Annotated in this window: 55 protein-coding genes and 1 tRNA gene (2 of these 56 running past the window's edge); 38 read left to right on the top strand and 18 right to left on the bottom strand. The window is 70.0% G+C overall.

Annotation, left to right across the window (positions count from 1 at the left end):
* The 11 genes from mfd to H976_RS0103390 all read left to right on the top strand — a co-directional run.
* A protein-coding gene (mfd, locus tag H976_RS0103440; RefSeq protein WP_027860395.1) for a transcription-repair coupling factor crosses the window boundary here: on the top strand, positions 1-2,869 show its 3' portion. The gene continues 668 nt to the left of window position 1, outside the view; only the last 2,869 of its 3,537 coding nucleotides appear in the window; its start codon lies beyond the left edge, outside the window; the stop codon is at positions 2,867-2,869.
* Entirely contained in the window at positions 2,866-3,564 is a 699-nt protein-coding gene (locus H976_RS0103435) for a hypothetical protein (RefSeq protein ID WP_155917934.1), read from the top strand. Before mfd ends, H976_RS0103435 begins: the two co-directional genes overlap by 4 nt.
* Positions 3,565-3,568: 4 nt before the next feature.
* A complete protein-coding gene (locus H976_RS24340) occupies positions 3,569-4,183 on the top strand; it encodes a MazG family protein (protein WP_036224480.1) in 615 nt (204 codons plus the stop codon).
* Positions 4,180-4,947 (top strand): hypothetical protein, encoded by a 768-nt coding sequence (locus H976_RS0103425; protein WP_027860393.1) that lies wholly within the window; start codon positions 4,180-4,182, stop codon positions 4,945-4,947. Before H976_RS24340 ends, H976_RS0103425 begins: the two co-directional genes overlap by 4 nt.
* 75 nt (positions 4,948-5,022) lie before the next feature.
* Complete coding sequence (eno, locus tag H976_RS0103420; protein WP_027860392.1) at positions 5,023-6,300, top strand: phosphopyruvate hydratase; 1,278 nt, start codon at positions 5,023-5,025, stop codon at positions 6,298-6,300.
* 10 nt (positions 6,301-6,310) lie between these two features.
* On the top strand, positions 6,311-6,889 hold the full coding sequence (locus H976_RS0103415) for a septum formation initiator family protein (RefSeq protein WP_051276126.1): 579 nt from the start codon (positions 6,311-6,313) through the stop codon (positions 6,887-6,889).
* Positions 6,886-7,389 (top strand): DUF501 domain-containing protein, encoded by a 504-nt coding sequence (locus H976_RS0103410; protein ID WP_027860390.1) that lies wholly within the window; start codon positions 6,886-6,888, stop codon positions 7,387-7,389. The genes H976_RS0103415 and H976_RS0103410 overlap by 4 nt, the downstream gene beginning before the upstream one ends.
* Positions 7,386-8,327: a Ppx/GppA phosphatase family protein gene (locus tag H976_RS0103405; protein WP_027860389.1), complete on the top strand. Its 942-nt coding sequence runs from the start codon at positions 7,386-7,388 to the stop codon at positions 8,325-8,327. Before H976_RS0103410 ends, H976_RS0103405 begins: the two co-directional genes overlap by 4 nt.
* Positions 8,328-9,380 carry a YihY/virulence factor BrkB family protein gene (locus tag H976_RS24335; RefSeq protein ID WP_051276124.1) on the top strand — a complete coding sequence of 351 codons (1,053 nt, stop codon included), beginning with the start codon at positions 8,328-8,330 and terminating at the stop codon, positions 9,378-9,380.
* Positions 9,377-10,111, top strand: a complete 735-nt coding sequence (locus H976_RS0103395) for a uracil-DNA glycosylase (protein WP_027860388.1) — start codon at positions 9,377-9,379, stop codon at positions 10,109-10,111. Before H976_RS24335 ends, H976_RS0103395 begins: the two co-directional genes overlap by 4 nt.
* 21 nt (positions 10,112-10,132) lie before the next feature.
* A tRNA-Leu gene (locus H976_RS0103390) sits at positions 10,133-10,209 on the top strand.
* 9 nt (positions 10,210-10,218) lie between these two features.
* On the opposite strand, the gene H976_RS0103385 is transcribed toward H976_RS0103390, so the two are convergent.
* Complete coding sequence (locus H976_RS0103385) at positions 10,219-10,608, bottom strand: VOC family protein (protein WP_027860387.1); 390 nt, start codon at positions 10,606-10,608, stop codon at positions 10,219-10,221.
* Positions 10,609-10,690: 82 nt separating this feature from the next.
* On the opposite strand from H976_RS0103385, the gene H976_RS24330 reads away from it, so the two are divergent.
* Entirely contained in the window at positions 10,691-12,142 is a 1,452-nt protein-coding gene (locus tag H976_RS24330; protein WP_051276122.1) for a cellulase family glycosylhydrolase, read from the top strand.
* A 40-nt stretch (positions 12,143-12,182) separates the two neighbouring features.
* Here the strand turns inward: H976_RS24330 and H976_RS24325 are convergent, their stop codons facing one another.
* Entirely contained in the window at positions 12,183-13,130 is a 948-nt protein-coding gene (locus H976_RS24325) for a type IV toxin-antitoxin system AbiEi family antitoxin domain-containing protein (RefSeq protein ID WP_051276120.1), read from the bottom strand.
* Between the two features lie 239 nt (positions 13,131-13,369).
* On the opposite strand from H976_RS24325, the gene H976_RS0103370 reads away from it, so the two are divergent.
* Positions 13,370-14,221 (top strand): Bax inhibitor-1/YccA family protein, encoded by an 852-nt coding sequence (locus tag H976_RS0103370; RefSeq protein WP_231388781.1) that lies wholly within the window; start codon positions 13,370-13,372, stop codon positions 14,219-14,221.
* Between the two features lie 13 nt (positions 14,222-14,234).
* Here the strand turns inward: H976_RS0103370 and H976_RS0103365 are convergent, their stop codons facing one another.
* Together H976_RS0103365 and H976_RS0103360 are read right to left on the bottom strand one after the other, a co-directional pair.
* Positions 14,235-15,266: an SGNH/GDSL hydrolase family protein gene (locus H976_RS0103365; RefSeq protein WP_027860385.1), complete on the bottom strand. Its 1,032-nt coding sequence runs from the start codon at positions 15,264-15,266 to the stop codon at positions 14,235-14,237.
* A 26-nt stretch (positions 15,267-15,292) separates the two neighbouring features.
* Positions 15,293-16,579 (bottom strand): endonuclease/exonuclease/phosphatase family protein, encoded by a 1,287-nt coding sequence (locus H976_RS0103360; protein ID WP_027860384.1) that lies wholly within the window; start codon positions 16,577-16,579, stop codon positions 15,293-15,295.
* A gap of 185 nt (positions 16,580-16,764) precedes the next feature.
* On the opposite strand from H976_RS0103360, the gene H976_RS0103355 reads away from it, so the two are divergent.
* Complete coding sequence (locus H976_RS0103355; protein ID WP_027860383.1) at positions 16,765-18,165, top strand: cystathionine beta-synthase; 1,401 nt, start codon at positions 16,765-16,767, stop codon at positions 18,163-18,165.
* A gap of 252 nt (positions 18,166-18,417) precedes the next feature.
* Here H976_RS0103355 and H976_RS0103350 read toward each other — a convergent pair whose 3' ends face one another.
* A complete protein-coding gene (locus tag H976_RS0103350) occupies positions 18,418-19,305 on the bottom strand; it encodes an ABC transporter substrate-binding protein (RefSeq protein ID WP_027860382.1) in 888 nt (295 codons plus the stop codon).
* Positions 19,306-19,347: 42 nt separating this feature from the next.
* Between H976_RS0103350 and H976_RS0103345 the strand changes: the two genes are divergently transcribed.
* Entirely contained in the window at positions 19,348-19,983 is a 636-nt protein-coding gene (locus tag H976_RS0103345) for a YigZ family protein (protein ID WP_027860381.1), read from the top strand.
* A gap of 22 nt (positions 19,984-20,005) precedes the next feature.
* Here the strand turns inward: H976_RS0103345 and H976_RS0103340 are convergent, their stop codons facing one another.
* From H976_RS0103340 to msrA, 4 genes are all read right to left on the bottom strand, one after another.
* Entirely contained in the window at positions 20,006-21,454 is a 1,449-nt protein-coding gene (locus H976_RS0103340; RefSeq protein WP_027860380.1) for a glycosyltransferase family 39 protein, read from the bottom strand.
* The gene (locus H976_RS0103335) at positions 21,451-23,172 is read right to left on the bottom strand and encodes a glycoside hydrolase family 2 protein (RefSeq protein ID WP_027860379.1); all 1,722 of its coding nucleotides are present in this window, start codon (positions 23,170-23,172) and stop codon (positions 21,451-21,453) included. The genes H976_RS0103340 and H976_RS0103335 overlap by 4 nt, the downstream gene beginning before the upstream one ends.
* Before the next feature lie 18 nt (positions 23,173-23,190).
* The gene (locus tag H976_RS0103330; protein ID WP_027860378.1) at positions 23,191-23,892 is read right to left on the bottom strand and encodes a hypothetical protein; all 702 of its coding nucleotides are present in this window, start codon (positions 23,890-23,892) and stop codon (positions 23,191-23,193) included.
* A 122-nt stretch (positions 23,893-24,014) separates the two neighbouring features.
* Complete coding sequence (msrA, locus tag H976_RS0103325; RefSeq protein ID WP_027860377.1) at positions 24,015-24,659, bottom strand: peptide-methionine (S)-S-oxide reductase MsrA; 645 nt, start codon at positions 24,657-24,659, stop codon at positions 24,015-24,017.
* A 75-nt stretch (positions 24,660-24,734) separates the two neighbouring features.
* Between msrA and H976_RS0103320 the strand changes: the two genes are divergently transcribed.
* The 4 genes from H976_RS0103320 to H976_RS24315 are packed head-to-tail and all read left to right on the top strand — an operon-like array spanning position 24,735 to position 28,896.
* Positions 24,735-25,895: a cystathionine gamma-synthase gene (locus tag H976_RS0103320; protein ID WP_027860376.1), complete on the top strand. Its 1,161-nt coding sequence runs from the start codon at positions 24,735-24,737 to the stop codon at positions 25,893-25,895.
* Positions 25,892-26,230, top strand: a complete 339-nt coding sequence (locus tag H976_RS28455) for a YidH family protein (RefSeq protein WP_051276118.1) — start codon at positions 25,892-25,894, stop codon at positions 26,228-26,230. The genes H976_RS0103320 and H976_RS28455 overlap by 4 nt, the downstream gene beginning before the upstream one ends.
* 15 nt (positions 26,231-26,245) lie before the next feature.
* A complete protein-coding gene (locus H976_RS0103310) occupies positions 26,246-27,589 on the top strand; it encodes a glutamate mutase L (protein WP_027860375.1) in 1,344 nt (447 codons plus the stop codon).
* Complete coding sequence (locus H976_RS24315) at positions 27,565-28,896, top strand: AI-2E family transporter (RefSeq protein WP_081682630.1); 1,332 nt, start codon at positions 27,565-27,567, stop codon at positions 28,894-28,896. Before H976_RS0103310 ends, H976_RS24315 begins: the two co-directional genes overlap by 25 nt.
* Positions 28,897-29,138: 242 nt before the next feature.
* Here H976_RS24315 and H976_RS0103300 read toward each other — a convergent pair whose 3' ends face one another.
* On the bottom strand, positions 29,139-30,428 hold the full coding sequence (locus H976_RS0103300; RefSeq protein ID WP_027860374.1) for an HNH endonuclease signature motif containing protein: 1,290 nt from the start codon (positions 30,426-30,428) through the stop codon (positions 29,139-29,141).
* 1,340 nt (positions 30,429-31,768) lie between these two features.
* Here H976_RS0103300 and ilvA point away from each other — a divergent pair.
* The gene (gene ilvA, locus H976_RS0103295) at positions 31,769-32,971 is read left to right on the top strand and encodes a threonine ammonia-lyase (protein WP_027860373.1); all 1,203 of its coding nucleotides are present in this window, start codon (positions 31,769-31,771) and stop codon (positions 32,969-32,971) included.
* Between the two features lie 3 nt (positions 32,972-32,974).
* Here the strand turns inward: ilvA and greA are convergent, their stop codons facing one another.
* Together greA and H976_RS0103285 are read right to left on the bottom strand one after the other, a co-directional pair.
* Positions 32,975-33,472: a transcription elongation factor GreA gene (gene greA / locus H976_RS0103290; RefSeq protein ID WP_027860372.1), complete on the bottom strand. Its 498-nt coding sequence runs from the start codon at positions 33,470-33,472 to the stop codon at positions 32,975-32,977.
* An 81-nt stretch (positions 33,473-33,553) separates the two neighbouring features.
* Positions 33,554-33,958 carry a DUF4307 domain-containing protein gene (locus tag H976_RS0103285; protein WP_051276116.1) on the bottom strand — a complete coding sequence of 135 codons (405 nt, stop codon included), beginning with the start codon at positions 33,956-33,958 and terminating at the stop codon, positions 33,554-33,556.
* A gap of 34 nt (positions 33,959-33,992) precedes the next feature.
* On the opposite strand from H976_RS0103285, the gene mca reads away from it, so the two are divergent.
* From mca to H976_RS0103240, 9 genes are all read left to right on the top strand, one after another.
* Complete coding sequence (gene mca / locus H976_RS0103280; RefSeq protein ID WP_027860370.1) at positions 33,993-34,877, top strand: mycothiol conjugate amidase Mca; 885 nt, start codon at positions 33,993-33,995, stop codon at positions 34,875-34,877.
* A gap of 12 nt (positions 34,878-34,889) precedes the next feature.
* Positions 34,890-35,093, top strand: a complete 204-nt coding sequence (locus tag H976_RS0103275; protein WP_027860369.1) for a hypothetical protein — start codon at positions 34,890-34,892, stop codon at positions 35,091-35,093.
* An 81-nt stretch (positions 35,094-35,174) separates the two neighbouring features.
* Positions 35,175-36,074, top strand: a complete 900-nt coding sequence (locus H976_RS0103270; RefSeq protein WP_027860368.1) for a xanthine dehydrogenase family protein subunit M — start codon at positions 35,175-35,177, stop codon at positions 36,072-36,074.
* Positions 36,074-36,583, top strand: coding sequence for a (2Fe-2S)-binding protein (locus tag H976_RS0103265; RefSeq protein ID WP_027860367.1), 510 nt, complete (start codon positions 36,074-36,076; stop codon positions 36,581-36,583). The genes H976_RS0103270 and H976_RS0103265 overlap by 1 nt, the downstream gene beginning before the upstream one ends.
* Positions 36,580-38,997 (top strand): aerobic carbon-monoxide dehydrogenase large subunit, encoded by a 2,418-nt coding sequence (locus H976_RS0103260; protein ID WP_027860366.1) that lies wholly within the window; start codon positions 36,580-36,582, stop codon positions 38,995-38,997. Before H976_RS0103265 ends, H976_RS0103260 begins: the two co-directional genes overlap by 4 nt.
* A gap of 9 nt (positions 38,998-39,006) precedes the next feature.
* Positions 39,007-39,888 carry an XdhC family protein gene (locus tag H976_RS0103255; protein ID WP_027860365.1) on the top strand — a complete coding sequence of 294 codons (882 nt, stop codon included), beginning with the start codon at positions 39,007-39,009 and terminating at the stop codon, positions 39,886-39,888.
* A complete protein-coding gene (locus H976_RS0103250) occupies positions 39,885-40,472 on the top strand; it encodes an NTP transferase domain-containing protein (protein WP_027860364.1) in 588 nt (195 codons plus the stop codon). Before H976_RS0103255 ends, H976_RS0103250 begins: the two co-directional genes overlap by 4 nt.
* Positions 40,469-41,329: a MoxR family ATPase gene (locus H976_RS0103245; RefSeq protein ID WP_027860363.1), complete on the top strand. Its 861-nt coding sequence runs from the start codon at positions 40,469-40,471 to the stop codon at positions 41,327-41,329. Before H976_RS0103250 ends, H976_RS0103245 begins: the two co-directional genes overlap by 4 nt.
* The gene (locus H976_RS0103240) at positions 41,322-42,536 is read left to right on the top strand and encodes a VWA domain-containing protein (protein ID WP_027860362.1); all 1,215 of its coding nucleotides are present in this window, start codon (positions 41,322-41,324) and stop codon (positions 42,534-42,536) included. Before H976_RS0103245 ends, H976_RS0103240 begins: the two co-directional genes overlap by 8 nt.
* On the opposite strand, the gene H976_RS29380 is transcribed toward H976_RS0103240, so the two are convergent.
* The 3 genes from H976_RS29380 to H976_RS0103225 are packed head-to-tail and all read right to left on the bottom strand — an operon-like array spanning position 42,520 to position 44,433.
* Positions 42,520-43,476, bottom strand: a complete 957-nt coding sequence (locus H976_RS29380) for a LysR family transcriptional regulator (protein WP_027860361.1) — start codon at positions 43,474-43,476, stop codon at positions 42,520-42,522. The genes H976_RS0103240 and H976_RS29380 overlap by 17 nt on opposite strands.
* Positions 43,473-44,048, bottom strand: coding sequence for a bifunctional 2-polyprenyl-6-hydroxyphenol methylase/3-demethylubiquinol 3-O-methyltransferase UbiG (locus H976_RS0103230; RefSeq protein WP_027860360.1), 576 nt, complete (start codon positions 44,046-44,048; stop codon positions 43,473-43,475). The genes H976_RS29380 and H976_RS0103230 overlap by 4 nt, the downstream gene beginning before the upstream one ends.
* Before the next feature lie 4 nt (positions 44,049-44,052).
* Positions 44,053-44,433, bottom strand: a complete 381-nt coding sequence (locus H976_RS0103225; protein ID WP_027860359.1) for a co-chaperone YbbN — start codon at positions 44,431-44,433, stop codon at positions 44,053-44,055.
* Between the two features lie 52 nt (positions 44,434-44,485).
* On the opposite strand from H976_RS0103225, the gene H976_RS24310 reads away from it, so the two are divergent.
* Complete coding sequence (locus tag H976_RS24310; protein WP_051276115.1) at positions 44,486-44,941, top strand: response regulator transcription factor; 456 nt, start codon at positions 44,486-44,488, stop codon at positions 44,939-44,941.
* On the opposite strand, the gene H976_RS28450 is transcribed toward H976_RS24310, so the two are convergent.
* Positions 44,938-45,561 (bottom strand): helix-turn-helix domain-containing protein, encoded by a 624-nt coding sequence (locus H976_RS28450; RefSeq protein WP_051276113.1) that lies wholly within the window; start codon positions 45,559-45,561, stop codon positions 44,938-44,940. The two genes, H976_RS24310 and H976_RS28450, sit on opposite strands and share 4 nt — an antisense overlap.
* Before the next feature lie 78 nt (positions 45,562-45,639).
* Between H976_RS28450 and H976_RS24300 the strand changes: the two genes are divergently transcribed.
* Complete coding sequence (locus H976_RS24300) at positions 45,640-47,112, top strand: DHA2 family efflux MFS transporter permease subunit (RefSeq protein WP_051276111.1); 1,473 nt, start codon at positions 45,640-45,642, stop codon at positions 47,110-47,112.
* A 51-nt stretch (positions 47,113-47,163) separates the two neighbouring features.
* On the opposite strand, the gene H976_RS24295 is transcribed toward H976_RS24300, so the two are convergent.
* A complete protein-coding gene (locus tag H976_RS24295) occupies positions 47,164-49,095 on the bottom strand; it encodes a glycoside hydrolase family 9 protein (RefSeq protein WP_051276109.1) in 1,932 nt (643 codons plus the stop codon).
* A 161-nt stretch (positions 49,096-49,256) separates the two neighbouring features.
* Between H976_RS24295 and H976_RS0103200 the strand changes: the two genes are divergently transcribed.
* The 4 genes from H976_RS0103200 (at position 49,257) to H976_RS0103185 (ending at position 52,548) form a co-directional block, all read left to right on the top strand.
* Positions 49,257-50,078 carry a hypothetical protein gene (locus H976_RS0103200; protein ID WP_027860358.1) on the top strand — a complete coding sequence of 274 codons (822 nt, stop codon included), beginning with the start codon at positions 49,257-49,259 and terminating at the stop codon, positions 50,076-50,078.
* A gap of 55 nt (positions 50,079-50,133) precedes the next feature.
* On the top strand, positions 50,134-51,225 hold the full coding sequence (locus tag H976_RS0103195) for an EstA family serine hydrolase (RefSeq protein WP_027860357.1): 1,092 nt from the start codon (positions 50,134-50,136) through the stop codon (positions 51,223-51,225).
* Positions 51,226-51,246: 21 nt separating this feature from the next.
* Complete coding sequence (locus tag H976_RS0103190; RefSeq protein WP_036224470.1) at positions 51,247-51,846, top strand: isoprenylcysteine carboxylmethyltransferase family protein; 600 nt, start codon at positions 51,247-51,249, stop codon at positions 51,844-51,846.
* A gap of 129 nt (positions 51,847-51,975) precedes the next feature.
* Positions 51,976-52,548 carry a dihydrofolate reductase family protein gene (locus tag H976_RS0103185; RefSeq protein ID WP_027860355.1) on the top strand — a complete coding sequence of 191 codons (573 nt, stop codon included), beginning with the start codon at positions 51,976-51,978 and terminating at the stop codon, positions 52,546-52,548.
* Positions 52,549-52,589: 41 nt separating this feature from the next.
* Here the strand turns inward: H976_RS0103185 and H976_RS0103180 are convergent, their stop codons facing one another.
* On the bottom strand, positions 52,590-53,630 hold the full coding sequence (locus H976_RS0103180) for a LacI family DNA-binding transcriptional regulator (protein ID WP_027860354.1): 1,041 nt from the start codon (positions 53,628-53,630) through the stop codon (positions 52,590-52,592).
* 187 nt (positions 53,631-53,817) lie between these two features.
* Between H976_RS0103180 and H976_RS0103175 the strand changes: the two genes are divergently transcribed.
* The 3 genes in view from H976_RS0103175 to H976_RS0103165 are tightly spaced (each overlapping or abutting the next) and all read left to right on the top strand, a layout consistent with a single transcriptional unit that may run on beyond the window.
* Positions 53,818-55,335: a sugar ABC transporter ATP-binding protein gene (locus H976_RS0103175; protein ID WP_027860353.1), complete on the top strand. Its 1,518-nt coding sequence runs from the start codon at positions 53,818-53,820 to the stop codon at positions 55,333-55,335.
* Positions 55,332-56,402: an ABC transporter permease gene (locus H976_RS24290; protein WP_081682628.1), complete on the top strand. Its 1,071-nt coding sequence runs from the start codon at positions 55,332-55,334 to the stop codon at positions 56,400-56,402. Before H976_RS0103175 ends, H976_RS24290 begins: the two co-directional genes overlap by 4 nt.
* Positions 56,399-56,853, top strand: the beginning of a protein-coding gene (locus H976_RS0103165; protein ID WP_027860352.1) for an ABC transporter permease. It continues 607 nt past the right edge of the window; only the first 455 of its 1,062 coding nucleotides appear in the window; its start codon is at positions 56,399-56,401; its stop codon lies off the right edge, out of view. The genes H976_RS24290 and H976_RS0103165 overlap by 4 nt, the downstream gene beginning before the upstream one ends.

The raw sequence follows: 56,853 nt of genomic DNA, 5'->3' as shown, positions 1-56,853 counted from the left end.
GGTCGAACGCGTGTGGGCGCCGCCCTGTCGCGAGCTGCTCCTCACCGACGACGTACGACGACGCGCGGCCGAGCTCGGCGAGCAACACCCCCAGCTCGCGGAGATCACCGACAAGCTGGCCGAGGGCATGGCCGTCGAGGGGATGGAGTCGCTGTCCCCGGTGCTCGTGGACGAGATGGAGATGCTCGTCGACCTGTTCCCGCCGGACACGCACGTGCTCGTCCTCGACCCCGAGCGTGTCCGGACCCGCGCGCACGACCTGGTCGCCACCAGCGAGGAGTTCCTCGGCGCGAGCTGGGCCGCGGCTGCCTCGGGTGGGAAGGCGCCGATCGACCTCGGCGCCGCCTCTCTCCGCGGGATCGGTGAGGTCCGCAGCGAGGTGCTCGAGTCCGGCCAGGCGTGGTGGGGCGTGAGCCCGTTCGGCCTTGACATGGAAGGGGACACCGACGGCGGCACCCGCGAGGTGGCCGCCCAGCCGGCAGCGGCCTACCGCGGCGACATCGAGCAGGCCGTCGGCGACATCCGCGCCCACCTCGGCGCCGGTCGACAGGTGGTCACGGTCCACCAGGGCCACGGCCCGGCCCAGCGCATGGTCGAGGTGCTGGCCGAGCACGACATCGCGGCCCGGCTCGTGGACGAGGTGGCCGCCTCCGCCGACCACGTCGTCCAGGTCACCCAGGGCTGTCTCGAGCACGGACTGACCCTCGAGAACCCCGGTCTCGTCGTACTCACCGGCGAGGACCTTGCCGGGCAGAAGGCCACCACGCGCGACATGCGCAAGATGCCCGCGCGCCGCAAGAAGCAGATCGACCCGCTCGAGCTCAAGGCCGGCGACTTCGTGGTGCACGAGCAGCACGGCGTGGGTCGCTTCGTGGAGATGCGCCAGCGCGAGGTGCACGGTGCGGTGCGCGAGTACCTCGTCCTGGAGTACGGCTCCTCCAAGCGCGGTCACCCCGCGGACAAGCTCTACGTCCCGGCCGACGCGCTCGACCAGGTGACGCGCTACGTCGGGGGCGAGCACCCCAGCCTCGACCGGCTCGGCGGTGCCGACTGGGCCAAGCGCAAGGGTCGCGCCCGCAAGGCCGTGCGGCAGATCGCGGCCGAGCTGATCAAGCTGTACGCCGCCCGGCAGGCCACCCAGGGCCACGCCTTCGGCCCGGACACCCCGTGGCAGACCGAGCTCGAGGACGCCTTCCCGTTCCACGAGACCCCCGACCAGCTCAGCACGGTCGAGGAGGTCAAGGCCGACATGCGTCGCGTCGTACCCATGGACCGGCTGGTCTGCGGCGACGTCGGCTACGGCAAGACCGAGATCGCCGTCCGCGCTGCCTTCAAGGCGGTCCAGGAGGGCAAGCAGGTCGCCGTGCTGGTGCCGACGACGCTGCTCGTCACCCAGCACTACGCGACCTTCGCCGAGCGGATGAGCGGCTTCCCGGTGACGCTGAGGCCACTGAGCCGGTTCCAGAGCGACAAGGAGGCGCGCGAAGTCGTCGAGGGCCTCGCGGACGGCAGCGTCGACATCGTCATCGGCACCCACCGGCTGCTCAACCGCGACATCAAGATCAAGGACCTCGGGCTGATCATCGTCGACGAGGAGCAGCGCTTCGGCGTCGAGCACAAGGAGCAGATGAAGGCGCTGCGCACCAGCGTCGACGTGCTCTCCATGTCCGCGACCCCGATCCCTCGCACGCTCGAGATGGCGATCACCGGGATCCGCGAGATGTCCACGATCGCGACCCCGCCGGAGGAGCGGCATCCGGTGCTCACCTACGTCGGCGCCTACGAGGACCGCCAGGTCGCCGCCGCCGTACGCCGCGAGCTGCTCCGCGACGGCCAGGTGTTCTACATCCACAACCGGGTGCAGTCGATCGAGAGGGCCGCCAACAAGATCAAGGAGCTCGTCCCCGAGGCACGGGTCGCGACCGCGCATGGCCAGATGGGCGAGCACCAGCTCGAGCAGGTGATGCTCGACTTCTGGGAGAAGCGCTTCGACGTGCTCGTCTGCACCACGATCGTGGAGTCCGGTCTCGACGTCTCCAACGCCAACACGATGATCATCGAGCGCTCCGACACCCTCGGTCTCTCCCAGCTGCACCAGCTGCGCGGCCGGGTCGGTCGCTCACGCGAACGGGCCTACGCCTACTTCCTCTACCCGCCGGACAAGCCGCTGACGGAAACCGCCCACGAGCGGCTCGCCACGCTGGCGCAGCACTCCGACCTCGGTGGTGGCATGGCGATCGCGATGAAGGACCTCGAGATCCGTGGCGCCGGCAACCTGCTCGGCGGCGAGCAGTCCGGCCACATCGCCGACGTCGGCTTCGACCTCTACGTGCGTCTCGTCGGCGAGGCGGTCTCGGAGTTCCGCCAGGACGGCGCCGGTGTCGAGCAGCCCGTCGAGGTCAAGATCGAGCTGCCGATCGACGCCCACCTGCCGCACGACTACATCGGCAGCGAGCGGTTGCGCCTCGAGATGTACAAGCGGCTGGCCGAGGTGCGCTCCGACGACGACGTGAAGCTGCTCCACGAGGAGCTGGTCGACCGCTACGGCCCACCTCCCGAGCCGGTCACCCGGCTGCTCGCGGTGGCCAGCTTCCGGGCCCGGGCGCGCGACGCCGGGCTGTCGGAGGTGACGGTGCAGGGCAAGTACGTCCGCTTCCATCCCGTCGAGCTGCCCGACTCGCGCGTCGTACGCCTGAACCGGCTGTACCCCAAGAGCCTCTACAAGGCCCCCGTGCGTACCATGCTGGTGCCACGGCCACAGCCGCCCGGCTTCGGTGCCCAGCCTCCTCGCGACGAGGAGCTGCTCGCCTGGGTCAGGCAGGTGATCGACGGCGTGATCCCGATGACAGGTGAGGAGACCGGATCGTGAGGACCCGTGCGGTGAGGCGTGGCCCGCTGGTCGCTGTGGCAGCGATGGGCATGGCGCTCGTCCTCGGCGGGTGCGGCTCGGTCCCTCCGGGCACCGCGTCGGTCATCGCCGGCACCAAGATCAGCCGCAGCGACGTCGACGAGCTCACCGACGCCCAGTGCGCGGGGATCGAGAAAGCCGCGAAGTCCGGTCAGTCGCAGACCCAGGTGACCTCCCGCAAGCAGCTCGTCCAGCAGGCGTTGACGCTGCTGATGGACATCGAGCTGACCTTGAAGTTCGGCAAGCACGAGGACGTGACGCCGCGGCCCCAAGAGGTCGCTGCGACGTACTCCCAGATCGACCCGCTGATCAAGACGCTGCCGAAGAAGTACCAGCCGTTCATGGAGGACACCTTCCAGCGGTGGGCCGAGAGCCGCGACATCCTCACCCAGGTCGGCGAGCAGGCCACCGGCCAGCAGGCCGACGCGAACAACGCCGAGCAGCTGCTCAACGCCGGCTACCAGAAGCGCGAGCCCTGGTTGAAGACCGTCGACATCCACACCGACCCCCGCTACGGACCGGCCGGCGTCGGCTGGCCGGGCGGTGCCGACCCGTCGGTGTCCAAGCCCGTCTCGGGCTTCGCCAAGAGCGGCTCGAAGACGACGCCGGACCCGGCGTGGCTCGGCGGTCTCCCCAGCGGCCAGAAGTGCGGCTGACCCCGTGACCGTCGACGAGCCCGGAGCGGACTCCGCTCTGGTCGAGCTCGTCGAGATCATGGCCAAGCTGCGCGCCGAGTGCGGCTGGAAGGCCGCGCAGACCCACCGCTCGCTGGCCAAGCACCTGCTCGAGGAGACCTACGAGACCCTGGAGGCGATCGAGGCCCTCGACGCCGGCGGCAACCCCGACGACCTGCGCGAGGAGCTCGGCGACGTGCTGCTGCAGGTGTACCTGCACGCCGCGATCGCGGCCGAGACGGGGGCCTTCGACATCGAGGACGTCGCCTCCGGGCTGCGCGAGAAGATGATCCGCCGCAACCCGCACGTGTTCGGTGACGTCCACGAGACCGACCCGGCCCGGATCAACGAGACCTGGGAGGCGGTCAAGGCCGCGGAGAAGCAGCGCACCGACCTCTTCGACGGCATCCCCCTCGAGCTCCCGGCGCTGACCCGCGCCACCAAGGTGCTGGACCGGCTCGAGCGTGCCGGCCGGGTCCTGCCCGCGCCCGACCCCTCCGACCTCGGGGACCGGCTGCTGGCCCTCGTCGCCGAGGCACGAGCAGCGGGGGAGGACCCCGAACAGGCGCTGCGCGACGCCGTACGACGGGCCGGGGCGTGAGCCGACGGACGGTCGGTCTGCTCACGGCGGTGCTGGTCGTGCTCGCTGGTGGCTGCGCCACCGGGACCGACGACGAGATGGCCCCGCCCCCGACCAGGACGATCACGGCCACGCCCAGCCGGTCGGTGGCACCGGCGCCGGCCACCATCCCGGTGGGCCACGGTGACGTCTCGCCGGCCGACGTCGTGTGGGCCCAGGGAGGCGTGCTCCACGTCGATGGCGACCAGGCCGACCTCTCGCCGGTCGACATCGAGGCCTTCGTGGTCGTGCCCGGCGGTGTGTTCGTCCTGGCCGCCGGGGAGCTGTGGTTCACCGACCTCACCCGGCTGCGCGGCACCGGCCAGACCGGTGTGACGGGGGTGCAGGTCAACGGTGACGCCTCCCTGCTCAACGTCGTCGACACCCGTGGAGGCACGGAGGAGACCCAGGGCTACGACACCCGCACCGGCCGGGCGATGCGCATCGGGGTCACCACCCAGACCCCAGCGCAGAAGCGCCGCGGACCGGGGCGCTACGTGGTGACGACGACTGCGGACGGGGTGCCGTCCGTCGTCGAGACGGCCACCGGCGACCGGGTGCCGCTCCGGGGAGCGCCGCACCACTTCCGACCCGGTGGCTGGGTCGGCGACTCGGTCTTCTTCGGCGTGGGCACGGACGCGGCCGGTCAGGCCCGGCACATCGTCCGCTGCGACATCGCGGCCCGAGCGTGCAGTCTTCTCGACCAGGTGGGTCCCGGCCCGGTCGTCTTCGGTACGGGCAGGTAGGCGGGTGCTACGCGGGATCGCCGCCTGCCCCGGTTAGGGTGAAACTGCCCCACCCCCCGACCCAGGAGCAGGTTCTTGGCTTCCATCGACAGCGTCATCGCCCGCGAGATCCTGGACTCGCGCGGCAACCCCACGGTCGAGGTCGAGGTGCTCCTCGACGACGACTCGGTCGGCCGGGCCGCCGTACCCTCCGGAGCGTCCACGGGCGCCTTCGAGGCCGTGGAGCTGCGCGACGGCGGCAGTCGCTACGGCGGCAAGGGCACCGAGATGGCCGTCAGTGCCGTGCAGGACCAGATCGAGCCGGAGATCATCGGCCTCGACGCCAGTGACCAGAGGCTCGTCGACCAGGCGATGCTCGACCTCGACGGCACCCCCAACAAGGCCAACCTCGGCGCCAACGCGATCCTCGGCGTCTCGCTCGCCGTGGCCCGGGCCGCCTCGGTGTCGGCCGAGCTGCCGTTGTTCCGCTACGTCGGCGGACCCAACGCCCACCTGCTGCCGGTGCCGATGATGAACATCCTCAACGGCGGCGCCCACGCCGACACCAACGTCGACATCCAGGAGTTCATGATCGCGCCGATCGGCGCCGCCTCGTTCCGCGAGGCGCTCCAGCAGGGTGCCGAGGTCTACCACGCCCTCAAGGCGGTGCTGAAGAAGAAGGGTCTCGCCACCGGCGTCGGTGACGAGGGAGGCTTCGCCCCCGAGCTCCCGAGCAACCGGGCGGCGCTCGACCTGATCGCCGACGCGATCAAGTCCGCCGGCTTCAAGCTCGGCACCGACTTCGCGCTCGCCCTCGACGTGGCGGCGAGCGAGTTCTGCGAGAAGAACAAGTACACCTTCGAGGGCAAGAAGCGCACCTCGAAGCAGATGACCGACTACTACGCCGACCTCGTGTCGTCCTACCCCATCGTCTCGATCGAGGACCCCCTCGACGAGGACGACTGGGACGGCTGGAAGACCATCACCGCCGAGCTCGGCGGCAAGATCCAGATCGTCGGCGACGACCTGTTCGTCACCAACGTCGAGCGCCTCAGCCGGGGCATCGCCGAGCAGTCCGCCAACGCGCTGCTGGTGAAGGTCAACCAGATCGGCTCGCTGACCGAGACCCTCGACTCCGTCGAGCTCGCCCACCGCAGCGGCTTCCGCTGCATGATGAGCCACCGGTCGGGCGAGACCGAGGACACCACCATCGCCGACCTCGCGGTGGCCACGAATTGTGGCCAGATCAAGACCGGTGCACCGGCCCGCTCGGAGCGGGTGGCGAAGTACAACCAGCTCCTGCGCATCGAGGAGGAGCTCGACGACGCCGCTCGCTATGCGGGTCGGGCCGCCTTCCCGAGGTACCAGGGCTGAGGTCGCGACGATGCCGACACGTCGTACGCCGCAGGACCGACCGCGCCGGGGATCCCGGCGCGAGCAGGTCCAGCGCAACATCCGACCCGGCGCCCGCGGCACCGAGCGGGCGCGTGCGGCCGAGGCGACGGCGCCGCGTCCTCGTTTCACCAACCGGATGGCGATCCTCGTGGTCGTCGTCGCGGTGCTCACCATCTCCTACGCGTCCTCGATGCGGGCCTACCTGCAGCAGCGCTCGCACATCAACGACCTGCGTGCCCAGATCGCCAGCTCCGAGCGTGACATCAAGGCACTGGAGCGCGAGAAGCGCCGCTGGGCGGACGACGAATACGTCAAGGCGCAGGCACGCGAACGCTTCGGCTGGGTGATGCCGGGCGAGACCAGCTACCAGGTCCTCGACCGCAACGGGCAGCCGCTCGAGCACGGTGACGAGCTCACCGATCCCAGCTCGGTCGCGCGCAGCGTGCCCGACCCCTGGTGGGGCAAGGTCTACGGGACCCTCGAGGTGGCCGACCATCCCAAGAAGGCGCCCACCCCGGCGACCCAGATCACGCCGTCACCGACGCCCACTCCCGACCCCGGCCAGTGACCCCTGTCGATACCGGTGACGAAGCGGTCGTGGCTGCCCAGCTCGGCCGGCCACCGCGCTCGATCCACGCCGTGGCCCATCGGTGCCCGTGCGGCAACCCCGACGTCGTCGCCACCGAGCCCCGGCTCGACGACGGCACACCGTTCCCGACGACCTTCTACCTCACCTGTCCACGGGCGGCCTCGATGATCGGGACCCTCGAGGCGTCCGGGCTGATGCGCGAGATGACCGATCGTCTCGGAGAGGACCCCGAGCTGGCAGCGGCGTACCGCCGTGCGCACGAGGCCTACCTGGAGGCCCGCACCGCGATCGGGGAGGTGCCGGAGATCGCGGGTGTCTCCGCGGGAGGGATGCCCGACCGGGTGAAGTGCCTGCACGTGCTGGCGGGACAGTCCCTGGCCCAGGGCCGTGGGGTGAACCCGCTCGGCGACGAGGTGCTCGACGAGCTGGGTGGGTGGTGGCAGTCCGGCCCGTGCGTCTCCCCAGGAGGGACCTCATGACCCGGGTCGCCGCCTTCGACTGCGGCACCAACTCGTTGCGCCTCCTCATCGCCGACCTCGATGTCGAGGCCGGCACGAGCACCGAGCTGGTGCGCGAGCTGCGCATCGTCCGTCTGGGTCAGGGCGTCGACCGCACCGGTCGGATCGCGGACGCCTCGCTGCAACGGGTGTTCTCGGCCGTCGAGGAGTACATGGAGATCGTGCTCGAGCACGACGTCCAGGCCACCAGGTTCTGTGCCACCTCGGCCGCCCGTGACGCCGAGAACGCCGAGGAGTTCATCGCTGGTGTGCGCGAGCGCGTCGGTGTGCCGCCGGAGGTGCTCGACGGGCTCGAGGAGGCCCGGGTCAGCTTCGCGGGGGCCACCCGCGACCTGCCACCGATGCCCGAGCCGTTGCTGGTCCTCGACATCGGCGGCGGCTCGACCGAGCTGATCCTCGGCAACGAGGACGGCACCATCGTGGCCCGCGACTCCCTGGACATCGGCTCGGTGCGGCTCAACGAGCGCCACCTCGCCGATGACCCGCCGTCGAAGGACCAGGTCCGTGCTGCCGTCGAGGACATCGACACCGCCCTCGACGGCTGCTCGGTCGACCCGGCTGATGCCGGCGCGGTGATCGGCGTGGCCGGCACGGTGACCACACTTGCGGCCGGCGTACTCGACCTCGGCACCTACGACCGCACCCTGATCCACCACAGCGTGCTGCGCCCCGACGCCGTGCAGGGACTGGTCACGCGCCTGCTGAGCATGATGATCGAGCAGCGCAAGGCGCTGCCCTACATGCACCCCGGTCGGGCCGACGTCATCGGTGCCGGTGGGCTGATCCTCGACCGCGTCCTGAAACGTACGACGGTCAACTCCCTGTTGGTCTCCGAGCACGACATCCTCGACGGCATCGCCTGGTCATTGGTCTCGCCGTCGGACGGGAAGGAGAGCTAGATGCCGGACGACGAATCCCAAGAGCCCGCCGACCACCCTGCTCCGCCCAAGCGCACGGCGCTGTTCGTGGCCAAGCGGACCTTCCGCGAGTTCGGCGACGACGGAGCCACCGACCTGGCCGCGGCGCTCACCTACTACTCGGTGCTGGCGATCTTCCCCGGCCTGATCGCGCTGCTGTCCCTCGTCGGCCTCCTCGGCCAGACCCCCCAGGACTCCGTGGACAAGATCATGGAGATCCTGGACCCGCTGATCACGTCGACCAAGACGACGGACAACGTCGAGACCATCCTCAACCAGCTCGCGTCCTCCCAGGGCGCCGGCCTCGCGCTGGTCATCGGCATCGTCGGTGCGCTGTGGTCGGCCTCCGGCTACGTCGGTGCCTTCAGCCGCGCGATGAACAAGATCTACGAGGTGCAGGAGGGCCGGCCGTTCTGGCGGATGCGCCCGATGCAGCTGATCGTCACTGTCTCGACCGTGGTGCTCTGCGCGGTGTGCCTGGTGATCCTGATCGTGTCCGGACCGGTCGCGCAGTCCATCGGCAACGCCATCGGCGTGGGCGACGAGCTGGTCACGGTCTGGAACATCGTCAAGTGGCCGCTGCTCGCGGTCGTCGTCATGATCGTCGTCGCACTGCTCTACTGGGCAACGCCCAACGTGAAGTTCACCCGGTTCCGGATCATCTCGGTGGGGTCGTTCGTGGCGATCCTGATCTGGCTGGTCGCCTCCTTCGGCTTCGGCTACTACGTCACGCAGTTCGGCTCCTACAACAAGACCTACGGTGCCATCGCCGGTGTCGTCGTCGCCCTGCTGTGGCTGTGGATCACCAATCTGGCCCTGCTGTTCGGGGCCGAGCTGGACGCCGAGCTCGAACGCGGCCGCGAGCTGCAGATCGGCGTCGCGGCCGAGGAGTCGCTCCAGCTCCCGGTCCGCGACACCCGCGGCATCCAGAAGGCCGACACCAGGCGGGCCGAGGACATCGCCGTCCAGCGCGACATCCGGCTGGCGGCCGCCGGTCCGGGCGACCCGAACGACCGGCCGTTCGGACGCCGGTGACTGCACCGGTCGCGCACTCGGCAGGCGGCGTGGCCCGACTGGCGGCACGCGCCTCGCTGGAGGAGGTCGACGCGCGGGTCTGCGAGTGCCGAGCCTGTCCACGCCTGGTCAGCTGGCGCGAGCAGGTGGCGCGCGAGAAGCGGGCGTCGTACGCCGACGAGACGTACTGGGGTCGTCCGATCCCCGGCTGGGGCTCGACCGAGCCGGGCATCCTGATCGTCGGACTGGCACCCGCCGCGCACGGTGGCAACCGCACCGGACGGGTCTTCACCGGTGACCGGTCCGGCGACTGGCTGTTCGCGTCGCTGTACCGCGTCGGCCTGGCCAACCAGCCGACCTCGACCCATCTCGACGACGGCCTCGAGCTGCGTGGCACCCGGATCGTCGCCGCCGTGCGCTGCGCCCCGCCGCAGAACAAGCCGACGACGGAGGAGCGCGACACCTGTGCGCCGTGGATCGACCGGGAGGTGTCGCTGCTGCTCCCCGGGCTGCGTGCGGTGGTCTGCCTCGGCTCGTTCGGGTGGGTCGCGGCCTTCCGCTCCCTCGCGGCGGCCGGCCTGCCCACCCCGAGGCCGCGCCCACGCTTCGGCCACGGCGTGGAGGTCCCCCTCGGCGACCTGACCGTCCTCGGCTGCTTCCACCCCTCCCAGCAGAACACCTTCACGGGCCGGCTCACCCAGCCGATGCTGGACGCCGTCCTCGGCCGGGCGGCCGAGCTCGCGTCCCTATGATCGGGCTGCGGTGACACGGGAGCCCCGGTATCCCAATCGGCAGAGGAAGCGGTCTTAAAAACCGCTCAGTGTGGGTTCGACCCCCACCCGGGGCACCAGTCCGACCTTCAGCTGTCGTGCTGCACGACCTGGACCGGGTTGCCGTCGGGATCCAGCACCCAGCCGATGGTGAGGCGACCCAGCCAGGGGAGTGGCCCGGAGTGCGGGGTGGCGCCGGCCGCGACGAGCTCCTCGAGCGCACTCGGCACGTCGTCGGTCCACAGGACAACGGCTGCACGCTGACCGGCGGCCTCGGCGTCGACGCCGTGGTCCTCGCGGGTCGAGGCGACGGTGGCGAGCCCGATGCGGTAGTCGTCCAGGACCAGGTCGACATGGATGGGATCGCCCTCGGCCGGCGTACGGAAAGCCTCGCGGAACCCGAGCCGCTCGTAGAAAGCCGCAGCCCTCGGGAGGTCGGCCGTGAAGAGCACGATCTGGGGCTCCCGGAAGCTCACCATGCGGCGAGGTTAGCGCCGGGCACCCGAGGAGCGCCTCGTGCTCGTGCCGTGACCCGCAGAACGAGAACTCGTTCTACCGGGCATGAAGAAGCTCGCCCTGCTGCTGGCCGCCCTGGTGGCGCTCACCGTCGTCCCGGTCTCCTCGGCGTCGGCGGCCGACACGACGCCACGGTTGCAGCGGCAGGGACGCTTCCTGGTCGACCAGTACGGCCGGGTCGTGATCGTGCACGGGCTCAACCTGGTGTGGAAGCGGGCGCCGTACGCACCGCCGGACACGGCCGCCGGCTTCACCGCCGAGGACGCGGCGTGGTTCGCGAAGTACGGCTTCAACGGCGCCCGTCTCGGCGTGCTCTGGGCCGGGGTGACGCCCGACCAGCCCGGAGTCGCGGACCCGGCGTACTTCAGGCGCATCGACCGGATGACGAAGCTGCTGTCGAGCAAGAAGATCTGGACGCTCTTCGACATGCACCAGGACCAGTGGCACGAGGAGTACGGCGGCGAGGGTGTCCCCGACTGGGCGGCCAAGCGGCCGCTGCCGTTCGCCCTGACCCCCTGGTTGCCGGTGCCGTTCCCGGAGGGCTACTGGACGCCCGAGGTCTCTACCGTCTTCGACCACTTCTGGGCGAACAAGGACAACCTGCTGACCGGCTGGGCAGCGGCCTGGAAGCTGGTGGCACAGCACTACCGCAACCAGCCCTACTCGATGGGCTACGACCTGCTCAACGAGCCGTGGGCAGGCATCGAGTGGCCGAGCTGTCTGACGACCGGATGCGCCGCGTCGTACTCCTCCGAGCTGCAGCCGGCGATGACCCGCGGCCTCGAGGCGGTGCGCAAGGCCGACACGAAGAACATCGTCTGGTGGGAGCCGCAGCAGTTCACCGGTGGCCAGAAGCTCGACTCCTACTACACCGCGGTGGCGGGGGAGAAGAACCTCGGCTTCTCCTGGCACAACTACTGCCCCGACGTGTTCTTCGAGAGCCAGGGCATCCCCGGCAGCAACACCGACAACTGTCGGGACTACACCGCCGACCGCGAGACCCACGCCCTCGACCAGGCCAGTCGGATGGATGCGGCGCCCCTGATGACCGAGTGGGGTGCCACCGACAACGTGAACGCCGTGGGCATCGACGCCGACGGGGCCGACGACGCCCTGATGGGCTGGACCTACTGGGCCTACAAGCACTGGGACGACCCGACCACCGCCGACGACTCCCAGGGGCTGTTCACCGACGACGCCGACCTCTCGACCGTCAAGATGGACAAGCTCCGCCAGCTCGTGCGCACCTACCCGCAAGCCACCGCCGGCACCCCCACCACCATCTCGTACGACGCCGCCACCGGCCTGTTCTCGATGACCTACACCCCGAAGCTCTCCATCCAGCAGCCCACGCAGATCTTCGTCAGCCCACTCACCTCCCCGCACGGGTACGACGTGCAGGTCACGGGCGGCACGGCGACGAAGACCGGCTCGACCGTGCTGGTCAGGGCGACCTCGGCCAAGACGGTGACGGTGAAGGTCACACCGAAGCCCTGATCGGGGAGTGTGGTCGATCGCGCGTAGCAGGTGCGTGCGATCAACCACGCAGGCCGCAGTCCGGTCCGCAGGGAGTGGGCGTCCCTGTCCACCCGTGTCGTTGGAGCAGCAGACCCACTTGGCCGGCGGTCCAGCACGGTCGATCGAAGACCTGACCCCACGAGAGCCGGGTCGTGAGCCGGCCGTCCACCTGGGTGAGCAGATCACGGTCGAAGTCCCGGTCCCGACCTTCGGCGGAGTCGTGGAACAGCCGCCCGTCGAGCTCGACCTCGAGCGGTTGGTCGTAGCTGACGTCGCGATAGACGCAACCAGCTCGGCCGATGCCACTGGTCTGCCGGCGAGCACGCGGCAGCCCGTGCGGCCGTTCGACACGCGTGAGGTAGCCGTGCTCGAGCACCGAGCAGGTGCCTTCGGCGATGTCGCTGAGCACCCGTGCCGTCCAGTCGCGCCTCCGCAGCCGTTTCCGCGTCGCCATGGTCTCCAGCAGCCTGCGCGCCGTCGTACGACGCGACTGCACCGCCTTGGCCAGCACGCCGATGGCCTCGAGGTCGCTGGTCGCCGCTATCGCGACGTCGAGTGCGGCCGGCTCGTAGCGGACGCGAGGGGGCCCGAGGTTCCAGAGCACGTCCTTCTCGAGGCCGTCGCGACGGTGCAGCCGAACACCGTCGGGGGCGGCCAGATGTCGTCCGCGAGCCACGACGACGTGGATGGACCCACTGTCGTCATCGCGGCGTCCGGGACCGTCCCCGACGCGGAGGGCCGACTCGTGGCTCAGTGCGCCCGGCCAGGAGAAGAGCACGGCCGCCCATGCGCGCTGGATCCAGGCGAGCTCACCGGTGTGGTCGACGTACACCCCCTCGAAGACCCGCGCCCACTCGCGCCTGCGGAGCATCCGCGCGATCTCGTGGTCGGTCCATCCACGCGCGATCAGCTGGCGTCGGGCGATGACACCCGTCTGCGAGTCGAGGATTTCGCCCACACTCTCCACGAGAAGAGGTTGACGCCGACAAGGAGAAGCGGCGACGCGACAGCACGGCCCTGTGGATACTGCGTTGTGTGGTCGATCCTGTGCAGGATTCGGGTGCGATCCACCCCACAGACCCAGGTGAACCCCACGGGAACACCGACCCCGGGGTGATCGTTCAACCAGTGTCACCTCGGTAGGATCCGGGGGACACGCGAACGCCCAGAGTGGGTGGTGCGCAGCGGCATCCAAAGGAGGACGCCATGGCTCTGACGAGCAGCAACCCGATCTTCGCCCGGTCCGAGGGCTTCAACGGACGCAACGAGAACACCACGCAGGCCTACCCCGGCAACCCGTCCGAGTGGAGTGTGGGCACACCCGGCCAGCCGGGTACGCCGCTGACGCACACCACCGAGGGTCCGATGACGCTCGACTCGGTCGTGCAGAAGACCGGACTCACCCTGCTGGTGGTGTTCCTCGCCGCAGCAGTGACCTGGGTCGCCACGCCGGAGCTCACCAGCGAGACGGCGATGGGCAACCTCTACGCCCTTTCGCTGGTCGGGGCCCTGGGCGGTTTCGCGCTGGCGATGGTGAACTCGTTCAAGCGGATCATCAGTCCCGCGCTCGTGCTGGCCTATGCGGCGTTCGAGGGCGTCTTCGTCGGCGCCTTCAGCAAGGTGGTCACGAACATCTTCACGAAGCCCGAGGATTCGCCCACGACGCTCGTCATCGGTGCCGTGCTCGGCACCATGGCGGCAGTGGCCGGCACCCTCGCGGCGTACAAGTTCTTCAACATCAAGGTCGGCTCCCGGTTCTACAAGTGGGTGATCGCCGCGGGGCTCGGCTTCGTCGCGGTCTCGATGCTGGACCTGGTCCTGGGCTTCTTCGGCAACAGCTTCGGCTTCAACGGCTTCGGTGCGATGGGTCTGCTCTCCAGCGTCATCGGGCTGGGGCTGGGCGTGCTGTTCCTGATCCTCGACTTCGACCAGGTCGAGCGCGGCATCGCTGCCGGGCTGCCGGAGCGCGAGTCGTGGCGAGCCGCCTTCGGCCTGACCGTGACGATCGTCTGGATCTACATCGAGCTGCTGCGGCTGCTCGCGATCCTGCGCAACTGATCTCCCAGCAGCCTCACGCGGACGCCTCGGCCGAGTCATCGGCCGGGGCGTTTTCGTGTGGTGTCTCGACATCGCCCGTGGGCAGCAGCCGGCGCCGCATGAGGGTGACCCAGCGGCCGCCGACGCCGCGGAGCGCTCCGCCGACCTCGGTGCCGTCGATCTCGGTGCCCGGGTTCTGGCTGGCCTGTACGGCTGCGTACCCGATCGGCATGACCGCCTCGCCGCGGCCGACCCGTGGCGTCTCCTCCTCGGCGTCACCCTCGCCGAGGGCGGAGAGCACCGAGGGGACCAGCAGCCTGGCCAGCGCCTCGTAGCCGGCGGCCGAGGGGTGGAAGTGGTCGGGCCCGAACAGCAGCGCCGGCGCTGCGGCGAACTCGGGACCCAGGATCGAGCCGAGCGACACGGTGCGGCCGCCCGCCTCCACGACCGCGATCGTCTGGGCCGCGGCGAGCCGACGTGACCAGACCCGGGCGACCTGGCGCAGCGGCATCGGGATCGGCGAGATCGTGCCGAGGTCGGGGCAGGTGCCCACCACGACCGCCACCTCGGCGTCGCGGAGGCGGCGTACGGCCTCGGACAGGTGCCGCACCGATGCCGCGGGGAGCACCGAATGGGTGACGTCGTTGGCGCCGATCAGGATGACGGCGACGTCGGGGTCGAGCTGCAGGGCGGCGTCGACCTGCGCCGCGAGATCGCTGGACTGGGCCCCCACCACCGCGAAGGAGCGCAGGTGGACGCGCCGGTCGAGGCGCTCGGCCACGCCGGAGCCGAGCCAGGCGCCGGGCGTCTCCTCGACGCTGCTGACGCCGTAGCCGGCGGCGCTGGAGTCGCCGAGCAGCGCGATCTTGATCGCCGGCCCGGGCCGGCCGCGGCCGTACCAGCCGGTGGAGTTCGGCACCCGGCCCTCGGCGTTGCCGATCGCCTTGCGGGCCAGGATGGCCTCGGTCCGGAGCAACCCGTAGAGGGAGGCGCCGAGGACCGAGAGCCCTCCACCGCCATAGGCAGCAGCGGCTGCCAGCTTGCGTGCTGCCGCTGCCCTACCCATGCCGCAATTCTACTGACCGGTATCCATCAGTCCTGCAGGTGTGCCCGGGCCTGCACGATCGGGTGGTCGCTGATCCGTGCCGACTGCGGGTAGGTGTCCCGGCCGAAGCTGGAGAACCGCACCTGCCCGGCCGCGAAGATCCAGTCGATCGAGGACGGCTTGGGGTACGCGCAGGTCATCGAGGGGATGCTGTTCGGCGAGATCGTCAGCTTGTTGGCCGTCAGCGGGCAGAACGCCTTCTGACGGTCGTTGAAGTCACCGGTGAACAGCACCGGACGACCGGTGGCGCGCAGGTCGATGATCTTCTGCTTCTCGATCGCGATGGCTCGGGCGCGGTACGTCGCCGCGGGGCCTTGCGTGTTCGCCGGGTTGTGCACGTTCATCACGTAGACGGTGCGGCCGCTCGACTTCTCCCGCAGCAGCGCGACCGGCACGTGACGGGTGTTGCCGTGGAAGTAGGGGATGTCGAAGGTCGAGCCGGAGACGAGCTCCATCGTCGACTTGCGGTAGAGGATCGCGTTCTCGGTGTCCCGCTTCTTGCCCTCGGGGTCCCAGTAGAAGGCGCCCCAGGTGGACCCGTTGCCGCGCGCCGTCCAGTAGTCGAACTGCGTCTCCTGGAACTCCTGGGTGCCGACCACGTCGATGTGGCGGCCGTTCAGCATGGCCATCGTGCGGTTGATGCGGGCGTTGCCGGTGGCGTACTTGCTGCTCCGCGCGGTGTGGCTCGCGCCGAGGACGTTGAACGAGGCGACCAGGAAGCCGCGGGTGCCGAACAGCGACGAGACGGGGGGCAGCTTGCCGACGTACGCGTTCAGCCACGCGGTGGGGTTGGCGTACCTGCCGCCGCGCGTGACCGAGAAGTAGAGCCGGCAGCTCGAGGTGCCGGGACGCTTGCCGACCTGGCCGATCGCCTGCCCGGACTGGATGATCTGGCCGTCGGTGACGAAGGTGCGGCCGAGGTAGCCGTAGGTCGTGGTGAGGCCGGCGCCACCGTTGGCGCGGACCCGGACGTAGGTGCCGAGGTTGGGCGCGGTGTAGACGCTGGCCACGCCCGGGTGGGAGGCGAACACACCCGCGGTGCAGGGACCGGTGATGTCGGTGCCGAAGTGCTTGCGGCTGCTGATTCGCAGATCCTTGACCGACTTCAGGTTCCGCAACGGGTAGAACACGTTGGGAGCCGTCTGGGCGCGCGTCTTGGGGTCCTGGGGCTTTGCGGCGTCGGCCGCCGGCACGAGCGTCGGTGTCAGTACGACGCCGAGGGTCACGAGGCCGACCAGGGCTCTGAGCAGGATCTGCGGTCGGTTGGCAGTCATCTCGGCGTGTCTCCCTAGAAATTCGCGCTCGGTCAGGTAATGGAAATCTTGGGAAGTATGCACCATTTTTTGGGTCACGTGGGGCCGATGTGAAAAATGATGCGACAAATCGGTGTGTCGGTCCTTGCCAAACGGCGATTCGATGACCTCGTTCGGGACGCGTGCCGGGCCGGTAGGTTTGCCGCATGAAGTACGCGAATTCCCTGCTCGAGCTCATCGGCAACACCCCGCTGGTCAAGCTCAACCACGTGGTCGGCGACACCGCCTCGCTCGTGCTCGCCAAGGTCGAGTACCTCAACCCCGGAGGCTCGGTGAAGGACCGGATCGCGGTCCGGATGGTCGACGCCGCGGAGGCGTCGGGAGAGCTGAAGCCCGGCGGCACGATCGTGGAGCCCACCTCGGGCAACACCGGCGTCGGACTGGCCCTGGTCGCGCAGCAGCGCGGCTACCACTGCATCTTCGTGTGCCCCGACAAGGTCAGCGAGGACAAGCGCAACGTGCTGCGGGCGTACGGCGCCGAGGTGGTGGTGTGCCCGACCGCGGTGGCACCTGATCACCCCGACAGCTACTACAGCGTCTCGGACCGGCTGATGCGCGAGACCGAGGGTGCCTGGAAGCCCGATCAGTACTCCAACCCCAACAACCCGCTCTCCCACTACGAGCAGACCGGCCCCGAGATCTGGGAGCAGACCGACGGCCGGATCACCCACTTCGTCACGGGCATGGGCACCGGCGGCACGATCAGCGGTGTCGGGCGCTACCTCAAGGAGCGCTCTGCTGAACGGGGAGGGCCCGACGTCGTCGTGGTCGGTGCCGACCCGGCCGGTTCGGTCTACTCCGGCGGCACCGGACGCCCCTACCTCGTCGAGGGGGTGGGCGAGGACTTCTGGCCCGACACCTACGACCGCACCATCGCCGACCGGGTGATCGAGGTCTCCGACGCCCACTCCTTCGCGATGACACGCCAGCTGGCTCGCGAAGAGGGCCTGCTCGTGGGTGGGTCGTCCGGCATGGCGGCGTACGCCGCGGTGCAGCTGGCCCGGGAGCTCGACGCTGCGTCGGATCAAGCGGGGAACGCCGTGATCGTCGTGCTCCTGCCCGACAGCGGCCGCGGCTACCTCACCAAGGTGTTCAACGACGACTGGCTGGCCCGCTTCGGCTTCCTCACCGGCTCGCGCAGCGGGGTGACCATCGGCGAGGTGCTGCACGCGAAGAAGGGCGACATCCCGGCCCTGATCCACACCCACCCCAGCGAGACCATCGCCGAGGCCGTCCAGATCCTCCAGGAGTACGCCGTCTCGCAGATGCCCGTGGTCCTCGCCGAGCCACCCATCATGGCCGCCGAGGTCGCCGGGTCGGTCTCCGAGCGACGGCTCCTCGACGCGCTCTACGCCGGGGACGCGCGACTGGCCGACCAGGTCGAGCTGCACATGGACGAGCCCCTGCCGACGGTCGGTGCCGGAGCCGACATCGAGGACGCGATCGCGGCTCTCCGCGACGCCGATGCGCTGCTCGTGCAGGAGGACGGACAACCCGTCGGAGTGCTCACTCGGCAGGACTTGTTGGGATACGTGGGGCGGGAGTGAAACGCCCCTAATATCCCAATCGAATTTGTCCCGTATTGCTCGCCAGACTGGCCCTGCGTGCCTAGTCTGGGGCATGCACATCGAACCTGTGGTTCCCGCCTCTGGTTGATGGCATCGTCCAAGGCATGGAATGCCCGCTCGCGGGTCCCTCCACTTCCATCCGAGGATGTCGAGTGGTGGGGCAGTCCTCCCAAGACGGCCCCGCCACTCACCCCCCACCACACCCCTCTATCGGCCCGTTCCGCCGATTCCTTAGCGCAGACGGCGGGCCGCGTGGGCCGGCGGTTGCCGCCCCGCGATGATGCGCGCGAGGTGCTCGATCCCGTCGACCAGACGAGGACCAGGACGCGCGAACGACGCGTTGGCGTCGACCGCCCAGACCGGCACGTCGGCGGGCAGCGCTCCTGAGCCGAGCAGCTCCAGGCCGAGCGCGGCCGACCCCTCGAGGTCGTAGCCGCACGGTGCGCACACCACGAGCGCGGGTTCGCCTGCGAGCGCCTGCTCCCAGGTGACGCGCACCGACTTCTCGCCGGGCGACCCGATCGTGGGCAGCCCGCCGGCGAGCCGGATCATCTCCGGGACCCAGTGGCCCGGCGCGAACGGCGGGTCGGTCCACTCCAGCAGCAGCACGCGCAGTGCCGTCGTGCCACGGCTCGCGACCTCCTCAGCCACCCGGTCGAGTCGGCCGGTCAACGCGTCCACCAGCGCCCTCGCCTCGGCCTCGTGACCGGTGGCCCTGCCGAGGATGTGCACCGAGTCCAGCACCTCCGCGAGCGTGTGCGGGTCGATCGTCAGCACCTCGGCCGTGCAACCGAGGTGGGCCAGGGCGTCGTCCACCACCGACACGTCGACCGCGCACACGGCACAGAGGTCCTGGGTGACCACCAGGTCGGCGTCGAGGCCGGAGAGTGCGCCCTCGTCGAGGTGGTAGAGGTCCTCGCCGGCCCGCATCGCGCTCGTCACGAACGCGTGGATGCCAGCCGCGTCGAGTCCCTCGGGCATGGCGCTGGTCGAGACGATGGTGCGCTCGCGGGCCGCGGGCGGGTGGTCGCACTCGAAGGTGACCCCGACGACGTCGTCACCGGCACCGATGTCGAAGAGGATCTCGGTCGTCGACGGGAGCAGGGAGACGATCCTCATGAACCGATCGTGCCAAACGTTGCCTCGCCGTACCCTCGAGAGGTGGCTGTCTCGTCGTACTACACGCCGGCGCGCGACGGGGTGGCCGAGATCGAGGTCGAGAAGTCCCGGTTCCGTTGCACGATCGCCCGGGTGCCCGACGAGGTCGAGGCACGGGGGCTGGTCGACTCGGTGCGCAAGCGGCACTGGAACGCCGGGCACCACTGCAACGCGTTCATCGTCGGACCGGACCGGTCGGTCGAGCAGTCGAGCGACGACGGGGAACCACCCGGCACTGGTGGCGCTCCGATCCTGTCGGTGCTGCGCGGCCGGGAGCTGAGCGACGTCGTCGCGGTGGTGAGCCGATGGTTCGGCGGGGTGATGCTCGGGACCGGCGGCCTGTCCCGTGCGTACGCCGAGGCCACCCGCGCCGCCCTCGACGAGGTCGGCGTCGTCGAGCGGGTGCTGCAGGAGCTGTGCGAGGTCTCCGTGGACATCGCAGCGGTGGGCCGCCTCGAGCACGACCTGCGCTCGCGTGGGGCCAGGATGCTGGGGGTCGAGTACACCGGGGAGGCTTCGTTGCGCTTCGCGATCCCACCGCGGGCGCGGGCGGTGGCCGAGGAGATCATCGCGGAGCTGACCTCGGGGGCCTCCGAGCTGCGCGTCATCGGCCAGCGGTGGGTGGACTCCCAGGCCTAGACGCCGGGCCCAGATGTCACACCTAGGCGTCGAGGTGCACCAACCGCGGCCACAGCTCGGTCCACGGCTCGCGCGGCGCGGCGCACACGAACACCGGCCCGCGGTCCTCGTCGTTGTCGGCGCCGTCGACGCGAGGGATGGTGGCGACCTGTCGGCAGCCGGTGAAGAAGCGAGCCGGGTCGCGGTAGCCGACCACGACGACCGGGCCGGCGTCGTTGGGCGGAGGGCCCCAGTCGCCCCAGCCGTTGTGTCCGCTGTAGACGGGCGCGCGCACGCCGTACCACTCCAGAGCGCCTGCCTCGCCGTAGTTGCCGGTGAGGACGACCGCGCTGTCGGGGAGGGGCGCGAGCGCCGTACGGACGGTCGCGACGAACTCCGGCCAGCCGATCGTCTCGAGCTGGTCCTGGTCGATCGCGGTGTAGAAGGACGTGGCGTAGGTCCGGGTCGGCAGGACCGGGACCATGGCCGGCCAGGCGACCAGGGCCGAGAGCGCGAGCACCACGCCGACGGCCACCAGCCGGCGGAAGCGCTCGGCAGCGAGCACGCAGCCGGCGGCGAGGAGCGGCAGGACCGCGCCGGCGAGGTAGTAGGCCTTGCCGTGGGTGAACAGGAAGAACACGAAGGTCACCACGAACATCCAGGCGATCGGCCGCAGCAGCCGCCACTCCTCGCGCCGGAACAGCCCACGTAGACCTGCCAGCCAGACCACCGTCATCAACGGGCTGAACATGACGAGGCTGATCAGGAGGTACTCCACGGTGCCGCCGATCCCGCCGTACTCGTCGGCGATGTCGGCCGACAGCTCGAACACCGGCCACCCGTGAGCGGCCTGCCAGAGCAGGTTGGGCAGCCACAGCGCCAGCGCGACCACGCCACCGAGCCACAACCAAGGAGAGCGGAGGTGCCACCGGACCGGCCGGGTCAGCGCGATGCCGACCAGGATGCCCAGCAGGGCAACCGCGACATCGTGCTTGGCGTTCAGCCCGACCCCGGCGATGACTCCGGCCAGGAGCCAGAGCCGGGGACGTTCGTCACGAAGGGCGTGACCGGCGACGAGGGCGAGGGCCGACCACGCGACCATGTCGAAGGTCTGCGTGGTCAGGCGGTGGCCCACGGCGATGACCACCACCGAGGTCCCGGTCACCACTGCGGCGAGCACCTGTGCGCGGCGGTCGCCGCCACACAGGCGCACCGTCAGGGCCGCGAGCACGACCAGCAGGCAGGCGGCCAGGAGGCTGGGCACCCGCAGCAGCACCAGGTCGTGCCGGTGGATCTCGTTGGCGACCCGGGCGAGCAGCGCGACCAGGGACGGCTGGTCCGGGTAGCCCCAGGCCAGCCGGTCGCCCGCCGAGGAGAAGTACAGCTCGTCGCGGTGCGGCCCGTAGAACGGTGCCATCGCGAGCAACGCTGCTCCGACGACCAGCGCCACGACCGCGACCGGACCGCGCGCGAGCGGGGGGCGAGACGTCACGGATGAAGTGTGGCAGTCACCTGGCGGATCACGTCGGCATCGATCTTGAGCACCTCGCGGTCATAGGTCAGGAGTCCGTTGAGCTCGTCCTCGACATCGCTGAGCTGGGTGTAGACCGTCGCGCCGAGTCCTCGTCGTACGGCGTCGGCGAGCGGCTCGTGCAGGTCGGCGAACCCGTCGGCGAGTGCGGCACTGTCCTCGAAGTGGCGGTAGCCGAACTCGCGAGGACTCCAGTCGTGGCCCTCGACCCGGAGGCTGAACCCGCCGTACTCGCTGAGCGCGACGACTCGCGCGTCACGTCGGCCCAGGCGCCGCGGGGAGGGCATCCGAAACGGACGCACGTAGCGGTGGAAGCTGCGGACGTCGCCGCCGCCCTGGTCGACCCAGCCGCTGGTGTGGTTGACCAGCCTGGTGGGGTCGACATCGGCGATCCGTCGGGCGATGGCGTTGGCGTCGAACTGCCCCCAGGCCTCGTTGAAGGGTGTCCAGACGGCCAGCGAGACCACGTTGCGCAGCAGCTCGACGGTCGCGCGCACCTCGCGCCGGAACTCCTCGCGGCCCTCGGCGTCACCCCGGTCGTAGAGCCGGTGCAGGCGATCCGGGATCCACACCGGGAACCGTGCCGGGCGCCTGGTGGTGAGAGCTCGGTAACGTCCGCCTCCGTTGACGACGTCCTGCCAGACCAGCATGCCGAGGCGGTCGCAGTGGGCGTACCAGCGCAACGGCTCGACCTTGGCGTGCTTGCGCAGCATGGTGAAGCCGAGCGACCTCATCGTCTCGATGTCGTGGACCATCGCCTCGTCGCTCGGTGGGGTGAGCAGGCCGTCGGGCCAGTACCCCTGGTCGAGCACGCCGACGTGCGTCACCGGTTCGCCGTTGAGCAGGAAGCGGGTGTGGCCGTGCTCGTCCGGGCCGACGCCGAACGAGCGCATCGCGGCGTACGACGTGACCCGGTCGTCGGCGAGGGTCACCTCGACGTCGTACAGGTGGGGATGCTCGGGCGACCAGGGGCGTACGTCGGAGAGGGCGATGCGCACCGGCACACCCGCCGGCACGTCGACCTCGTCCTCACCCACGACGACGTGGGCGGGTGTGCTGACCGGGACACCGGCTGCCACCACCGTCACCTCGAGCTCATCGGTCTCCAGGTGAGGGGTCAGCACCAGCCGTTCGACGTACGACGCAGGGACGGCCTCGAGCCAGACCGTCTGCCAGATGCCTGACTGGGCGGTGTACCAGATCTCCTTGCGGTCGAGGCGCTGCTTGCCGCGGGCGTGCACGCCGGTCTCGGAGAGGTCGCGGACTCGCACCTCGAGGACGTCGTCGCCGCGCAGGTGGTCGGTGACGTCGAGGGTGAAGGGGAGGTAGCCACCCGTGTGGGAGCCGACCTCGGCATCGTTGACCCACACGGTGCAGGTCTGGTCGACCGCGCCGAAGTGCAGCAGCACCCGACCGGTCGTCGAGGGCGGGGTGAAGCTGCGGCGGTACCAGAGCCACTCGTCGGGCTGCAGCTGTCGGCCGACCCCGGACAGCTCGGCCTCCGGGGAGAACGGCACCACGATCGGTCCGTCGTACGACGCCGGGCGGTCGGGTGAGTCGGTGAAGGCGTGCTCCCAGACACCGTTGAGGTTGACCCACGCCTCCCGGACGAGCTGGGGGCGTGGGTACTCAGGGAGCGGACGGTCGCGATCGAGCGCACGACCCCAGCGGGTGAGCACGCCTCACCGACCTCTGGACTAGTTGGTCGTCTCGACGTCGGCGCGCAGGGAGCGCATGACCGCGGCCAGCTTGGCGGAGTCCCAGCCGGGGACGGTGGGGATCAGCTCGCCGCCGGAGTCCTTGGTCGCCCAGGCGCAGATCGCGATCTTCTGGCCGGCGGCCTGCGAGGCGCACACGGCCTTGCCGCCGTTGTCGCCGGGGGACACGGCCGCGACCTTGAAGCCGTTGCTGGTGGCCAGCTTCTTCAGGGTGTTGACGAACGTGCTGGCGTTCTTCTCGGAGAGCTTGACCTTGGCGCCGAGGAAGACCAGCGCACCCTCGGGACCCTTGTCCTTGTTGGCCTGCTTGTAGACGCCGGACTTCACGTAGGAGACGTCCTTGAACTGGGCCTTGAACTGCGTCTCCGCTGCATCGAGCTGCTGCTTGAGCGCGGCCTCGGACTTCGTGTCGCGCTTCATGCCGCCGGCGGTCGACGGAATGGCGATGGAGTGCTTGTCCTCACCGTTGAGGGCCTGGTAGCCGAAGAACGCGCCAGCGGCCACCAGGGCCACCACGAGGACCGCGGCGACGGCGATGATCCATGGTGCCCGCGACCGCTTGGCGGTCTCGTCACCCTCGGGCGGCGGAGGCGGAGCGGCCTCGTCGCTCGCGGTCGGTCCAACACCCTCGACATGCTCTTCTGCAGGGGTGGGCTGGCCAGGTGGGTTCTGCTCACTCATGCGCCCCAGTGTGCCTGACCACCCTGAGTAGGGACTAAACGGACCGGTGGGGTGGACGGACCCGCGCTTGCGTCATACGAATCGAGCGCTCGAGGCACCAATTCGTATGACGCAAGACACGTTCAGCTGGGGACCTTGATGCCCGTTGCGGAGTGGCAGCGGTAGCCGAAGGGATTCTTCAGCAGGTACTGCTGGTGGTGGTCCTCGGCGTAGTAGTACGACGCCTCGCTGGCCGGCTTGATCTCGGTGGTGATCTGTCCGTACCCGCGCTTGGTGAGCTCGGGCTGGTACCTCTCGGTGACGCGCTGGGCGACCATCTCCTGCTCGGGAGTCGAGTAGTAGATGGCGGAGCGGTACTGCGTGCCCATGTCGTTGCCCTGGCGCATGCCCTGGGTCGGGTCGTGCACCTCGTAGAAGGTGGCGACCAGGTCGGCGTAGGAGACCTTCTTCGGGTCGTAGACGACGCGGACGGCCTCGGTGTGGCCGGTGCGGCCACTGCAGACCTCCTCGTACGACGGGTTCGGCGTGCTGCCGCCGGCGTAGCCGACCGAGGTCGACCAGACACCCGGGACCTGCCAGAAGACCTCCTCCGCGCCCCAGAAGCAGCCGAGCCCGAAGACGGCGACCTCGTAGCCCTGGGGGACCTCGTCGGTCACGAGCGGGGCGTCGAGCGCCTTGTGCTTCTCGGCCAGGGGGAACCACCGCTCGGCGCGGCCGGGCAGGGCCTCGGAGGGAGTGGGGAGTGTGGACTTCGTGCGCTGGAACATCGATGACCTTTCTGTGGATGCATCCTGTGCAACACCAGGCGAGCCGGTCTCGTTCCCGAGGGTAGCCTCGCGCATGTGACTCAGGAGCACAGGAGCAAGTCCGGGTTCGAGACCCGCGCCATCCACGCCGGCTACGAGCCCGACGAGATGACCGGCGCGGTGATCCCGCCGATCTACGCCACCTCGACCTACAAGCAGGACGGCGTCGGGGGGCTGCGCGGCGGCTACGAGTACAGCCGGTCCGCCAACCCGACCCGCACCGCCCTCGAGGGCAACATCGCCGCCCTGGAGGAGGGGGAGCGCGGCTTCGCGTTCGCCTCCGGCCTCGCGGCCGAGGACACGCTGCTGCACGCCGTGTGCCAGCCGGGGGACCACGTGGTGATCCCCGACGACGCGTACGGCGGGACGCACCGGCTCTTCGACAAGGTGCTGACCCGGTGGGGACTCGAGCACTCGACCGCGCCGGTCAGTGACCCCGACGTCGTGCGGGCCGCGATCCAGCCCGGACGCACCAAGGTGGTGTGGGTCGAGACGCCCACCAACCCCCTGCTCAACATCGGCGACATCGAGGCGCTGGCGGCCGTCGCGCACGACGCCGGTGCGCTGCTGGTCGTCGACAACACCTTCGCCTCGCCGTACCTCCAGCAGCCGTTGGTCCTCGGCGCGGACGTGGTCGTGCACTCGACGACGAAGTACTGCGGCGGGCACTCCGACGTCGTGGGCGGCGCCCTCGTCGTACGTGACCTCGAGCTGGCCGAGATCATCGAGTACCACCAGAACGCGATCGGCGCGGTCGCCGGTCCGTTCGACGCGTGGCTCACCCTGCGCGGGCTGAAGACCCTGGGCGTCCGGATGGACCGGCACTGCGACAACGCCGAGCGAGTGGTCGAGTTCCTCAGCGGGCACGCGGCCGTCAGCCAGGTCATCTACCCCGGGCTGCCGGAGCACTCGGGGCACGAGGTCGCCAGCCGCCAGATGAAGAGGTACGGCGGCATCGTCTCCTTCCGCGTGCGCGGCGGGGAGCAGCAGGCGCTCGACGTGTGTGCCAGGGCCGAGGTGTTCACCCTGGCCGAGTCGCTCGGCGGCATCGAGTCGCTGATCGAGCTGCCCGGCCGGATGACGCACGCGAGCGTCGCCGGTACCGACCTCGAGGTCCCGGCCGACCTGATCCGCCTCAGCGTCGGCATCGAGACGGCCGACGACCTGGTCGCCGACCTGGACCGGGCGCTGGGGTGAGCGAGCCCGACGACCGGGCGCCGGACGCTCGGTTCACCCTCGCCAACGAGCGCACCCTGCTCGCCTACCAGCGCTCGGCGATCGGGCTGATGGCGGCCGCCATCGCGGTCGCGCACTTCTTCGGCGACGACACCGAGGTCCTCCTCCTGTCGCTGGCGCTGTTGGGCACGGGCGTCTTCGCCGCGGTCGGCGGCTACCTTCGCTACCGCCAGGTCGACCAGGCGCTCCGCACCGGCCGCACCATCTCGAGCGGGTCGGCGGCCCACATCGTCAGCCTGGCCGTGCTGCTCTGCCTGTGCTTCGCGGCGTTCTACGTCGTCACGCAGGCCGGCTGACCCGTGCTGCTGTGCGTGGACGTGGGGTCCACCTTCACCAAGGCCGCCCTCGTCGACGACGAGAACGGGACGCTGCTCGCGACCGCGGAGCACCCGACGACCTTGGCCACGGACGTGCTCGACGGGGTCGACGCGTGCCGTGCCTCGCTCGTCCCTGACTTCCCTGAGGCGGACAGCGCAGAGGTGCTCGCGTGCTCGTCCGCGGGTGGTGGGTTGCGGATCGCCGTGGTCGGCAACGAGGAGCTGGTCACGGCCGAGGCCGGTCGACGGGTGGCGCTGTCGAGCGGCGGCAAGGTGGTGGCGGTGCTGGGCCGAACGTCGCCCGAGGCGGCTTTCGACGAGCTGGACCGAACGACCCGACCCGACGTGGTGCTGCTGACCGGGGGCACCGACGACGGGGACGGGGAGGGGATCCTCGACGGTGCCCGCCGGCTGGCGGCCAGCGGGTGGCGCGGGCCGGTCGTGGTCGCCGGCAACGTGGCAGCGCGTGCGGCAGTCGGCGAGGTGCTGGCCGGGTGGCCGGTCGTGGTCACCGACAACGTGGTGCCGCGGATCGGCGTACTCGCTCCCGAGCCGGCTCGCCGCGCCATCCGCGAGATGTTCCTGACTCACGTCATCGGCGGCAAGGGACTCAGCAGCCGGGCCGACTTCACCGCGATGGTGCACGGCGCGACTCCCGACCTGGTGCTGACCGGGGTCGAGGTGCTGGCCCGGGTGGCCGAGTGCGACGTCGTGGTGGTCGACATCGGGGGAGCGACGACCGACGTGCACTCCGTCGTACGGCTCGACCCGGAGGATGCCGGACTGTCCCGCGAGGTCGTGGCCACCACCCCGGTCACGCGCACGGTCGAGGGCGACCTCGGCATGCGCTGGAGCGCGGTCACCACCTGGGAGGCCGGACACGAGGCCGGGCTGCTCGGCAAGGACACTGCCCCCGCCGTACGCCGCAATGCCGATCCGTCGTTCCTGCCGAGCAGCGACCTCGAGCGTCGCGAGGACGAGCTGATCGCCGCGACGGCGGCCACCCTGGCGCTGCGTCGGCACGTGGGTCGTTCGCGCGTGGTGGTCGGTCCTGACGGACGGGTCGTCGAGCGCACCGGCAAGGACCTGCGCGAGGTGGCGCTGCTCGTCGGCTCGGGTGGCACACTGCGTCACTCGGACCCGGAGTCGGCGGCTCGCGTCCTCGGTGGACTGACCGGGAGCTCGCCCGAGGGATGGCAGCTGCCCGAGCATCCGCGGGTCGTCGTCGACCGCGACTACGTGCTGGCTGCGGTCGGCCTGCTCTCGGAGCGGCGTCCGTCAGCGGCGGCGGCGCTGGCACGTAGCCTGTCGACGTGCCACGAGGACCACGCAAGCTGATCAGCGATTTTCGGGACCGCTCTCGCGCGGAGGTGGAGTCGTCCGACGAGCACGTGCGCGCCCGGATCGCCCAGCAGTGGGCCGAGGTGAGGGCAGCTCGGCGCGCGCTGGGCGTCGAGCCGGAGATCTCGGGCGGGCCGTCGAACTTCCGGCCGGCGCGGGTGCCCTACGGCATGGACCTCGCGGCCGCGTGGGCGTGGCGGTTCATCGTCGTGTGCGGCGCCCTGGCGATCATCCTCTGGCTGCTCAACCTGTTCCTCGTCGTGGTCCTGCCGGTGGTCATCGCGCTCCTGATCGCGGCGCTGGTCAGCCCGGTGGTGGTCTGGGGGCAGCGGCTCGGTCTCCCGCGCAAGCTGTCGGCGCTGCTCACGGTCATCCTCGGGATCGGCCTGATCGCCCTGCTGGTCACCTACGTCAGCAACCAGGTCTCCAACGGGATCGGCGACCTCTCCAGCCAGGTCAGCGACGGCATCCAGCAGATCCGCAACTGGTTGCACGACGGGCCGTTGCACATCACCGACAAGCAGCTCAGCGACGGCCTCGACAAGGCCCAGGAGCAGATCAAGTCCTACGGGGAGGACTCGGTCGGCAGGCTCGGTGAGGTCGGCGCCACCGTCGCCGACGTGTTCGCCGGGATCTTCATCGTGCTGTTCTCGACGTACTTCTTCCTCGCCGACGGCCACCTGATCTGGGCCTGGCTGGTGCGGCTGTTCCCGCGCGCCGGGCGCGTCCGGGCCGACTCGTCCGGTCGGGTCGCCTGGAGGTCGCTGACCCAGTTCGTCCGGGCCACCGTCCTGGTGGCAGGCACCGACGCGATCGGCATCATGATCGGCGCCGCGATCCTCGGGGTGCCGTTCGTCAGCGCGATCGGTGTGCTCGTCTTCCTCGGCGCGTTCATCCCGCTGGTCGGTGCCTTCGTCTCGGGCACGGTGGCGGTCCTCGTCGCCCTCGTGGCCGTCGGGCCGGTGAAGGCGCTGATCATGTTCGGCGTCGTGGTCGGCGTACAACAGCTCGAGGCGCACGTCCTCCAGCCGTTCCTGATGGGCCGCTTCGTCTCGGTGCACCCGCTCGGCGTGATCATCGCCATCGCCCTCGGCGTGATCGTCGCCGGTATCCCGGGAGCCCTGATCGCCGTACCCCTCGCCGCGTCGCTGAACGCCGTCGTACAACACCTCGCGAACTACACCGAGGTCGGCGAGGACGCCGAAGAAGCCTCCGAGGACGATCCCGCCCCCCTGGACGAAGACACCACCAGCGACGAGGTCGCCGACATTCACGACCAGGAACTGCCCACCCCGACGGAGTAGTCGCTCGTGCCTGGACGCAGCCTTGTTGGTGTTGCTTCCAGGCCCGCTCGGTTTGGTCGGGGCTCCGGGTTGACGGGGTACGTGGCCGACGTCCGTTGTGGTTGCGGTGGCGTCCCGGCGCGCTCGGTCGGCGTGCGGGCGCTCGGCTCGAGATCCTGTGGCTGGGGTCGCCGGTTGAGGTGGGTTTTCGTCTCAGGGCATGGCTGTGGCCCCGGCTGGGGTGGGCCGGGGTGGCGGGGGCTTCAGGTTCTTCGGGGTGGGCGGCGGCTGATGGGTGGGACTTCGTACTGGTGGCCAGTTGGGCTGGTCCAGATGTAGGTGCCGTCCTCGAGACGTTTGTAGTCCCAGGCGGTAAACGTCTTCATCCGGTGATGCGTCCTGCACAACGGCGCAAGATTCAGCGGGTTGGTCTGGCCGCGTGGGCCGCCGTCGGTCATCAGGATGTAGGCGGTGATGTGGTCGAGGTCGCAGGACCTGGAGTCGCGGAGGCAGCCGGGGAAGACGCAGTGGGCGTCGCGCAGCAGGCAGAGCTCCCGCATCGCTGATGGTGGGTCGTGCTGGTCGACCGCTTGGGTCGAGCTCAGGTCGAGGACGGGTCGGACGATGACCTTGCCGCCAGCGGCTGCGTAGCCGGTGAGCCAGTCGGTGAGGAGCTGGTCGGTGGCGGCCCCGAGCTTCTCGATCGAGACCGCGCCTGGTTGGTCGGGGTCGAGGTGGACGTAGAGGTTCACCGCACTTGCACCCGGGCTCGGTGCTGCGTCGCGGCCGGACAGCAGGTCGAGGGCGTACTGGGGGTCGGCGAGGATCCCCACGGCGCGGGCTCGGCGGACGTCGACGGGTTCGGTGTCGCCGAGGTCGCGCAGTTCGCCGGCGATCCGGGTCACGGTCTGGTCGAGGAGCAGGGCGTCGGGGGTGTCGAGGGTCATCACCACGTCGGTGGTGGCGGGGTTGCCGCGGTGCCGTAGCCAGACCCCGCGGCGGGCGAGCTCTTCCTCTTCGTCGGCCACGGCCCGGTCGGGGTCGAAGTAAAGGCGTGCCTCCTGGACGAGGCGGGTGGCGTCGACCATCCCGATCTTCGAGGGGGTGGCGGAGATGAGCCGGTCTGCGAACGCGACGGCCTCGACCGATAGGTCGTGGGTCTCGCGGGAGATCGCCCGGGCTCGCCACACCGGGACCACTCCGGCCTCGACCAGCTCCCAGAGCCGGGGAAGGCGGTAGACGAGTTCGAGGGCGTCTGCGATGCGCTGCTTGGCCGTCTCCAGCGAGATGCCGAGGGCGGCGGCGAACGAGGCTGGCGCGAACTCGTCGACCAGCGGCGCACCGGCACCAGCCAGCGGGGCGCGAGATGAGTCGGCGGTGAAGATGCCGTGGTCGTCCTCCCAGCCGGCCGGGAACTCATCACGGCACGGGTGTATCAACGCCCACCGGACCGCGAACTCGACCTGGCGGAGGGCTGCCGTGTGCTCGTCGTCGCGGGCTTGGCGGACACCGTCGATCACCTCAGCAGCGGTGAGGGCGGTGGTGGTGTCCATGAAGAAACTCTAGACGTCGGCACCGACACTTTCGCTCAGAGATTCGAAGATGTGCAGAACTCTTCTGGAACCTCGATCGGGGTGGTTTCGAGACGCTCCCTGGCGCTCGCTCCTCAACCACCGAACACCAAGCAAACCGCGACGGACCCACTGCCAGAACCCAGCGACCGCAACCACAGGATCTGAACCCCGCCGCCGGAAGGCGAACAGAGGCGTCGGGACGCCACCGCAACCCCACGCCGACGGAAACCACGACTCTCGTTGACCCAGACCGACCGACCAGCCCGAGTGGTCTCGACTGTCCGCTCGCTTCGCTCGCTCCTCGACCACCTTGCACGCTGGGGGGCGCACAGTGAGGTGTGGTTTCGAGACGCTCGCTGGCGCTCGCTCCTCAACCACCGAATGCCACGCAAACCGTGACGGACCCACTCCCAGAACCCAGCGACCGCAACCACAGGATCTGGACCCCCGCGGCCGGAAGCCGAACAGAGGCGTCGGGACGCCACCGCAACCCGACGCCGACGGAAACCACGACTCTCGTCAACACGACCGGCCGACCAGACCCCGAGTGGTCTCGACTGTCCGCTCGCTTCGCTCGCTGCTCGACCACCTTGTCCGTCGCGGCCGACACGGGAGCGGGTGGCTTCGAGACGCTCGCTGGCGCTGGCTCCTCAACCACCGAATGCCAAGCAAACCGTGACGGACCCACCGCCAGAACCCAGCGACCGCAACCACAGGATCTGGACCCCCGCGGCCGGAAGCCGAGCAAGGGCGCCGGGACGCCACCGCAACCGACGCCTACGGGAACCACGACTCTCGTCAACACGACCGACCGACCAGCCCCGAGTGGTCTCGGCTGTCCGCTCGCTTCGCTCGCTGCTCGACCACCTTGCACGCTGGGGGGCGCACAGTGAGGTGTGGTTTCGAGACGCTCGCTGGCGCTCGCTCCTCAACCACCGAACACCAAGCAAACCGTGACGGACCCACTGCCAGAACCCAGCGACCGCAACCACAGGATCTGAACCCCGCCGCCGGAAGGCGAACAGAGGCGTCGGGACGCCACCGCAACCCCACGCCGACGGAAACCACGACTCTCGTTGACCCAGACCGACCGACCAGCCCGAGTGGTCTCGACTGTCCGCTCGCTTCGCTCGCTGCTCGACCACCTTGCACGCTGGGGGGCGCACAGTGAGGTGTGGTTTCGAGACGCTCGCTGGCGCTCGCTCCTCAACCACCAAGACCCGCCCGAGTGCTCTCGCCCGCTCGCTTCGCTCGCTGCTCGACCACGGTGCGCCGACCGCCCACAGGCCAAGACGGGAGGGCGGCCCTAGGGTGGCTCCATGACCGTCACGCTCGCTGACATCGAGGCCGTTGTTGACCTGGTCGACGAGGTGGCCATTCGTACGACGATGGAGGAGTCGCGCTGGTTGCAGACCCTGGTCGGGGGGCCGGTGCTGCTGAAGTGCGAGAACCTTCAGCGCACGGGGTCGTTCAAGATCCGGGGTGCCTATGTGCGGCTGTCGCGGCTGACCGAGGAGGAGCGTGCGCGGGGGGTGGTGGCCGCCTCGGCCGGCAACCATGCGCAGGGGGTGGCGCTGGCGGCGCAGCTGCTGGGGATCCGGGCGACGGTGTTCATGCCGATGGGGGCGCCGATCCCCAAGATCAACGCCACCAAGGGGTACGGCGCGGAGGTGCGCTTCCACGGGGAGTACCTCACCCAGGCACTCGTGCGCGCGAAGGAGTTCGCCGACGAGACCGGGGCGGTGTTCATCCACCCGTTCGACCACACCGACATCGTGTCCGGGCAGGGCACGGTCGGGCTCGAGATCCTGGAGCAGGCGCCCGAGGCCGCGACGGTGCTGATCCCGACCGGTGGGGGTGGCCTGCTGGCCGGCGTGGCGCTGGCCATCAAGGCCAAGCGGCCTGACATCCGCGTCGTGGGGGTGCAGGCCGAGGAGGCGGCGGCGTACCCCGAATCGCTCCGCACCGGCACGCCGGTCGCCCTGGAGAAGATGACCACCATGGCCGACGGGATCGCGGTCGCGTGCCCGGGCGACGTGCCGTTCGCGGCCATCCAGGAGCACGTCGACGAGGTCGTCACGGTCTCCGAGGAGTCCTTGTCGCAGGCGTTGGTGCTGCTGCTCGAGCGGGCCAAGCTGGTCGTCGAGCCATCGGGAGCCGCGGCGGTGGCGGCGATCATGGACCACCCGGAGGCGTTCGGTACGCCGGTCGTCGCCGTGCTCTCCGGCGGCAACGTCGACCCGCTGCTGCTCGGCAACCTGATCCGGCACGGCATGGCCTCGTCGGGGCGCTACCTCAACCTGCGCTGCGTGATCCCCGACCGTCCGGGAGGCCTGGCGCACCTGCTGGCCGAGCTGGCCGAGATCGGCGCCAACGTGCTCGAGGTCTCCCACGAGCGCACGTCGACCTCACTCAACGTCGGCGAGGTAGAGGTGCGTCTCCAGCTGGAGACGAAAGGTCCCGACCACGCCGAAGAGGTGCTCACCCGGTTGAGGGAGCACGGCTACCACGTCGTCGAGTAGGCGTCAGCCGACGTACGGCACGGCCTCGACGATCTCGGCCTTCTGGTCCTTGCCGTTGGGCAGCGTGTAGGTGACGGTCTCGCCGCGCTTGGCGCCGTCGATCGCCTGTCCGAGCGGGGACTGCGGGGAGTAGACCTTGATGTCGTCGCCGGCCATCTCGCGGGCGCCGAAGAGGAAGGTCTCCTCGAGGTCGAGGCCCACCAGCTTCACGGTCACCTTCATGCCGGGCTCGACGACGCCGTCGTCGGCCGGGGTCTCGCCGACCTCGGCGCGCTCGAGCATGTCGACCAGCTGCTGCACGCGGCCGTCGAGCTTGCCGAGCTCGTCGCGGGCGGCGTGGTAGCCGGCGTTCTCCTTCAGGTCACCCTCGTCGCGGGCGTCGCTCACTCGCTTCACGAGCGCAGAGCGGGTGGGACCGCGCAGCTCCTCGAGTTCGGCCTTGAGCTCGTCGTACTTGGCCTGGGTCAGCCAGACGACGGTGCTCTGGGTCGGCTCGGTCATGGGAAAACTCCTGTGGATCGATGAACCGGGATTGGGCAAGTAGATGATCGTACCAACGCCGCGCCCGGAGGCAGAATCGTCTCAGCGAGGTCGGGACTGGTCCTTGCTGGTGCAACCCACCATCTCGACACTCGTCGCCTCGCGCTCCGTGCGCAACGTCACGTCACGGTGGATGGTGCCCTTGGTGCCCGTCACCACGAAGTTGAGCTCGCCCACGACGCTGTGGTCGGCGCCGACCGCGCGCACCAGGCAGCTGGCTCGCACGTCCTTGTCGGAGGTGCGTACGGCGACCGATGCGGTCGCCGAGTGCTCGTCCACCACGTGGAAGGTGTTCAACGACGAGGTGACCTCGGGGTTGCTCTGGAACCAGACCGCCCACGCCAGCCAGGCGAGCGCGAAGAGACCGACCACACCGGAGAGGCCGATCACCAGTCGGCGGCGTCCGGGGGAGTCGGTGCCGTAGCGGTCGGACATCAGGTCGCTCACCTGTCGGATTCTCGCACTGGCCCTCCTCCCTAGGATGGTCGGCATGCTCCGGCTGATGCACGTGCACGCCCACCCCGACGACGAGTCGAGCAAGGGTGCTGCCTCCACGGTGAAGTACGTCAAGGAAGGCGTCGACGTCCACGTCGTCACCTGCACGGGCGGCGAACGCGGCTCGATCCTGAACCCGAAGATGGACCGTCCGGAGGTGCTGGCCAACATCAGCGAGATCCGCCGGCAGGAGATGGATGCCGCGCGCGAGATCCTCGGCGTACGCCAGGACTGGCTGGGCTTCGTCGACTCCGGCTGGCCCGAGGGCGATCCCAAGCCGCCGCTGCCGGAGGGGTGCTTCGGGCTGGTGGACCCGCAGGTGGCGGCCGAGCCGCTGGTGAAGCTGATCCGGAGCTTCCGGCCCCACGTGCTGACGACGTACGACGAGAACGGCGGCTACCCGCACCCGGACCACATCATGTGCCACAACGTCTCGATGGTGGCTCTCGAGGCGGCGGCCGATCCGGAGCGCTTCCCGGACGCCGGTGAGCCGTGGCAGGTGCTGAAGGTCTACTACCAGCACGGCTTCAACCGGCCGCGGATGATGGCGCTGCACGAGGCGATGCTGGCCGAGGGGATGGAGTCGCCGTTCACCGAGCGGATCAAGGACTGGAAGCCGGACCCGGCCCACGACGCGCGGATCACCACCCGAGTGCCGTGCGGCGACTACTTCGAGGTGCGCGACCGCGCCCTGATCGCGCACGCCACCCAGATCGACCCCGACGGGTTCTTCTTCCAGGCCCCTCTGGAGCTGCAGAAGCGGGTGTGGCCGACCGAGGAGTTCGAGCTGGTCGACTCCAAGGTCGAGACGACCCTGCCCGAGGACGATCTGTTCGCGGGCATCCGGGGTCACGCCGATCTGGAAGCCTGAGACAATGGCCGTATGACCACCCTGATCGTCTGGGCCGACAAGGTTCCGAACCCCAATGACGTGACGGCCGGCTGGGTGGCGTTCGCCGTGTTCATCGCTCTCGCGATCGCGGTGGCGTTCCTCGGTTTCAGCCTCACCAAGCACCTCCGCCGGGCCAACGAGAACGCCGAGAAGGGCGTTTTCGACCCGAGCGACGAGGCTCCTCGCCAGCCCTAGTTAAGGGTTCGCTTAGGTGCCGTTGACGGGGCCTGCGCCGGCGACCGATAGTCGTGTGACCCGCCTCACACGGAGGTTCCAGTGCAGGTACCCGCACCTTTCGACTATGAGCGCGCCACCAGCGTGGACGACGCCATCAGCAAGCTCGAACGCCTCGGCGAGGAAGCGAGACTCGTGGCCGGCGGCCACAGCCTGATCCCGATGATGAAGCTCAGGTTGACCGACCTCGAGTACCTCATCGACATCAACGACCTGCACGACGAGCTCGGCTACGTGCGCGTGGGTGTCGACGAGGTCCGGATCGGGGCGATGACGCGGCACCGCGAGCTGCTCGAGTCACCCGAGCTGGCGGCGGTGTTCCCGATCTTCGCCGATGCCGAGCAGGTGATCGCCGACCCCGTCGTGCGCAACCGCGGCACCATCGGCGGTTCGCTGTGCCAGGCCGACCCGTCTGAGGACCTGACGGCAGTGTGTACGGCGCTCGACGCGAGCTGTGTCATCCGCAGCTCGTCCGGCGAGCGGGTGGTCTCGATGGAGGACTTCCACCGCGGGCCCTACGAGACGGCGGTCGGGCAGGCGGAGATCCTCACCGAGGTCCGGCTGCCCGTGCGTCCGGGCGGATCCAGTGCCTACGCCAAGGTCGAGCGTCGTGCCGGTGACTGGGCCGTCACCTCGGCAGGTGCGGCCGTGTGGATGACCGATGGCGTGATCACCAATGCGCGGGTCGGGCTGGCGGCCGTCGGCCCCAACACGGCCGGCATCCCGGCCATCTCGGAGCTGATGCAGGGCAAGCCACCGAGCGAGGAGCTCTACGCCCAGGCCGGCGAGCTGGCCTCTGCCGCCTGCAACCCGTCGACCGACAACCGCGGGACTGTCGAGTACAAGCGGCACCTCGCCGACGAGCTCACCCGTCGAACACTGCGGACCGCCGTACAGCGGATCGAGGCCGGCCTCGCCGGCGATGAAGGAGGGAACCGCTGATGCAGGTCACGATGACGGTCAACGGCGAGAGCGTGACCCGCGAGGTCGAGGGACGGATGCTGCTGGTGCACTTCCTGCGCGACGAGCTCGGGCTCACCGGCACCCACTGGGGCTGCGACACCAGCAACTGCGGCACCTGCGTGACCTGGATGGACGGCGAGCCCGTCAAGTCCTGCACCGTGCTGGCCGCCATGGCCGGCGGTCGCGAGGTGCGCACGGTCGAAGGCCTCGAGAAGGACGGCGTCCTCGACCCCGTGCAGGAGGGGTTCATGCGCTGCCACGGGCTGCAGTGCGGCTTCTGCACACCGGGCATGATGCTCACCGCGCGCGCCCTGCTCGACCGCAACCCGCACCCCACCGAGCAGGAGATCCGCGAGGCGATCTCCGGCCAGATCTGCCGGTGCACCGGCTACACCACCATCGTCCGCTCCATCCTGTGGGCGGCCGAGCATCCCGACGGACCGACCCCGGCCGCCGCCGAACCGGAGACAGCGGGGAGCGCGTCATGACCGCCCTGGACAAGTCCGTGCAGGAAGCCGCGGTCGAGCACGAGGACCTCGAGCACGCCGACAACGACAAGACGCCGCTCGGCCACGGCCGGATGCTGCGCAAGGAGGACCCGCGCTTCATCCGCGGCATGGGCAGGTACGTCGACGACCTCCAGCTCAACGGGATGCTGCACCTCGCGATCCTGCGCTCACCGGTCGCGCACGCCAACATCGTCAGCATCGACGTGAGCGCTGCCCAGGCGCACCCGAAGGTCAAGGCCGTCATCACCGGTGCCGACCTCGCGGCGCAGGGCCTGGCGTGGATGCCCACGCTGTCCAACGACGTGCAGGCCGTGCTCGCGACCGACCGGGTCCGCTTCCAGGGCCAGGAGGTGGCGTTCGTGGTGGCCGAGGACCGCTACTCGGCCCGCGACGCGCTCGAGCTGATCGACGTGGAGTACGACGTGCTGCCACCCGTCGTCGACGTACGCAAGGCGCTCGCACCCGACGCCGAGGTGATCCGCACCGACCTCGAGGGGAAGAAGGACAACCACTGCTTCGACTGGGAGACCGGCGACAAGGACGCGACCGAGGCCGTCTTCGCGAAGGCCGACGTCGTCGTCAAGCAGGACATCGTCTATCCGCGCGTGCACCCGGCGCCGATGGAGACCTGCGGCTGCGTCGCCGACTACGAGCGGGTGAGCGGCCAGCTGACGCTGTGGACCACCAGCCAGGCGCCCCACGCGCACCGCACGGTCTATGCCCTGGTCTCCGGTCTGCCCGAGCACAAGATCCGGGTCATCGCGCCCGACATCGGTGGCGGCTTCGGCAACAAGGTGCCGATCTACCCCGGCTACGTGTGCGCGATCGTCGCGTCGCTGGTGATCGGCAAGCCGGTCAAGTGGATGGAGGACCGTACCGAGAACCTCGTCAGCACCGGCTTCGCCCGCGACTACGTGATGCAGGGCGAGATCGCGGCCACCAAGGAGGGCAAGATCCTCGCGATCCGCACCCACGTCCTCGCCGACCACGGTGCCTTCAACGGGACGGCTGCGCCGATCAAGTACCCCGCCGGCTTCTTCGGGGTGTTCACCGGCAGCTACGACCTGGAGGCGGCGTACTGCTCGATGACGGCCGTCTACACCAACAAGGCGCCGGGCGGCGTCGCCTACGCGTGCTCGTTCCGGATCACCGAGGCGGTCTACCTCGTCGAGCGGATCGTGGACTGCCTGGCCTACGAGCTGGAGATGGACCCCGTCGAGCTGCGCAAGAAGAACTTCATCCAGCCCGACCAGTTCCCGTACACGACCAAGACGGGCTGGGTCTACGACTCCGGTGACTACGAGAGGGCGATGGACGTCGCCCTGGAGATGGCGGGCTACGACGACCTGCGACGCGAGCAGGAGGAGAAGCGCGCCAAGGGTGAGCTGATGGGCATCGGCGTCGCCTTCTTCACCGAGGCGGTCGGCGCCGGTCCGCGCAAGGACATGGACATCCTCGGGCTCGGCATGGCCGACGGCAGCGAGCTGCGCGTGCACCCGACCGGCAAGGCCGTGCTGCGCGTGTCCTGCATGAGCCAGGGGCAGGGCCACGAGACCACGTTCGCGCAGATCGTGGCCGAGGAGATCGGGATCCCGGTCGCCGACATCCAGGTGGTCAACGGCGACACCGACCAGACCCCGTTCGGCCTCGGCACCTACGGCAGCCGGTCGACGCCGGTGTCCGGCGCCGCGGCCGCGCTCGTCGCCCGCAAGGTGCGCGACAAGGCGCAGATCATCGCGTCGGGAATGCTCGAGGTCTCCGTCGCCGACCTCGAGTGGCAGAAGGGCTCCTTCCAGGTGAAGGGCGACCCCGGCCGGTCGGTGACCATCCAGGACATCGCGATGCGGGCGCACGGCGCGGGCGATCTGCCGGAGGGGATCGAGGGCGGTCTCGAGGCGCAGATCTGCTACAACCCGTCGAACCTGACCTATCCGTTCGGCGCCTACATCTGCGTCGTCGACATCGATCCCGGCACAGCCGAGGTGAAGGTACGCCGCTTCGTGGCCGTCGACGACTGCGGCACCCGGATCAACCCGATGATCATCGAGGGCCAGGTGCACGGTGGTCTCACCGACGGCATCGGGATGGCGTTGATGGAGATGATCTCCTTCGACGAGGACGGCAACTGCATCGCCGGCTCGCTGATGGACTACCTGATCCCGACGGCGCTGGAGACGCCGCACTGGGAGACCGGGCACACCGTCACCCCGTCGCCCCACCACCCGATCGGCGCCAAGGGCGTCGGCGAGTCCGCCACCGTCGGGTCGCCGCCCGCCATCGTCAACGCGGTGGTGGACGCGCTCAAGCCCTACGGGATCAGGCACGCCGACATGCCGCTGACCCCGTCACGGGTGTGGGATGCCATGCAGGGTCACCCGACCCCGCCGATCTAGGGAGAAGCCGTGACGGCCCAGCTCACCGAGCGCATCGTCGAGCTCACCCGGTCCCGGGTGCCGTTCGTCCAGGCGACGGTCGTGCGCGCGCAGGAGCCGAGCTCGGCCCATGCCGGCGACCGGGCGATCGTGCTGCGTGACGGGACCATCGAGGGATTCGTCGGTGGTCAGTGCGCGGCCGGCTCGGTGCGCGCGGCCGCCCTCGACGCGCTGGAGTCAGGGGTCGGCGTACTCCTGCGGGTGCTTCCCGACGGCGACGACGCCTTCCCCCAGACCCCTGGTGCCAGCATCGTGGTGAACCCGTGCCTGTCAGGAGGGGCGTTGGAGATCTACCTCGAGCCGTTGCTGCCGTCGCCGTCGCTGTACGTCGCCGGCACCTCGCCGACCGCGGAGGCGGTGGCGGCACTCGCGCCAGCGCTCGGCTTCGTGGTCGACCGCGCCGGGACGCCCGACGGCGCCACGGCCGTGGTCATCTCGACCCACGGTGGCGACGAGCCGGCCGCGGTCCGCGCGGCACTGGATGCCGGCGTCGGGTTCGTCGGCATCGTCTGCAGCCACACCCGGGGCGAGGCCCTGCTGGCCGAGCTCGACCTCAGCGAGGACGAGCGTTCGCGGGTGCACCCGCACGTGGGCGTCGACATCGGAGCCCGTACGGCGCCCGAGATCGCCCTCTCGATCCTGGCCGAGATCGTCCGCCGGATCCGGCTCGAAGGACTGGTGGCCACCTCGGACCGACCGGCGGTCACGAGGCCGCTGCAGGCCGTCGACCCGGTCTGCGGCATGGCCGTGACGATCGGCCCCGACTCCATCCGCGCAGTCGTCGACGGCACCGAGCACTGGTTCTGCAACCCCGGGTGTCGCGACAGCTTCGTCGCGGACCACGCTTCGTGACCGTCGCCGCCGTCGTGCTGGCCGCGGGCGCCTCGCGCCGGCTGGGTCGACCCAAGCAGGTGCTGGCGCTCGACGGCGCCACCGTCCTCGACGCCACCCTGACGGTGGCGCGGGCGTCGGCCTGCCAGCCGGTCGTGGTGGTCCTCGGCGGTGCCGCGGACGACGTGCGCGCCGAGGTGGACCTCGACGGCGTGCAGGTGGTCGAGAACCAGGACTACGGCGAGGGTTGCGCCACCTCGATCCGCACCGCGCTGGACGCGCTGCCCGACCAGGTCACCGGGATCGTGCTGATGCTAGGGGACCAGCCCCGTGTCGCGGTCGAGACGGTGCAGGAGCTGGAGGCGGCGGCACGCGGGCACGCCGTCGGCGTCTGTGAGTACGACGACGGGCTCGGCCACCCGTTGTGGTTCGATCGGCAGATGTTCGGTGCGCTTGAGTCGATGCACGGTGACAAGGCCGTCTGGAAGCTGGTGGACGCCGAGTCCCAGGGGGCCGACGTCGTCCGTGTCCGGATCCAGGGTCCGGTGCCGCGCGACATCGACACCTGGGACGACTACCAGGCCATGCTCGCGGAGCAGTCGTGACCTCCCTCGCGTCTGCGGAGGACGTTCGCCGCGGCTTCGACGAGCACGACTACCTCGCCGACCAGGGCATGTCGACCGCGGTCTTCCTGTCGCTGCGGCTCGGGATGCCGCTGCTCCTCGAGGGTGAGCCCGGTGTCGGCAAGACGGCGGCCGCGCACGTGCTGGCCCGCTGTCTCGGCGTACCGCTGGTGCGGTTGCAGTGCTACGAGGGACTCAGTGCGTCCGAAGCGCTCTACGACTGGAACTACCAGCGACAGCTGCTCGCCATCCGGCTCGCGGAGTCGCGCGGCGAGAAGCTCACCGAGGCCGACCTGTTCAGCGAGGACTACCTGATCGAGCGGCCGGTGCTGCGCTGCGTGCGGTACGACGGCCCCCACCCGCCGGTGCTGCTGGTCGACGAGATCGACCGTGCCGATGACGAGTTCGAGGCGCTGCTGCTCGAGGTGCTCGGCGAGGGCTCGGTCACCGTCCCCGAGATCGGCACCTTCACGGCGAGCCGCCCACCGATCGTCGTACTCACCTCCAACCGCAGTCGCGACCTGCACGACGCGTTGCGGCGCCGCTGCCTCTACCACTGGCTGGAGTACCCCGAGCCCGAGCGGGTGTGCGCGATCCTGCGCCGTACCGTCCCCGCGGCCAACGAGGACCTGATCACCTCGGCGGCGCAGTTCGTCGGGCGGGTGCGGACGCTGGAGGTGGACAAGCCGCCGGGCCTGGCCGAGGCGATCAACTGGGTGGCGGCCCTGTCCGCGCTCGGTGCGACCGAGCTGGGCCGCGACGCCGTCGTCGCGACCCTCGGGGCGGTCGTCAAGACCGTCGACGACCGCGACGTGGTGCTGCGCAGCCTCGATGGGTGACACCCCGGCCGCGCTGCTGCCCGGCGTCGACCGGGCAGCCCTGGCTGCTGCCTTCGGCGACAAGCTGCGGCGAGCCGGGGTCGTCGTACCCACCACTGCGCTGGCCGAGGTGTGCGAGGCGCTGGGAGCCGAGCCACCGACCGAGCTCGAGCAGCTGTACTGGCAGCTGCGGGTGACCCTGGTCCGTCGCCACACCGACCTCGGTGCGTTCGACCGGGTGTTCACGGCCGCCTTCCGCGACAGCGATCTCGGCGGCGACCCGCACGCCCGTCGCCGTGGACTGCCGTCGGGGCCGCCGCCACAGCCGGAGGAGCAACTGGTCTCGGTGCCGGGTCGCGGTGACCAGGCGCCCGAGCCGGGTGGTCTGCCGTGGCACACCCTGCCGCGGTCGGCGTCGTCGGCGGAGGAGAGCGACGAGAACGCCTATGTCCTGCCGGAGCTGCTGCCCAGTGCACTCGAGGGGATGGGGGAGACGCCGTTCGACGAGTTCGACGCCGACCAGCTCGCCCTGCTCGGCCGGTGGTTGGAGCGAGCCGCTCCCCGGTGGCCGGTCCGGCGCAGCCGCCGGACGAAGGCGGGTCGACGGGGGAGCAAGATCGCGCTGCGGTCGACCATCGCCGCCTCGGGTCGCGCCGGGTTCGAGCCGCTCCTGGACCTGCGCCGACAGAGGCGGGTCGAGCGGCCGCGTCCGCTCACCCTGGTCACGGACGTGAGTGCGTCGATGCAGTCCTACTCCGCGGCGTACCTCCACCTGATGCGGGCCTTCGCGCGCACCGGCCGGGCCGAGACGTTCGCGTTCTCGACCACCCTGACGAGGCTGACGCCGGCGCTGACCCACCGTTCGGCCGACACCGCGCTCGCCCTGGCCGAGGAGCGCGTCGTCGACCGGTACGGCGGGACGCACCTCGCTCGCGCCCTGCGGGACCTGCTGTCCTCGCGGCACGGATCGACCCTGCGCGGCGGGGTGCTGGTGATCGCCTCCGACGGGTGGGACACCGACGAGCCCGAGGAGCTCAGGGCGGTGATGGCGCGGTTGCAGCGACGGGTTCGACGGCTGGTCTGGCTCAACCCGAGGGCCGGCGCGGCCGGGTTCGAGCCCCTGGTCGGCTCGATGGCGGCGGCGCTGCCGTTCTGCGACGCCTTCCTGCCGGCCCACACGGTGGCGGCGTTGCCGGACGTGTTCGCCGCGGTCAGCTCCACAGGGTGACGTGCACGGCCGGGCGGAACCGACCGACCCCAGCGGCCTCACCGCGCAGCATCGCCTGGGTGGCGCGCGGGGTGCCGACGAACCGCACCAGCTCGGCCGCGGCCGAGATCTGCTGATCACGCGCGAGCGTCCAGGTCGACCACGACCCGCGATCGGTCAGCTCGGGCGCCTCGATGCGCACCAGTCGACCGTTGCGCAGGTCGTCACGCACCGTGAACCCGACCGCGATGGCCAGCCCCATCCCGCGACGCGTCTCGCCCAGCGCAGCGGCGTCGCTCTGGAAGATCCGCTGCCGCTTCTCCGGCACCCGCAGTCGACGCAGCACGGCCGAGGTCTCCCCGGCCAGCTCGGTCGCTCCCGGTCCGAGGAGCCAGACCTGGTCGGCGAGCTGGTCGAGCCCGACGGTACCGACCGCCACGGGGTGCTCGGGCGCCGCGACGACCCCGACGTCGTAGGCGAGGAACGGCTGCTGCACGACGCCGCGAGGGGTGTGGGCGTCGCCCGGTCCGAGGGCGACGTCGACGGTGCGCGAGAAGAGGAGGTCGGCGAAGTCCGTCACCGGGTGGACGCTGAGCTCGACGTCGAGGTCGCGCGCCCGGTTGGTGAACAGGCCGATCAGCCCCGGCGCTGCGTGCTCGGCGAACAGGCCCGACGACGCGAGCCGCAGCATCCGTCGGCCGGCGCCGGCCTCGCTGACCTCGAGCACGGTCCGGCTCTGGAGGTCCAGGATCTCCATCGCCCGGCTGGCCAGTCGCAGGCCACCTGGCGTGTAGGCGAGTCCCGACGGCGTACGGGTGAACAGGGGGTCGTCGAGCTCGGTGCGCAGCTGCTTGAGGTTCATCGAGACCGCCGACTCGGTGGTGCCGAGCTCTGCGGCGGCCGCCTTGACCGACCCTCGTCGTACGACGCACGCGAACGCACGCAGCTGGGTGGGGGTCAACGGCGGACCACGCGGACGAGGGCGTCCCAGGCGGTGCCGGCGTCGACCACCCGGGCCACCCGCTCGGCGCGCACCACCTCGAGGTCGACCTCGGCCAGGTCGTCGAGGACGTCGGCGGCGGTGTAGAGCACGGCCGCGTCCTGTGGCCCGCCGGTGCCCTCGGTGAGGTTGGTCGAGTCGTGGGCGATCACGAACAGCGTGCCGCCCGGGGACAGTGCGTCGAAGGAGCGGCGGATGGCCGTACGGCGGGTGTCGGCGGCCACCTGGAAGTAGGCGAGCACCACCAGGTCGAGCTCGGCAGGCAGGGGAGCGGTCAACGCATCGCCGACCCGCCAGTCGACGGCGTTGTTCACCTGCCGCCCCTTGTCGACGGCGACCTGCGACCAGTCGATCGCGGTGACCTGCCAGCCGCGCTCGGCCAGCCAGCGCGCGTTGCGACCCTCGCCGCAGGCGAGGTCGAGCGCCCTCCCGGGCGGCAACGAGGCGAGCTCGGACTCGACGAACTGGTTGGGACCGGCCGACCACACCAGTGCCGTGGCGGCGTACCTCTCGTCCCAGGCGGCGGCGTCCATGTCCTCAGTCTGCTGGTTGCTGAGTGGGGTGCTGCTCGGCGACCTGGCGGCGTACGTCGTCCATGTCGAGGTCGCGGACCGCCGTGATCAGCTGGTCGAGGGCAGCGGGAGGCAGGGCACCCGGCTGGGAGAAGACCAGGATCTGGTCGCGGAAGACCATCAGCGTGGGGATCGAGGTCACCTGTGCGGCGCTGGAGAGCTGGTGCTGCTCCTCGGTGTTGACCGACCCGAACGTCAGGTCGGGGTTGGCCTCGGACGCCGCCTCGTAGGTCGGCGCGAAGGCGCGACACGGTCCGCACCAGCTGGCCCAGAAGTCGACGAACAGGATCTCGTTGTCCTGCACGCTCGCGTCGAAGTTCTCGGCCGTCAGCTCGATCGTCGGCATGAGTCGAGGCTAGGCGTTAACGTGGGTGCAGACCAGTTGAACGCTCACTCTCATGCCCACCACCTCGACGCCTCCCGAACCCGTCAGCGTTGTCGCGATCGACGACAGCGAGGACCTGCTGTTCCTCGTCCAGGGTGCCCTCGAGCGCAGTGGGCAGTTCCACGTCGTGGGCACTGCCGCTGACGGCGAGCAGGGAGTGGCCGCGGTCCGGGCCGCCCAGCCCGACCTCGTGCTGCTCGACATCCTGATGCCGGTCATGGACGGGTTGTCCGCGCTCCCGCTGATCCGTCAGGAGTGTCCGGACGCGATCGTGGTGATGCTCTCCGCGCTCGGCGACGCGACCGGCATGCCGCAGAAGGCGATGTCGTTGGGAGCCAACGGCTACATCCACAAGGACGGTCGCATCCAGGCCCTGCCGGAGCAGCTGCGCGTCATCATCGGCGGGGCGATGGCCGAACGAGCAGCACGCAAGGCCCGCGAAGCCGGTCGGCAGGCGCCCGAACACTAGGCGGAGACCGGCACCTCGGTGCGCGCGGGAGCCACCTCGAGCAGCTCCTCCAGCAGCTTCTGGTCGCCCTCGACGGACACGAGGTCGAAGCACCTGTCCACGAACAGCGCGTAGATGCCGTCGGGGTCACCGGCCACGCGTACGTCGGCATCCTCGATCGGTCCGTCCACGACCTCCCCGTCGACGAGCGAGGCGATCTCGTCGCCGGCCCGGAACTCGAAGCGGCCGGGGGGCGCGAGGCGCGCGATCACGACGTCCATCGCGTTCGCCAGCCAGCCCTCGAACAGCTCGCCCTCCTCGGCCGGCGGGCCCAGGGAGCGGGCACCCCACAGGGCCAGCTCACGCATGGCCGGGCGCAGCTCGCGGCCGTAGTCGGTCAGCTCGTAGACCTTCGAGGCTGCCGGGGGCGGGAGGGTGCGGCGGACGAGGATGCCGTGGCCCTCGAGGTCGCGCAGTCGCGTGGCCAGGATGTTGGTGCCGATGCCGGGGAGGCGCTCGACGAGGTCGGTGTAGCGCTTGGGCCCGTGCATCAGGTCGCGGATCACCAGCAGGGTCCAGCGATCGCCGACCAGGTCGAGGGCATGAGCCATCGGACAGTACTGCTCGTAGCGCTTCGCCATGCCGGAAGAATACCACTCGGTTCTGAATCTGCACTAAGTGCTTGCAAAATTAAAGTAGACGCTGTTACGGTCGAAAACATGACTTCACAAAAGCAAGCAACTGAAGCGGTGTCCTCGAACCGCGGCAAGTGGCTGGCCCTCGCGCTGTTGTGCGTCGTCCAGTTCATGGTCGTCCTCGACATCGCGATCGTGAATGTCGCTCTGCCCTCCATCAAGAGCGACCTCGGCTTCTCGCAGGCCGACCTGCAATGGGTGATCAGCGCCTACGCCCTCGTCTTCGGCGGCTTCCTGCTGCTCGGTGGGCGGGCCGCCGACATGCTGGGCCGACGCCGGCTCTTCCTCGTCGGCGTCGTCGTCTTCACCGTGGCCTCGCTGCTGGCCGGCCTCGCCTGGTCCGAGGCCTCGCTGATCAGTGCCCGGGTGCTCCAGGGCCTCGGCGCGGCGATCATCACCCCCGCTGCCCTGTCGATCCTGTCCACGACGTTCACCGAGGGTCGCGAGCGCAACATCGCCCTCGGCGCCTGGGGTGCCGTCGGCGGGTTCGGAGCCGTGGCCGGCGTTCTCCTCGGCGGGGTGCTCACCGACGCCCTCAGCTGGGAGTGGATCTTCTTCGTCAACGTGCCGGTCGGCATGGTCGGGTTCGTGCTCGCACCGTTCCTGCTCAAGGAGAGTCGTGACGCCGCGACGGAGAAGTTCGACCTCCCCGGCGCCGTCCTGGTCACCGCTGGCCTCTCCTCGCTGGTCTACGCGATCACGCAGGCCGGACGGCACGGCTGGCTCTCGGTCGAGACGCTCGGCGTGATCGCGGCCTCGGTGGTGCTGCTCCTCGCCTTCGTCGGCTGGGAGCTGCGGCACGACGAGCCGCTGATGCGCTTCGGCATCCTGCGGACGCGCACGGTGAGCGGCGCCAACGTCGCCGGATTCATCATGGGTACGGCGCTGTTCTCGATGTTCCTGATGCTGACGCTCTACATGCAGCAGGTGCTCGGCTACTCCCCGATGAAGACGGGCGTCGCCTACCTCGCGGTCGCCGGCACGGCCATCGTGTGGTCCGCGGTCGCCGGCCAGCTCGTCACCCGTGTCGGCGTCAAGCCGGTGCTGGTGGTCGGGATGGCGATGCTGACCGCAGGTCTCCTGTACTTCACGCAGGTCTCGGTCGACGGCAGCTACGTCGCCGACCTGCTGCCCGGCTTCCTGATCATCGGCGTCGGCATCGGGTTCTCCTTCGTGCCGATCTCGATCGCGGCGCTCGCCGGCATCCAGCCGGCCGAGGCCGGGTTGGCCTCGGGCCTGATCAACACCTCGCAGCAGATCGGCGGCGCGCTCGGGATCGCGGCGCTCTCCACCATCGCCACGTCGCAGACCAAGGACTCGGTCGTCACCGGAGTGGCCCTGCCCTCGGCGTTGGTCGACGGGTTCAGCTCGGCGTTCCTGGTCGGCGCGATCTTCGCGGCCTTCGGGCTGGTCGCCGCGTTGACGCTGGTCCGTCGCGACGAGCTGGACGGCGAGCCCGTCCCCACGCTCGTCGAGGAGCCGATCCTCGCGGCCTGACCGGTCCCGTCGTACGCCCGCGCCCCAACCGGCGCGGGCGTACGCGTGTCCTCACCGACCCAGCGACGCATGCCGGTGGAGGTGCAGCTGGGTCGCGGCCGCGATGATCGCGGCCCCCGTCATGTCCAGCGCGGGCTCGTCGGTCTGCCAGGAGCGGACGTCGTCGACGTACCGGCTGCCGCGTGCGTCGAAGCGGGGCAGTGTCGAGGCACCAGCGGAGCAGTGCACCATGCCGTCCTGGAAGTCGCCGAGGCCGTCCTCGAAGTTGTCGGCGCCGTTGGGACCGTTGACCACGGCGCCGACGTCCAACGGCGCGGTCCCGTCCTGGCTGCCCGACAGGTTCGCGACCTGGTGCTGCATGCAGCGCGGGAAGCGCGTGCCGACCCCGACCATGGCGCCGACCCCCCAGGGGTTGCCGCCGAGGAGCCAGGTGCGCTGCGAGGTCGCGAACGACTGGTACCGCCGGGTGTGCGTGAGCTGGTCGTAGAGCCCGACGCTCGCGATCAGGCCGAACGTGTGGGAGTTGACGTCGAAGTCGTCGTACGCGACGCCGGCAGCGAACGGGTCATCGGCCGCGTGCCGCACGCCGCGGCGGATCTGGGCGCCGAGGTCGTGCACCAGGTCGGCCCGGGTGACGGCGAGGTGCCGCCGGTGCCCCATGGCCTGCGCCAGCGCGGTGTGCGCGAGCGCGCTGGTGTCGTAGAGGTTGAGCGTGTCGCCCGCCTCCCGCGCGAGGTAGGCGTGCGCCCAGTGCGCCGCCTTGGCAACGAAGCCGGCGCTACGCAGGTGCAGGCCCTGCCTGGCCAGCGCGATCTCGGCCGCACCGAGCTCCATGTCGTCACGCCAGGTGTCCTCGGGATAGAAGTCGTGCGGCAGCGCCGTGACGAGCGGACGGGGCGGACTCGCGGTGTCGGCGCGGGAGTAGAGCAGGGTCGCCTGGTGCAGCTCGGCCAGGGCTCGCGAGCGGTGCGTGCGTGCGTCGAGCTGGGCGGCGAGGGCGTACGACGCGGCGACCCGGCCCACCAGGTTCGGGCTGATCGGCTGGCCGGCCGGGGCAGCGTCGAACACCGGCCGGTGGGACACGTAGCGGTCCTCCACTGCCGTGTCATGGTCGTCGGCCTCCGGCAACCGCCAGCCGTCGTGGTCGCCGAGGAAGGTTCCCTGCTCGTTCCCGGAGCCGATGCCGACCTGGATGTGCAGCGTGCGGGTCGTCGGGTCCCACATCTTGGAGAGCCAGGCCAGCCCGTGGCGCGCCTCGGCCACCAGCGCCCGGGGGGCACGCCGCCCGAGCTGGCGGGCGCTGGTGAACAGCAGCACGTCGTTGTAGGCCGAGGAGTGGGTGAACTTCAGGTAGTCACCCGCGTCGAACCAGCCGCCCGCCACGTCGACGGGACCGCCCGTCCTGGTCAGGTCGGCGTCGAGGATCAGGTCGCCGCCCGGCTCCATCCGCGGCCACCTGTAGACGTAGGCACGGTGGTCGAGCAGGTGGGACGGCTTGCGGTGCAACGCTCCGGGGACGACCTGCTGGCCGTCGCGCTGCACCTGGTCGAAGAGCACGCCGTCGCGCAGCCAGGTGCCGAACAGCCCACCGGGGGACAGCACGCGGAACCACGGTGATGCGGTCTGCACGGCGCCGGCCACCACGATCCGGTAGCGCCCGGGCGTCCTCAGCCGGTCGAAGCCGAGCCGGTAGACCGCGGGGTAGTGGGCGTTCCACCGTGCGACGGACCGGGTCGGCACGGTGCCGCGGAGCCGGGTGCGGCCCTGGGCGTCCACGACACGGAACCGTTCTCCGTCGACGGGTCGGGTGGTCATCAGTCGGGCCAGCTTGGTCTCACCCGGCAGGTAGCCCTGCTGGTTGATCCGGACCACTCCCGACACCGGGCCTGCGGTCGACGCGGCGTACGACGAGAGGGCAGTGGACCACATGAGAGAACCACTCGTGAGGACGACGCCGGCGACGAGCAGTGGCAGACGTGCCATCGGGCACCCCCATTCGTTAGGAAACCTTCCTAATGAATATTCCTCACGTCAACAGCCGAGCGCAAGAGGGTGGTCCCGGCACAATCGTGGCGATGCGATGACTTCGCCGCCCCGCAGGGGTCGATACGGCGAACCCGATCGCGAACTCCAAGGAGCACACCATGAGCGCACTGGCTCGCAAGATGTTCGACCTCGTCGAGCCGATCGGCGCCATTCCGTACTCGGCCGACGAACCCAACGAGACGATGTTCGCCCTGGGGTTCACCAACTACTGGGACACCTACTTCGCCGGCCGGGCCGCCCCGCTCGGCAGCTCGGCGCCTGCCGAGGTCGTGCATGCGCTCTTCTACAACTTCGCCCCTGGTGAGGTGGCCAGGCACATCCCCAAGGTCTGGAGCACCACCACGCCGGAGGCGGCCATCGCCGCCCGTCAGGAGGGGTGCGTCACCGCGCTGCGCCGGATCCTCGGCGACCTCGTCGACACGCCTGACTTCACCCGGGCCGTCGAGCTGCTCACCCGGGCAGCGACGAGTGCCCCGCTCGAGGGCCGCCCCATGTACGCCGCGCTGCGGGCGCTCCCGCTGCCGGAGGAGCCGGTGGCCCGCCTTTTCCACGCCGCCTCGCTGCTGCGCGAGCACCGCGGCGACGGGCACATCGCCGCCCTGATGGTCGAGGGCATCGGGGGACTCCAGGCCCATGTGCTGCTCGCCCTCGACCTCGGGATGCCGGCGACCGCGTTCGGTCGGATCCACCACCTTCCGCCCGCCCTGCTGGCCGACCTGATCGACGGGATGAAGGATCGGAGGCTGGTCGAGGACGAGTCGACGTTCACCCCTGCCGGTCGGCAGACCAATGTGCGGGTCGAGGCGCTGACCGACGAGCTCGCCGTCGCGCCGTACGAGATCCTCGAGCCGGGCGAGGTCGACGAGCTCATCACTGCCCTCGAACCCCTTGCGCAGAGGCTGCTTGCTGCGCAGGACTGAGGCCGAACGGCCCAAACCAGTTGCGGGGGCACCCTGACGCTGACTCAATGGCCAGGTGGCCGAGCTGCGGGGTGCGTACGACGAGCGGTTCGCGGCGGTGGCAGAGGCGCTGCGCGACGCGCTCGACGCGGGCGATGCGGGTGGGTCTGCGGCAGTCTTCGTCGGCGGCGAGCCGGTGGTCGACGTGTGGGGCGGACAGGCGGACGCGCGCAACAACGGGAGCTGGGAGCGCGACACGATCGTCAACGTCTTCTCGGTGACCAAGACGATGACCGCACTGTGCGCGCTGATCCTCGTGGACCGCGGGCTGTTGGACCCTGATGCCCCGGTGGCCGGGTACTGGCCGGAGTTCGCTGTCGAAGGCAAGTCGGGGGTGCTCGTCCGGCACGTGCTGGCACACACCGCGGGACTGCCCGACTGGGAGGCCCCGGTGGCTGACCTCTACGACTGGACCACCGCGACCGGGCTGCTCGCGGCCAGTGCTCCGCAGTGGGAGCCGGGCACCGCGGTCGGCTACCACTCGCTCACCCAGGGATTTCTGGTCGGCGAGCTGGTACGCCGGATCACCGACCGCAGCATCGGCGAGTTCTTCGCCGCCGAGGTCGCGGCGCCACTCGGCGCGGACTTCTGGATCGGGCTGCCGGCCGAGCACGACCACCGCGTTGCCGCGACGGTTCCACCCACGGGTCGCGACGAGGACTACGTCGCTGGTTCGTCGGTCCCGGGAGCTCCGGCCACCAAGGCGACCCCGATGTCGGTCCGCGCCGCCAACAGCACCGACTGGCGACGCTCCGAGATCCCCGCCGCGAGTGGTTTCGGCAACGCGCGCTCGGTCGCCCTCGTGCAGTCGGTGATGGCGTGCGGCGGGACGGTCGGCGGCATACGGCTGCTGGGCCCGGAGACCTGCGAGCTGGCCTGGGCCGAGCAGTTCTCCGGCGAGGACCGGGTCCTCGGGATGTCGGTCAGCTGGGGGTTGGGCTACGGCCGGCTCGGCGGTGTCTACGGCTGGGGAGGCTGGGGCGGTGCGTTGGTGATGATCGACCCGACCCAGCAGCTGGTCGTCGCCTACGCGACCAACCAGATGCGCGAACCGGCGGAGGACGACCGCGGGATGCAGATCGCGATGGCGGCGCTGGGCGCTGTGTAGCGACCAGACCTAGGAGTGGTGATGATCCCTGCTGAGCTCGAGCCCTTCGTGCAGCGGTCCGACGCTGCACGACTCGTCTTCGCTCTCAGTGTCGGGGCGTTCATCGCCGGTGAGCTCTTCCAGGCGCTGCGCGTACGTCGTGGCGGGTCGCGGACCGACCTGGTCGCTGAGGCACTGTTCCGCGCCGTGTTCTTCGCCGGGATCCTGTTCATCCCCATCGGTCGTGCCATTGCACCGAACGCCACGATCCCGGGCGGTGTCCTGGTCTTCTCGATCGGTGTGCTGGTCGGCTGGTTGGGCCTGCTCCTGCGTTGGTGGTCCTTCGTGACCCTGGGGAAGTACTTCACCGTCGTACTCCGGACGACCGAGGACCAGCCGGTCGTCGACAGCGGACCGTACCGAGTCCTGCGACACCCGAGCTACACGGGCCTGCTGCTCGCACTCCTCGGGTGCGGCCTGGTCTACGAGAACTGGTTGAGCGCCGCAGGTTCGTTGTTGATCGTGCTGACGGCGCTCGTCCTCCGGATCAGGGTCGAGGAGCGTGCGCTCACCGCCGCCCTCGGAGACCGCTACCGCGACTTCTGTGCCGGCCGAGCTCGGCTGGTCCCGTTCCTCTGGTGACGGCGTGGCGGGGGTCGTGGATCCGGCGGTGGCGTCCTCCTTTCGGCGGACCCGTCATCCGACGATCGGCGTCACGAAGACCACTCACGGGCGATGCGGTGCCGGTGTGTCCGGCTGTTGCCTTGAGCCATGAACCACATGGATCCCGACGCCGCTGCCACTCGCAACGTGGTGCTCTACGAGCTGATGTCGCTCGACGGGTACGCAGACGACCCTGGGGAAGGGGAGTGGTTCGGGGATGCGGACGAACGGCTCATGGACTTTCTCGGCGAGGTCATCGACACCCAGGACGCCGTGCTGCTCGGGCGGCGTACGTATGAGAAGTGGGTCGGTCACTGGCCGTCGTCAGACATGCAGCCCTTCGCGGACTTCATCAACTCCACGACGAAGTACCTGTTCTCGGCCACGCCGCCGACGTCCGCCTGGTCGAACACCCTGCACGTCGACGTAGCGGCAGCGGCGTACGTCTCCGACCTCAAGCGACAGGCGGGGGGCGACATCGGGATCCACGGCAGCCTCACTCTGGCGCGCAGCCTCCTGGCCGACGGGCTGGTCGATCAGCTGCGCCTCGTCGTCGCCCCGAGCCTGGCTGGGCGGGGCAACCGCCTCTTCGGTGAGGACATGGACCTCCAGCGCTTCGAGCTCCTCGATGCACAACGCTCTGGCGGCTGCCTGCTGCTGCACTACCGCGCACGTCACTGACCCAGGTCCGCATGCGGACGCTCCACGCGACTCGGAGTCGGTCAGCCCGTCGACAGTGACGACGCCCGGGCAACGAGCTCGGGCTTGAACACCACCTGCTGGTGGAGGTGCTGCTCGTCCGCCGTCTCGGCGAGCAGCAGCTGAGCGGCGGTGCGGCCGAGCTCCTCGCGGGGCTGCCGGACCGAGGTGAGCGGCACTGCTGCGGCCGAGGCGAACTCGATGTCGTCGTACCCCACGATGGCGAGGTCGCCGGGCACCCGCCAGCCTGTGCCGATGGCCGCCTGGAGAAGGCCCAGGGCCGTGATGTCGTTGGCGCAGAACGCCGCGGTCGGACGTCGCGCGGCGGAGAGGCCGGCGAGTCGCTCGCCGGCGCCCCGACCCTCAGCGACGGTGAGGGCGGCCGTGGGCAGCTCGACCAGGTCCTCGGGTGGAAGTCCGGCTTCGCTCCAGGCGCGCTGGGCGCCGGCGTAGCGGTCCCTGACCTGTCCAAGCGACTTCGGCCCGCCGATGAAGGCCACCCGTGTGTGGCCCTGGTCGACAAGGTGCTCGATGGCCAGACGCCCGCCGAGCACGTCGTCGACCGCCACCGAGCAGAACCGGTCGTCGTCGCGGGTGCGGTCGACGATCACCAGCGGCACCCCGCGCTCGGCGACGGAGTCGATCCACGGAGCCTGCGGGTCTGTGGGCGTGAGCAGGATGCCCAGCACCCGTTGCTCCATCAGCTGCGCGAGGTGGGCCTGCTCGCGGACCGCACGGTTGTTGCTGTTGCAGATGACGACCGACATGTCTGCGCCCTCGGCCGCCAGCTCGATGCCCTGGGCGACGTCGGTGAAGAACGGGTTGGTGGCATCGAGCATCACGTAGGCCAGCGTGCGGCTGGTACCCATCCGGAGCTGACGGGCGAACTCGTTCCGCACGAAACCGAGATCAGCCATGGCCCGCTCGACCCGCTCGCGGGTCGCGGCGCTGACCACGGCGGGTCGGTTCAGCACGTTGGAGACCGTGCCGAGGGACACCCCTGCGGCGGCCGCGACGTCCTTGACCGAGGGGGAGCGGCCCGATCCGGAGGAGGCCGTGACCATCGCTCACCTTCCGGTCGTGGCGGCCCGGACCGGGCTCGCCTTGAAACGTCGCAAATGCTAGCGGGTCAGCCTACCGATCGACGGTTTCCGTGTGGATTGGGTAACGGTCCTTGACACCTGTGACGGCGGTCACCTACCGTCACACCCAGATTTTGAAACCTTTCAATCAACGGATGGACCCTTCCGAATGACCGAGAACCCGACGCGTCCCGCCTCGCTGGAGCTGCGCGGTGTGGTCAAGTCGTTCGGCGCTGTCCAGGCGCTCCGCTCGGGGTCGCTGCGAGTCGAGCCGGGCTCCATCCACGCGCTGGTGGGCGAGAACGGTGCCGGCAAGTCGACACTGGTCAAGGTGGTGGCGGGGGTCTACCGGCGCGACGGCGGCGAGTTCCTGCTCGACGGCAGCAGCGTGGACTTCTCCTCGACCGCCGAGTCCAAGGCAGCCGGCGTCGCGGTGATCTACCAGGAGCCGACGCTGTTCCCCGACCTGTCGGTCACCGAGAACATCTTCATGGGCCGCCAGATCCTCGGCTCCGGGCGGCGGATCAACCGCTCTGCGATGTACGCCGAGGCGGCCAGCCTGTTCGCTGGTCTGGGCGTGCACATCGACCCGCGGCGCCAGGCGCTGGGCCTGTCCATCGCCGACCAGCAGATCATCGAGATCGCCAAGGCCATCTCGCTCGACGCCCGTGTCCTGATCATGGACGAGCCGACCGCGGCGCTCAGCGGCGTCGAGGTCGAGCGGCTCTTCACCGTTGCGCGGCGGCTGCGTGACGAGGGCCGCGCGCTGGTGTTCATCTCGCACCGCTTCGACGAGGTCTTCGAGCTGTGCGACACGGTCACCGTGATGCGCGACGGTTCCTACGTCGACACCCTCCGGGTCGCGGACACCGACGTCGACAAGCTGGTCGCGCTGATGGTCGGCCGCGAGGTCGGCGACCTGTTCCCGAAGACCCCCGCCACCGTCGGCGGCCCCGTGCTGGAGGTGCGCAACCTCGGCTCCACCGGCGTCTTCCACGACGTGTCCTTCGACGTTCGCGCCGGCGAGATCGTCAGCCTCGCCGGTCTGGTCGGTGCCGGCCGCAGCGAGATCGCTCGCGCCGTGTTCGGGGTCGACGGCTACGACACCGGCTCGGTGCACCTGCTCGGCAAGGCGGTGCCACCTCGCAACCCACGGGCGGCGATCAGGGCCGGGATGGCGTTCATCCCCGAGGACCGCCGCAAGCAGGGACTCGTGATCGATGCGTCGGTCTCGCGCAACGTGGCGGGGGTGATCCGCGGCCGGTTGTCCCGGTTCGGCGTCCTCACCCAACGCGCGGAGAACGAGGCCTCGGCACCCTGGGCCTCCCGCCTCGAGGTGAAGACCAACGCGCTCGACATGAATGCCACCACGATGAGCGGCGGCAACCAGCAGAAGGTCGTCATCGCCAAGTGGCTCGCCACCGAGCCCCGACTCCTGGTCATCGACGAGCCCACCCGGGGCATCGACGTCGGCACCAAGGCCGAGGTGCACCGGTTGCTCTCCGAGCTCGCCGGCCAGGGGATGGCGATCCTGATGATCTCCTCCGAGCTGCCCGAGGTCCTCGGCATGGCCGACCGGATCCTCGTCGTCTCCGAGGGCCGCCTGACCGCCGACATCGACCGTGACGACGCCACCCCGGAGAACGTGATGCTCGCAGCCACCCGGACCAGGGAGGTGCGCGCATGATCGACACCGCCAAGCAGGACCAGCAGCCGGAGACCGAGCACGCCCACGCCGAGCTCGTCGCCCCCAGCGAGCTCTCCCCGGGCCGCCGCGCCTTCGAGACCGTGGTCCGGTCCCGTGAGGCCTCGATCCTCGCGGTGCTCCTCCTGATCATCGCCGTGGCGACGATCAAGAGCCCCAACTTCCTGTTCAGCGCCAACAGCTGGCGTGACCTGCTGCTCACACCGTCGGTGCTGCTGCTCCTCGCGGCCGGTCAGTGCGTCGTGATCATCACCCGCAACGTCGACCTCTCCGTCGGCTCGGTGCTGGGGCTGACGGCGTACCTCACCGGCCGGCTGTTCATCGACACCGGACTCCCCATCGTCGCGGTGATCCTGGTCGGCGTGCTGGCCGGGGCGGTTCTCGGCCTGGTCAACGGACTCCTGGTCGGCTTCGGCAAGGTGCCGGCTCTGGTGATCACCCTGGGCACGCTCTACATCTATCGGGGCATCGTGCTCAGCTGGGCGGGGAGCAACCGCATCAACCCCTCCGACATGCCTGACGCCTTCGGCAACCTCGGCACCAAGACGATCCTGACCATCCCGGTCCTCTTCATCCTCGCGATGCTGGTCGTGGTCGTGGTCGGCTACTACCTGTACACCGCCCGCGGTGGTCGTGAGCTCTACGCGATCGGCTCGGACCCCGACGCCGCGGTCCTCTACGGACTCAACGTGCGTCGCCGGGTGATCGCCGCATTCGTGCTCAGCGGCGCGCTGGCGGGTCTCGCCGGAGTTGTCTTCGCCGCCCGCTACGGCAGCGTCAGCTCCAGCGCGGGCTCCGGCATCGAGCTCCAGGCAGTCGCTGCTGTCGTGGTCGGTGGCGTCGCGATCTTCGGCGGCAGCGGCACCGTCTGGGGCGCCGCGATCGGCGCCATCCTGCTGGTCACCATCAACCGGGTGCTGCCGATCCTCGGCATCCCCGACTTCTGGCAGCAGGCCCTGGTCGGCGCGCTGATCCTCAGCGCGATCGCGCTGGACCGGCTGCTCAGCCTGCGACGCGAACGGCAACTGATCGAGGCGAGGGACTCATGAGCCGGACCTACCCCTTCCACGCGCAGCCCCTGTGGCGGCGGCTGCTGGTCTCCCGCGAGGCCGCCGTGATTGCGCTGCTCGTGCTCGTGCTGGTGTGGGCGATCAACTTCGTCTCGTTCTTCGCCACGCAGCTGACGATGACGTTCCTGTTCCTCGACATCGCTCCGATCCTGTTGATCGCGTTGCCGATGACCCTGATCATCGTGACGGGGGAGATCGACCTCTCCGTCGCCAGCGTCGTGGGACTCAGCAGCGTCACGCTGGGCACCCTCGTCGACCACGGCACCTCGGTGCCGGTCGCGGCGATCGCTGCACTCGTCGTCGGTCTGGCCTGTGGTGCGCTGAACGGCTTCCTCGTGGCGTACGTCGGGCTGCCGTCGCTCGCGGTCACCATCGGCACCCTCGCGCTCTTCCGCGGCATCGCGGTCGGTGTGCTCGGCACCAAGGCGGT

It is taken from the genome of Marmoricola sp. URHB0036 (assembly GCF_000426045.1).
Taxonomy (GTDB): Bacteria; Actinomycetota; Actinomycetes; order Propionibacteriales; family Nocardioidaceae; genus Marmoricola.
The sequence above is the reverse complement of the archived record's forward strand: the minus strand, read 5'-3'. Positions and strand labels throughout refer to the sequence as shown.

Bases quoted from the DNA above. Each gene is read 5' to 3' on its own strand.
- H976_RS0103415 (WP_051276126.1), top strand. From the start codon at position 6,311: ATGCCGACACGTCGTACGCCGCAGGACCGACCGCGCCGGGGATCCCGG.
- H976_RS0103405 (WP_027860389.1), top strand. From the start codon at position 7,386: ATGACCCGGGTCGCCGCCTTCGACTGCGGCACCAACTCGTTGCGCCTC.
- H976_RS24335 (WP_051276124.1), top strand. From the start codon at position 8,328: ATGCCGGACGACGAATCCCAAGAGCCCGCCGACCACCCTGCTCCGCCC.
- H976_RS0103385 (WP_027860387.1), bottom strand. From the start codon at position 10,608: ATGGTGAGCTTCCGGGAGCCCCAGATCGTGCTCTTCACGGCCGACCTC.
- H976_RS24330 (WP_051276122.1), top strand. From the start codon at position 10,691: ATGAAGAAGCTCGCCCTGCTGCTGGCCGCCCTGGTGGCGCTCACCGTC.
- H976_RS0103370 (WP_231388781.1), top strand. From the start codon at position 13,370: ATGGCTCTGACGAGCAGCAACCCGATCTTCGCCCGGTCCGAGGGCTTC.
- H976_RS0103365 (WP_027860385.1), bottom strand. From the start codon at position 15,266: ATGGGTAGGGCAGCGGCAGCACGCAAGCTGGCAGCCGCTGCTGCCTAT.
- H976_RS0103360 (WP_027860384.1), bottom strand. From the start codon at position 16,579: ATGACTGCCAACCGACCGCAGATCCTGCTCAGAGCCCTGGTCGGCCTC.
- H976_RS0103355 (WP_027860383.1), top strand. From the start codon at position 16,765: ATGAAGTACGCGAATTCCCTGCTCGAGCTCATCGGCAACACCCCGCTG.
- H976_RS0103350 (WP_027860382.1), bottom strand. From the start codon at position 19,305: ATGAGGATCGTCTCCCTGCTCCCGTCGACGACCGAGATCCTCTTCGAC.
- H976_RS0103330 (WP_027860378.1), bottom strand. From the start codon at position 23,892: ATGAGTGAGCAGAACCCACCTGGCCAGCCCACCCCTGCAGAAGAGCAT.
- msrA (WP_027860377.1), bottom strand. From the start codon at position 24,659: ATGTTCCAGCGCACGAAGTCCACACTCCCCACTCCCTCCGAGGCCCTG.
- H976_RS0103300 (WP_027860374.1), bottom strand. From the start codon at position 30,428: ATGGACACCACCACCGCCCTCACCGCTGCTGAGGTGATCGACGGTGTC.
- ilvA (WP_027860373.1), top strand. From the start codon at position 31,769: ATGACCGTCACGCTCGCTGACATCGAGGCCGTTGTTGACCTGGTCGAC.
- greA (WP_027860372.1), bottom strand. From the start codon at position 33,472: ATGACCGAGCCGACCCAGAGCACCGTCGTCTGGCTGACCCAGGCCAAG.
- mca (WP_027860370.1), top strand. From the start codon at position 33,993: ATGGTCGGCATGCTCCGGCTGATGCACGTGCACGCCCACCCCGACGAC.
- H976_RS0103275 (WP_027860369.1), top strand. From the start codon at position 34,890: ATGACCACCCTGATCGTCTGGGCCGACAAGGTTCCGAACCCCAATGAC.
- H976_RS0103265 (WP_027860367.1), top strand. From the start codon at position 36,074: ATGCAGGTCACGATGACGGTCAACGGCGAGAGCGTGACCCGCGAGGTC.
- H976_RS0103260 (WP_027860366.1), top strand. From the start codon at position 36,580: ATGACCGCCCTGGACAAGTCCGTGCAGGAAGCCGCGGTCGAGCACGAG.
- H976_RS0103240 (WP_027860362.1), top strand. From the start codon at position 41,322: ATGGGTGACACCCCGGCCGCGCTGCTGCCCGGCGTCGACCGGGCAGCC.
- H976_RS0103230 (WP_027860360.1), bottom strand. From the start codon at position 44,048: ATGGACGCCGCCGCCTGGGACGAGAGGTACGCCGCCACGGCACTGGTG.
- H976_RS0103225 (WP_027860359.1), bottom strand. From the start codon at position 44,433: ATGCCGACGATCGAGCTGACGGCCGAGAACTTCGACGCGAGCGTGCAG.
- H976_RS24310 (WP_051276115.1), top strand. From the start codon at position 44,486: ATGCCCACCACCTCGACGCCTCCCGAACCCGTCAGCGTTGTCGCGATC.
- H976_RS28450 (WP_051276113.1), bottom strand. From the start codon at position 45,561: ATGGCGAAGCGCTACGAGCAGTACTGTCCGATGGCTCATGCCCTCGAC.
- H976_RS24300 (WP_051276111.1), top strand. From the start codon at position 45,640: ATGACTTCACAAAAGCAAGCAACTGAAGCGGTGTCCTCGAACCGCGGC.
- H976_RS24295 (WP_051276109.1), bottom strand. From the start codon at position 49,095: ATGGCACGTCTGCCACTGCTCGTCGCCGGCGTCGTCCTCACGAGTGGT.
- H976_RS0103200 (WP_027860358.1), top strand. From the start codon at position 49,257: ATGAGCGCACTGGCTCGCAAGATGTTCGACCTCGTCGAGCCGATCGGC.
- H976_RS0103190 (WP_036224470.1), top strand. From the start codon at position 51,247: ATGATCCCTGCTGAGCTCGAGCCCTTCGTGCAGCGGTCCGACGCTGCA.
- H976_RS0103185 (WP_027860355.1), top strand. From the start codon at position 51,976: ATGAACCACATGGATCCCGACGCCGCTGCCACTCGCAACGTGGTGCTC.
- H976_RS0103180 (WP_027860354.1), bottom strand. From the start codon at position 53,630: ATGGTCACGGCCTCCTCCGGATCGGGCCGCTCCCCCTCGGTCAAGGAC.
- H976_RS0103175 (WP_027860353.1), top strand. From the start codon at position 53,818: ATGACCGAGAACCCGACGCGTCCCGCCTCGCTGGAGCTGCGCGGTGTG.
- H976_RS24290 (WP_081682628.1), top strand. From the start codon at position 55,332: ATGATCGACACCGCCAAGCAGGACCAGCAGCCGGAGACCGAGCACGCC.